This window comes from Streptoalloteichus tenebrarius (assembly GCF_024171885.1).
GTDB classification, from domain to species: Bacteria; Actinomycetota; Actinomycetes; order Mycobacteriales; family Pseudonocardiaceae; genus Streptoalloteichus; species Streptoalloteichus tenebrarius.
This window is the reverse complement of sequence record NZ_JAMTCP010000037.1, coordinates 1-57671: the sequence shown is the minus strand read 5'-3', so window position 1 is coordinate 57671 and position 57671 is coordinate 1. Positions and strand designations below refer to the sequence as shown.

Sequence of the window (57671 nt, the reverse complement as noted above, 5' to 3'; positions counted from 1 at the left end):
TGGAGCCGGAGGCGGTGGGGGACGGGGCCGGTGAGACCGATCACGCGGCGGCACTCACACGATCGAGTGAACTTAGGTTAGCCTCACCTTCACATTGGGGTCCGGAGCGTCGTCCGGGACCGCCCCGGCCGGACCGCTCCGCCCAGCCGGCGGGGTGCCCGGCCGCGCTTCCCGACCCCGTCCCGGCGCGAGCGAGAGGGAACGAACGCATGGACGGCAACGGCATCGCGGGCAGGGTCGCCCTCGTCACGGGCGCTGGTCGCGGCATCGGCGCGGCCGTGGTCCGCGCCCTGGTCGAGGCGGGGGCCGTGGTCGCCGCGGTGGACCGGGACGCCGAGGGGGTCACCGACCTGGCCGGGCAACTGTCCGGGGAGGGGCACCGGGTGGCGCCGTTCGTCGCCGACGTCCGGGACGGCGCGGCGGTGGAGTCGGTGGTGGACCGGGTCGAGCGCGAGCTGGGGCCGGTCGCGATCCTCGCCAACGTCGCCGGGGTGCTGCGGACCGGTCCCGTGGTGTCGATGTCCGACGAGGACTGGGCCGAGACGTTCGCGGTGAACACGACCGGCGTGTTCCACGTGTCGCGGGCCGTGGCGCGGCGCATGGCGCCCAGGAGGTCGGGCGTGATCGTGACGGTCAGCTCGAACGCGGCCGGCGTGCCGAGGATGCGGATGGGGGCGTACGCGGCGTCCAAGGCGGCGTCGACGATGTTCACCAAGTGCCTCGGGCTGGAGCTGGCGGAGTTCGGCATCCGGTGCAACGTGGTGGCTCCCGGGTCGACGGACACGCCGATGCAGCGCGCGATGTGGGCCGACGGCTCCTCCGGCGCGGAGTCGGTGCTCGCGGGGGACCCGGCCGCCTTCCGGGTGGGGATTCCGTTGGGGCGCATGGCCGAACCGTCGGACGTGGCGGACGCCGTGGTGTTCCTGGCGTCGGACCGGGCCCGGCACATCACCATGCACGACCTGTACGTGGACGGCGGCGCGACCCTGCGCGCCTGACCGCCGATCTCCCCTCGGGGCAGACCGGACCGACACGCACGCCCCTCGGGGCGCCGGGAAACGGAGTAGCAGCGTGACCACCCTCCACGACGTGACGACGTCCGCCGCCGACCTCCTCGGCCGGTACCGGCCGGGCGTCTCCTCCTTCTTCGCCTCGCCGACCAGGACCCTGCTGGCGGAGGGCGTGCGCGTCGTCGTCCCCGCCGCCGACGCGGGCGACCAGCTCGTCGGCCTCGCCGACAGGGTCGCCGCGACCCTGCGCGAGGCCGCGGCGGCGGGCGAGGACGCCCCGGTCGTCGTCGGCGCCGTGCCCTTCGACCACGACGCCCCCGCGCACCTGGTCGTCCCCGAGTCGGTGCGGCGGGCCGGCCCGCTCGCCGACGAGTCGGACGACGCCCTGGCCGCCCTCTGTTGGGAGCACGGCGACGGGCGGTCCACTGGACAGTCCTCTGTGGACGGATCAGTCTTCGACGTCCGCCCCGTGCCCGGGCCAGAGGCCCACATGGCCGCGGTCGCGCGGGCCGTGGATCGGATGCGGGCGGGGGAGTTCGAGAAGGTGGTGCTGGCGCGGTCGCTGGAGCTGACCGCGCCGGGCGGGTGGGGCCCGGTCGACGTGCGGCCGTTGCTGCGTCGCCTGGCGCGCCGGGACCCCGCTGGCTACACGTTCGGCATCGCCCTGCCCGACGACCGGACGCTGGTCGGCGCGAGCCCGGAACTGCTCGTCTCCCGTTCGGGCACGCGGGTCGTGTCCAACCCGCTGGCGGGGTCGCGGCCCCGTGGCGCCGACCCGATCGAGGACCAGCGTCGCGCGGACGAGTTGTTGGCGTCGGCCAAGGACCGGCGCGAGCACGCGGTGGTGGCGGAGTTCGTCGCCGAGACGCTGCGGCCGTTCTGCCGCCGGCTGGAGGTCCCCTCCGGCCCGTCGTTGGTGCGCACCGCGACGATGTGGCACCTGTCCACGCGGGTCACCGGCGAGCTGCGCGACCCGGAGGTCTCCGCGCTCGAACTCGCCTGCGCGTTGCACCCGACGCCCGCGGTGTGCGGGACGCCCACGGGTGTCGCGCGGGCGGCGATCAGCGAGCTGGAGCCGTTCGACCGGGGTTTCTACACCGGGGCGCTGGGGTGGGGCGACGCCTCGGGCGACGGCGAGTGGGTGGTCACGATCCGCTGCGCCGAGGCGTCCGGCTCGCGGCTGCGGCTGTTCGCCGGCGGCGGGATCGTGGTGGATTCCGTTCCTGGCGAGGAGTTGGCCGAGACCTCGGCCAAGTTCCGGACGATGTTGCGCGCCTTGGGCGTGGACCAGCCGCTGTAGGGCCCGGCGTCGGTGTCTCTTTCCGTGTCGTTGACCTGTGGGCCTCGTGAGCCCTTGATTCGAGGTTGTGGGGTGTAGGGGATTGCTGGCGGGGTGTGTGGGGTGGCCCGAGGAGGTCGCCGCGCGGTACCGGGAGCTGGGACTGTGGCAGGGCCAGACCTTCGGGGCGATGCTGCGGGAGCGGGCCGCGCTCCATGCTGACCGGATCGCGGTGGTCTGCGGGGACCGCCGCTGGACCTACGCGGAGTTGGACGCCCGCGCCGACCGCGTGGCGGCGGGCCTGCTGCGCCTCGGGGTGGCCCCGGGGGAGCGGGTCGTGGTGCAGCTCCCGAACATCGCCGAGTTCCTGGAGGTGGTGTTCGGCGTGTGGCGGGCGGGCGCCCTGCCGGTGTTCGCGCTGCCGGCGCACCGCTCGGCGGAGATCACGTACTTCTGCGAGTTCACCGAGGCCGCCGCCTACGTCATCGCGGACCGGCACGGCGGCTTCGACTACCGCGCGCTGGCGTCGGAGGTGCGGCGGAAGGTCCCCGGCCTGCGGCACGTGCTGGTCGTCGGCGACCCCGGCGAGCACACCGCGCTGGACGAGGTGCGGGTGCCGGAGTCCGAGCGGGACGCCGCCGTGGCCGACCTCCCGGAGGTCGACGCGTCCGAGGTCGCGTTCTTCCAGCTCTCGGGCGGGAGCACCGGTGTGCCCAAGCTGATTCCCCGCACGCACGACGACTACCTGTTCAGCGTCAGGGAGTCGGCGCGCATCTGCGGCCTGACGCCGGAGAGCGTCTACCTGTGCGTGCTGCCCGCCGCCCACAACTACCCGCTGTCGTCCCCCGGCTCGCTGGGCACGCTGTGGGCCGGCGGCCGGGTGGTGATGTGCCCGCAGCCCAGCCCCGACGTGGCGTTCGCCCTGGTGGAGCGGGAGCGGGTCACGATCACCGGGGTGGTGCCGCCCCTGGCGTTGGTGTGGATGCAGGCCGCGCCCAACACCGCCCACGACCTGTCGAGCCTGGAGGTGTTGCAGGTCGGCGGCGCGAAGTTCTCGGCGGAGGCCGCCCGCCGGGTGACCCCCGTGTTGGGGTGCCGGTTGCAGCAGGTGTTCGGCATGGCCGAGGGCCTGGTCAACTACACCCGGCTGGACGACCCCGAGGAGATCGTGGTCACCACGCAGGGGCGGCCGATCTCCGAGCACGACGAGGTCCTCGTGGTCGACGACGACGACCGGCCGGTGCCCGTCGGCGTGGAGGGGCACCTGCTGACCAGGGGGCCCTACACGATCCGGGGGTACTACCGGGCGCCGGAACACAACCGGCGGTCGTTCACCCCTGACGGCTTCTACCGCACCGGCGACGTGGTGAGCCTGACCCCCGAGGGCTACCTCGTGGTGGAGGGCAGGGCCAAGGACCAGATCAACCGGGGCGGGGAGAAGGTCGCCGCCGAGGAGGTCGAGAACCACCTGCTGGCGCACCCCGGCGTGCGGGACGTGGCGGTGGTGGGCATGCCGGACGAGTACCTCGGCGAGCGCACCTGCGCCTTCGTGATCCCCGGCGACCCCGCGCCGAGGGCCGTGGAGCTGACGCGGTTCCTGCGGGGGCGGGGACTGGCCGCTTTCAAGATCCCGGACAGGGTGGAGTTCGTGGAGTCGTTCCCGGAGACCGGCGTCGGGAAGGTGTCGAAGAAGGAACTCCGCGCGCTGATCGCCAACACCGTCCGGTCCACCCACGTTCGGAAGGACTCCTGAGCCATGGCCATTCCCGCGATCCCGTCGTACCCCATGCCGACCGAGGCCGACCTGCCGGCCAACCGGGTCTCCTGGGAGGTGGACCCCGAGCGGGCGGTGCTGCTGGTCCACGACATGCAGCGGTACTTCGTCCGCCCGTTCGAGGACGGCGCGTCCCCGATCACCGAGCTGGTCGCCAACATCCGCGCGCTGCGCGCGGCGTGCGCGGAGACCGGCGTGCCGGTGGTGTTCTCCGCCCAGCCGGGCGGGCAGACGCCGCGGCAGCGCGGCCTGTTGCAGGACTACTGGGGTGACGGCATTCCCGGTGGTCTCGGCGAGGAGCGGATCGTCGACGATCTCGCGCCCGGCGACGACGACGTGGTGTTGACGAAGTGGCGGTACTCCGCGTTCGTGCGCACCGACCTGCGGGAGCGGATGCGGGAGTGGGGCCGGGACCAGTTGGTGGTGACCGGGATCTACGCCCACATCGGCGTCCTGATGACCGCGGCGGACGCGTTCATGAACGACTGCCAGACGTTCGTGGTGGCGGACGCGGTGGCGGACTTCTCGGTGGAGCACCACCGGATGGCCGTGGAGTACGCCGCGCAGCGGTGCGCCGTGGTCACCACCACCGAGCGGGCCGCGACGTGGCTCGCCGCGCCCCGCGCCGCGAAGGCCGGCTGAGCCGGCTCCCGCCGTTCAATCCACAGTAGACAGACCAGCGGGCCGGCCTGGCGTGGCCGGCGGCGCGCCGGAGAAGGAGAGCACCGTGCCCGAGCAGACCCTCACCCTCGACAGCGTCCGGGCCGACCTCGCGGAGGTCCTGTACCTGGAGCCGGAGGACATCGCCGTCGAGGACGACCTCGTCGACACCGGCCTCGACTCGGTGCGGATCATGAGCCTCGTCGAGCGCTGGCGGGCCGCCGGCGTCGAGGTCACCTTCGTCGAGCTGGCCGAGCGGCCCTCCCTGGCCGCCTGGTGGGAGCTGCTGTCCACACGACTGCCGCGCTGAAGCGGCCCCGGCGGAACGGAAGAAGCCATGCCCCTGCCCAGCGACGCGCGGTGGCCACTGTCGGCCGCCCAGGCGGGAATCTGGTCCGGCCAGCGGCTCGACCAGGACAGCCCGGTGTACAACGCCGCGGAGTACGTCGAGATCCACGGCCCGGTGGACCACCGGGTGTTCGAGGCCGCGGTCCGCGTGGCCGTGGCCGAGGCCGAGGCGTTGCACGTCCGGTTCGACGCCGACGCCGAGGGGCCGTGGCAGACCCCGGGACCCGTGCCGGACTGGGACTTCCCGGTGGTGGACCTGAGCGGGGAGCCCGACCCGGCGTCGGCGGCCGAGGCGTGGATGCGGGCCGACCTCGCCCGTGCCGTCGACCTCACGCGCGGTCCGCTCTTCGCGCAGGCGTTGCTGCGCATGGCACCGGACCGGTTCCGCTGGTACCAGCGGGTGCACCACATCGCGCTGGACGGTTTCGGCCACTCCCTCCTCGCCCGCCGGGTGGCCGAGGTCTACACCGCGCTCGCGACCGGCGCGCCGGTGCCGCCGTCCGGTTTCGGGTCCCTGTCGTCGGTGGTGGCCGAGGACGTGGAGTACCGGGCGTCGGAGCAGTTCCAGCGTGACCGCGACTTCTGGTCGGAGCGCTTCGCCGACCGGCCGGAGGTCGTCGGGTTCACCGAGCGCGTCGCCCCGATGTCGTCGTGGGCGCTCAGGAGCGGCACGACCATTGGTAAGTCCACAATGGACGCTGTGGGCGCCGTCGCTCGTCTGGGCAGGACCACGTGGCCCGAGGTGCTGCTCGCGGTCGTCGCGGGACACCTGGCGCGCGCGACGGGAGCCGGCGAGGTCGTCCTCGGCCTGCCGGTGATGGGGCGGATGGGATCGGCGGCCCTGCGCGTGCCGTGCATGGCGATGAACATCGTCCCGCTGCGCGTCCCGGTCGCGCCCGACGCCAGCCTGCTCGACCTCGTCCGCGCGGTGTCCTCGGAACTCCGCCGAATCCGCCCACACCAGCGCTACCGCTACGAGGACCTCAAACGCGACCTGCGGCTGATCGGCGGGGACCGGCGTTTGTTTGGCCCGGTCGTCAACATCATGCCGTTCGACTACGACCTCAGGTTCGCCGGGCACCGGGGCACGGCGCACAACGTGTCCGCCGGCCCGGTGGAGGACCTGTCCATCGCCGTCCACCACCGGTGCGACGGCAGCGGTCCCCAGGTGGAGTTCGACGCCAACCCCGCGCTCTACACCGAGGACGACCTGGCCGCCCACCAGCGGACGTTCCTGGCGCTGCTGGACGCGCTGACCGCCCGGCCCGACACCCCTCTGTCCGATGTGGACATTCCATTGGCGGGGCCTGCCGACGGCGCGGCCGTTTCCGTGCTCGACGGCGGCCCGCTCCCCGCGACGCCGACCGACGTCACCGACCTGATTGGACGGTGGGCCGAGCGACGACCCGACGCGGTGGCCGTGGAGCACGGCGACACGCGCGTCACCTACGGCGAGCTGGTCGGGCGGGCGCGCGGACTGGCCGCGCGGCTCGTGGCGTCGGGCGCCGGCCCGGACCTGCCCGTCGCGGTCATGCTCCCCAGGGGCGTCGACGCGGTCGTGGCGTTCCTCGGCGTCCTGTTCGCCGGAGCCGGATACCTGCCGCTCGACCCCCACGGCCCGAGGAACCGGGCATCCACGGTCCTGGCCGACGCCGGGCCGCGCCTGCTGGTCACCACCGCCGACCACGCCGCCAGCGTCCCCGAGGACGCCGCGTGCCAGGTCGTCCTGCTCGACGGGAGGTCGGCGGACAGGCCGGGAGACGCCGACGCGCTTCCCACCCCGGCTTCGGAGTGGCCGGCCTACGTCATCTACACGTCGGGTTCCACCGGCCAGCCCAACGGCGTGGTCGTGAGCCGGGGCGCGCTGGCGCACTTCGTGGCCGGCGCGTCCCACCGGTACGGGGTGCGCGGCGACGACCGCGTGCTCCAGTTCGCGCCGCTGCACTTCGACGCCAGCGTCGAGGAGATCTACCTGACCCTGTGCGCCGGCGCGACGCTCGTCGTGCGCACCGAGGAGATGTTGGAGTCGGTCCCGGACTTCCTCACCGCCTGCGCCGAGCGGGCCGTCACCGTCCTGGACCTGCCCACCGCCTTCTGGCACGAGGTCGCGTACAGCGTGTCGACCGGCGCGGCCACCGTTCCCCCCTCGGTCCGCGCCGTGATCATCGGCGGTGAGGCCGCGCTGCCGGAGCGCGTGGCGCGGTGGCGGGCGAGCGTCGCGCCGGAGGTCCAGCTCCTCAACACCTACGGACCGACCGAGGCGACGGTCGTGGCGACCGTGGCCACGCTCAGCGGGCACGGACCCGTCGGGGAGGAAGTCCCGATCGGCCGGCCGTTGCCCGGGGTGGTCGCGGCCGTCGTCGGCCGGCACGGCAGGCCCGTCGCCCTCGGGGAGACGGGGGAGCTGTGCCTGCTCGGGGGCGGGCTGGCGACCGGGTACCTGGGCCGGCCGGAACTGGACGACACCCGGTTCGCCGCCCTGGCCGCGCTGCCCGGACGACCGCGCGCCTACCGGACCGGCGACCTGGTGCGCTGCCGACCCGGCGGCGACCTGGTGTTCGTCGGCAGGGTGGACGACGAGTTCAAGATCAGCGGGCACCGGGTCGACCCGACCGAGGTCGAGACCGTGCTGCTCGGGCACCCCGCGGTGCGCGAGGCCGCGGTCGTCGGCCACGTCCTGCCCGGCGGCGTGAAGCGCCTGTCCGCCCACGTCGTGCTGGCGGAGGGCGCGGACGGGGACGCTCCGACACCCGCCGAGCTGCGCGCGCACCTGCGGGCGTCCCTGCCGGCCGCGGTGGTCCCGTCGGCCGTCGCGGTCGTGGACCGGCTGCCGAGGACCAGCTCGGGCAAGATCGACCGGAAGGCGTTGCGCGCCAGGGGTTTCCCTGCCGAGAACGACACCGCCGCCGACGCCACCAACGCCACCAACGCCTCCGTGGCCGTGGCCAGCGGGACCGAGCGGGTCGTGCTGCGGGTGTGGCGGGAGGTCCTCGGCGTCCCCGGCCTGTCCCTCCAGGACGACTTCTTCGAACTGGGCGGGCAGTCGTTGCAGGCCATCCAGGTGGCCAACCGGCTCGGCGTCGAGCTGGGGCAGCCGGTGCCGGTCGCGACGCTGTTCCGGCACCCGACGGTGGCCGCCCTCGCCGAGGCGCTGGACCAGGAACGCGGCCTGGTCGGCGACGGGGGAGGGCTTCCCCCGCTCGCGGTGGGCGACGCCGTGCTGGGAGAGGACGTCGTGCCCTCCACCGTCACACCGGTCCGCGTGACGCGCCCGCGCCAGGTGCTGCTCACCGGCGCGACCGGGTTCGTGGGCGCGCACCTACTCCACGAACTGCTCACCCAGACCGACGCCCGCGTGGTGTGCCTCGTCAGGGCCGAGGACGCCGCGAGCGCGGAGCGACGCGTCCGGGCGGCGCTGACCAGGCAGCACCTGCCGCTGACCGACGTCGCCGACCGCGTCGTCGCGCTGCCCGCCGACCTGACCCGGCCGTGGCTCGGGCTGGACGCCGAGCGGTTCGCCGAGCTGGCCGAGGAGTGCGACGCGATCTACCACAACGCCGCCGTGGTGAGCGTCGTCCGCGAGTACCGGAGCCTGCGGGCGGCGAACGTCCTCGGCACCAGGGAGATCCTGCGGCTCGCCGCCGCGGGGCGACCCGTCCCGGTGCACCACGTCTCGACGCTGGCCGTCGGCCCGCCCGAAGGGGTCAGCCCGGAGGTGCCCGAGGCGTTCGTGCCGGCGCACCCCGGGCTCGCCGACGGGTACCAGCAGAGCAAGTGGGTCGCGGAACGCCTGATGGAACAGGCCGCGCACCGCGGTCTGCCGGTGACCGTCTACCGGCTCGGGCGCGTCGTCGGCGCTCCCGGCACCGGCCTGGTCAACGAGCAGGACCTGGTGTGGCGGCTGTTGCTCCCCGGCATCCGGGCCGGCGCGCTGCCCGTGCTCGACGTGGCCGAGACCTGGACCCCGGTCGACTTCGTGGCGCGGGCGCTGGTCCGCCTGTCGTTGACCGGCACGCCGGAGCCGGGACGGGTGTTCAACGTCGCGCCGGTGCCGCCCGTGCGGCTGACCGACCTCGCCGGATGGGTGCGGGACTACGGCTACGCGGTGGACGAGCTGGACGTGCCCACGTGGTGCGCGAGGGTCGCCGAGGGAGCGGACGCGGAGAACCTGGCCACGATGGTCTTCTTCGACCTCCGGGCGGACGGCGGAGGGTCGGCGCCCGCGTTCCGGCTCGGCCCCGTCCGGTCGGACGACCTGCGGCACGCGTTGGCGGGCACGGGGATCGAGTGTCCGGTCGCGGACCGGGCGTTGTTGCACCGCTACCTCGACCACTGCGTCGGGGCCGGCCTGCTGCCCGCGCCCGATCCCAGCAGGGTGTGAGGGACGCCCACCCCGAAGGCTGGCAGGAGGGCAGGAAGGCGACACAGGAAGGCGGAGCGCTCCCGGTCGGGAGCGCTCCGCCTTCCTGTCACGCGGTTCGAGTCAGTTGCGGGACCAGGTGACCTTGAGACCGTCCCTGGCCGCGAAGCGCTCCAGGTGGTCGCCGGCGATGTGCTCGACCCGGCCCAGCGCCTCGTCGTCCTGGCCCTCCGCCCGCATCACGAGCGCGCCGTCGACGGCCTCCATGACGCACGTGCCGAAACCGAAGTCCACGCGGCCGCGCTCCTCGGTCCACTCGGCGGTGACCTTGTGTCCGAGGTGCTTGCAGAGCTGGACCAGGTAGCGGGACGCCCGCTCGGTCGCGACCCGGGCCTCGGAGTTCGGCATGGTGTCCTCCCCAGTAGTTCCGTCCAGCCTGGCAACTTAGGTAAGTCTAACCAAAGGAAGAGCGAGCGCCCGGGGAGTGTGACCGGGGACCGGTCGCCCGCCCCCCGTTCACGGCGCTGTTCCTGGCCGTGTTCCTGGCGGCGCTCGTGGCGGGAGTCCGGACGGGGGAGGGCCGGTCGGCCCCACCCGATCCTGCGGTCCGGATGAACCGATCGGGGGAGAATGGTGTCCTGGATCACGCCGAGCGTGCGCGCCGGCGCGTTTCGTGGTTGACTGGCCACGGTCGAAACGTTCCGCGTGAGCGGGGCGAGGTTGTGCGGTTCGTTGCTTTCCTCCAGGTTCTGCCGGAGAAGTTGCGGTCTGACACCGGACCCGGGATACGCAACCGCGGATTCCGACCCCGGCACCTGTAGAGGAGACGCCAATGGCTACTCAGGGCACTGTCAAGTGGTTCAACTCCGAGAAGGGCTTCGGCTTCATCACGCCGGACGGCGGCGCGAAGGACGTCTTCGTGCACTACTCGGAGATTGACGCCCGTGGTTTCCGCACCCTCGAGGAGGGTCAGCGGGTGGAGTTCGAGATCGGCCAGGGCGCCAAGGGCCCGCAGGCCCAGGGCGTCCGGATCATCTGACGCTCCGCCCGTACCACACAGGCACCGGAAGGGCCCCGCGATCATCGCGGGGCCCTTCCGCTTTTCCGTGCTCCGCGCGTCCGTCCCGGCGTCGCCCGTTCCGCGCGGCGGGCGGTCATGAGGGGATCATTCCGCTGATCGGGTGATCTTCGGTCACGCGGGGCCGGTCCCGGCCCGACTCGCGGCGGTGGCGGACCCGCGGGACAGCCCGGGCGCGAGGACGTTCGGGCGCCGTGCGGCGAGCGTCAGCAGCCCGAGGCCCATGAGCACGTAGCTGGCCGCCAATGGTTGGTGCCACCAGGACAGCGCGTCCCGTTCCTGCGCGCCGAGGACCCACCAGTGCGGCGCGGTCGTGACGATCACGAGAACGAGCGCGACAAGCCGCCACGGGCCGACCCGGCGTGCCCGCGCGGCGTGGCAGACGAGCACGAGGGCCAACGGGACCACCCAGACCCAGTGGTGCGACCAGGAGATCGGCGAGACCAGCACCGTGGTCGCGCACAGGGCGAGCCAGGCCGTCACGTCGTCGCCGGCCGCCCTGGCGCGCCGGACCACGTGGAGCGCCACGACGCCCACCGCGACCGACAGGCCGACCCAGGCCAGCGCCGCCGGCGCGCCGGTCAGACCCAGCCGCTCCAGCGCTCCCCTGATCGACTGGTTCCCCACGTAGGCGACAGTGCCGATCCGGGTGGGGTCGAGCACGGCGCGTGTCCAGTAGTCGAGCGAGCTGGCGGGCGCCATCACCCACCCGACCAGGGTGCAGGCGAGGAACGACAGCCCGGTCGTGGCCGCGGCCCGCCACTGGCGGTGGGCCAGGAAGAACACCACGAACACCGCCGGTGTCAGCTTGATCGCGGCCGCCACGCCCACCAGCGCGCCCCGGGGCCAGCGCGGGGACCGGACGAGGCAGTCCGCGGCGACCATGCCCATCAGCAGGAGGTTCACCTGGCCGAAGAGCAGGGTCTCGGTCACCGGTTCGACGAGCAGGGACGCCCCGGCGAAGACGGCGGCCAGCGCCCCCGCCCTCGGGGCGTCGTCGGTGATCCGCCGGGCGACCACCAGGAGCGTGCCCCAGAGGGCGAGCAGCCCGCCCGCCGTCAGCAGCACGACGCCGAGCAGCACCGACGAGGAGAACAACGCGACGAAGGGGACCAGGGCGAAGGGCGGGTAGGTGAACGGCAGGCTGAAGTCGGTGCCCGGCAGCGCGGGGATCGCGACCCGGTACAGCGCCTCGCCGTCCCGCCACGCCCGCACCCCGCCGGCGTAGACCCTGGCGTCGACGAACGGCAGCGCCAGCGGCAGCCGGGCGAGGCTCCACGCCAACACCAACGACGTCGTGACCGCCAGCGCCGGCCCCGCCAGGGTCGGGGGCCGGCCCGTCGGGAACCGCGGCAGGGTCTGGCCGAGCACTCGTCACCTCGGATCGTCGGGTCGCCTCGCCGGTTGCGCGGCCATGTGTACTCCTGGCCGCGGCCGACCCCTCTGGCGGGGGCGGTGGAAACCCGCTTCCGGCACGGGGAAACCGTGACGCGAGGGTGACGTTGTCACCCGGGGGTGGGGTAGACCGGATGATCGTGCACCCCATTCGGGGGTGCTTTCTTGCGTCGCCCTTGAGTGGTCACTCGCTGCAAGCAAGCATTACGTGCCGTAGTTGCGGCGGCGGGACGGCCGCCGTGTCGAGAAGAATGGACGACGAGCGTGGCGACGGGAACGGTCAAGGAGTACAACCCCGACAAGGGCTGGGGATACATCGCACTCGCGGACGGTTCGGGCGACGTGTATGTCCACTGTTCCCAGATCCAGGTGGAGGGCAGGCGGGTCCTGACGATCGGCCAGTTGGTCGAGTTCGAGGTGTCGCACGGCCCGGTCGGCCGACAGGCGCGGATGGTCCGTCCGCTCTGAGGGTTCCCGAGGGTCCTGGAGGGTCTCCGGGGGTCTCTGGGGTCTCCGGGAGAGCCTCGACGTCCCCCGGCGCCGGCAGTCGGGTGGCGGGTGCCCGCCCCTCCTCGCACGAGGGGCGGGCGCCGTGTCGGGGCAACGCGGGGCGGTCACCGCCGCCCGCGCGCCCGTCAGTGTTCCTTGGCGTTCGCCGGCGTCGGACAGTGTTCGTCGATGTTCGTCGGTGTTCGTCGGCGCCGGTCAGTGCCGATCAGGGCCGATCAGGGCCGATCAGTGCTGGTCAGTGCTGGTCAGGGGAGCGGAGGGACGCGGAGCGTCCCGTCGGCCACCGGGACGACGTGCCCGCGCACCCACACCCGCTCGGCCCTCCCCGCCCTCGCCTCGACGCGTCCGTACAAAGTGGACGGTCGCCCGACCTCGGCCCCCTGGTGGACCGCGTAGCGGGTCTCACCGTCGCCAGGGACCAGGCCCCGGTCGACCAGCCAGGAGCCCAGGGCCAGCGCGGCCGACCCGGTCGCCGCGTCCTCGCCGCCCTGCTCCGCCACGCGGAACATCCGCACCACGAACTCGTCCGGGCCTCGCTGGCCGACGACCACCAGCCCCCTGCCGGTGGCCGCCGCCCTCAGCGCCGTCAGGTCGGGCCTCGCCGCGGCCACCGCGTCCGCGCGGACCAGCAGGAAGGAGAAGTCGATGCCGGCGCCGGCCACCCCCGCCGCGGCCGACCGGTCCACATCGGACTCGTCGAGCCCGACCGCGGCGGCCAGCGCGGGGGCGTCCAGCGCCCGGCCGACGACCGGGCCGCCCCCGGCCACCTCCGCGCCGCGCTCGTCCACGGTCACCTCGACCAGGCCGATCCCGCACTCCTGCCGGACCACCCCCGTGGGGATCACCCCGTCCCGGCCCAGCACCCACGCCGCGCCCACGCTGGGGTGCCCGGCGAACGGCATCTCGGTCCTGGGAGTGAAGATGCGCAACCCGTAGTGGGCGTCCGGGTGCGTCGGGGGCACGGGGAAGACCGTTTCCGAGAGGTTGAACTCCCTGGCGATCGCCTGGAGCGCCGATCCGGGAAGGCCGTGCGCGCCGTGCACGACGGCCAGGGGGTTCCCCGCGAACGCGCGATCGGTGAACACGTCGACCACCTCGTAGCGGAGGCGGGAGCGGTCGGTACCCATAGGGAGTGAATCTACGGGCTCGCCCGGCTGCCCCCGGACCGTCGCCCGACACTCGGGGCATGGGTGGACGGAGGACTCGTGGGCCGGTCGCGCTGCTCGTGGCCGGGTTGGCGACGGTGTCGGGCGTGCCGGTCCTCGGCACCGCCGCCGTGGGCGCCGCCGCTGGGGACACTGTCGTCGCGGGCGCTGTCGTTTCGGATGCTGCCGTTGTGCGCGCCGCCGGGAGAAGCGCCGCGGACGCCCTCCCCGCCGACGCGGCGGAGCTGGGCTGCCTGATGCGGGGGAACGTCGCGTTCTCCCCCGGCGTCACCGGAGATCCCCAGTACCTGGAGATGCGGATCAGCGGCTCGCTCTACGAGTGCCAGGGGACGACCCCGCACGCCGGCGGCGAGTTCCGCGGCGCCACGAGCGGGACGATGAGCTGTTCCGGCGGCGACGCGAAGGGGTCGATCGAGATCACCTGGGACGGCCGCAACAGCAGTGTGGTCGACCTGGCGGCCGGCGACGTCGGCGAGCTCCCGCCGACGTTCCAGGGCCGGGTGTCGCGCGGCGCGCTGGCGGGGCGCGCCGTGACGCTGCGGGTCGAGGCGGTGGACGGCGTCGACCCCGAGGACTGCGCGAAACCCAGGGGCGTCACGGCGATGGCGGTCTACGGCTCAGCCGAGTTCACCACGTGATCAACGGGATATTGGTCCCGGCGAAGACGGGTGTGGCATGGCGTGACCTGCCGGAATGGCACGGGCCGTGGAAGACGGTCCACAACCGGTTCTAACGGTGGTCACGCACCGGCACCCTCACCACCCGTGGTAGCGCGCGTTCCGGTAGCGGTCGGCCCATCGTTTCGCCGTGCTGACTCCAGACCTGGAACCGCTCCGCGGCTCGCCGCAGCGGCCAGCCCTCGTCCACGACACACCGGGCCAGCCGCAGCCTGACCATCGGGGTCAGCGGTGCGTAAGCGTGGGTCACGAGGCGCTTGCGTTGGTCGGTGTCGACGTCGCAATCCACACCGAACCCGGAGGCCCTCCCTCATTCCACGATCATCCGATGACGCGTCAGCCCCTTCGCACCCTCAGTGGTCAGTCCACCTTGGGCCTGTCCCCCAAAGCCCCCGTGGCTGATCTGGTGTGATCCCGGGCGTCGTAGCGGGCACGGGCTGCTGTTCAAGGCCAAGACGGGGTGGCGCGACTGTCGGAACGGTACGGGCCGTGGAAGAGGGTCGACGATCGGTTCTGGCGGTGGTTGCGCCCCGGCACCTTGGCCTGGTGACAGGGGAACAGGTGATCGCCGAGGCGATCAACGAACTCGACCGCGAGGGTGGCGGTCGGCTTCAGCGGCGCGTGCCCACCAGCACGTCTCCGGCGCCCGCCGTACCGCCCGCACCCCACGTGAGGGGAGGGCGGATCGTGTGGCGGGCACGGTCTAGCCAGTGATCACGTCCTCGGTCGCTCCCGCGGTGGACCCACCACCACGATCCCTCTCGTCTGTCACGGCCGCGGTCGACCACTGTCGATGGTGTTGACCGGCGGCAACGTCAACGACCGCACCATGTCGGTCCGGCGGCCGGGGCTGGGCTGGCTCCCACTCACGCGGAGTGGGTGGTCGCGGACAAGGGCTACTCCCACCGCGCTCGTCGCACTCGGCGTCGTCGGCGGGGTATCCGGGTCACCATCCCCCGAACGCCGTGACCAGCAAGCCAACCGCGCTTTGACCGGCTCACGTGGTTCCGCGCCATCGTCATCCGCGACGACATGACCGCCATTACCTACCGAGGTGCCTAGGTGGGATCTCTGTCGTCCGCGCGCCCGGTCGGTCGGACCACCGTCACTGGTGTGTCGAAGGCGGCGCGGCGCACGGCCCTCCGCATCGCGGTGAGCACCCGGGAACCGGCCAGCAGCACCAGACCCGCGTTGAGGAGTGCGCGGGGGACGTCCCAGCCGAGTGAGGTGGCCAGGTAGAAGGTGGCGTAGCGGCGCAGGTTGGCCAGCGGCCCCTCTCCCGCCGCGTAACCGATCGGCGTCATGGGGTCCACCGTCACGGGCCAGAACCAGAGGTTCATGACCGCGCCGTAGCCCAGGCCGGCCACGATCGCGTAGCCGGCCAGCAGCAGCACCTCGCCCCGGCCGCCCGCCGGCCGGCGGGGGAGCAGCCCGGCGCCCAGCCCGATCCACGACGCGGTGAGCATCTGGAACGGCAGCCAGGGGCCGATGCCGGCGGTCAGCAGCGCCGAGGCGAGCATCGCCGTGCTGCCGAGCGCGAACCCGCCGGCCGGGCCGAGCACCCTGCCCCCGAGGACGAACACCACGAACATCGGCTCGATGCCGGCCGCGCCCGCGCCGAAGGGGCGCAGCGCCGCGCCCACGGCGGAGAGCACCCCGAGCAGGGCCACGGTCTTGGCGTCGGCGGCGCCGTCCAGCAGCGCGGCGAGCACCACGGCGAGGACGAGCACGGTGAGCGCCGCGAACAGCCACGGCGCGTCCTGCTCGTGCGCCACGCGCGACTCGGCGCGGACCACGAACGGCCACCCGAAGCCGACCAGGCCGACGACCGAGGCGAGCACGAGGGCGACCGCGGCGCGCGGGCCGAGCCGGGGCAGGCTCGGCGTTCGTCCACTGTGGACGACGACGTCCCCGGTCACGCGCTCGCCTCCCGCGCCGCCCGCCGCACGTGGTCGACGGTCAGGTACGGGGTGGGCGCGAACACCTTGGCCACCTGCGGGGCGAAGGCGGGCGACGCGGCCAGCGCCTCGGCGGCGGGGGCGTCGGTGATCACCTCGCCCTCGGCGAGGACCACGACCCGGTCGGCCACCTGCGCGGCCAGCTCCACGTCGTGCGTCACGAGCAGGACGGCGCGGTCGTCGTCCGCGAGCCGGCGCAGCACGTCGGCGGCCCGCCGCTTGGCCGGGTAGTCCAGGCCCCGCGTCGGCTCGTCCAGCAGGAGCAGGCGCGGCGCGCGGGCGAGGAGCACGGCCAGCGCCAGGGCGAGCCGTTGCCCGCAGGACAGCTCCCTGGGGTGCGCGTCGGCGGGGATGCCCGGCACCAGCTCGGCGAGGAGCGCGGCGGTGTGGCCGGGGGTGGCCCCGGCCTCGCGGTCGGCCGCCGCGCACTCGCGGTCCACGCGGTCGGCCAGCAACAGGTCGGCCGGCTCGGACGGGACGAGGCCGACCACCCGCGCGACGTCGCGCCGGCGGAGCCGGGCCGGGTCGGCCTCACCCACCATCACCCGGCCCGACCGGGGCCGGTGCAGACCGGCCAGGCAGGACAACAACGTGGACTTGCCGGCGCCGTTGCGCCCCATGAGCGCCACGACCTCGCCGGAGCGCAGGTCGAGATCCACCCCGCGGAGCGCGGGAACGGGCCCGTGCCGGGCGACGAGACCCCGCGCGCTGGCGACGACCTCGCCCGCCTCGGCCCGTGGCGTCGGCGGTGGGGCGGGCAGCCGGAGCGCGGCGGCGCGGCGGCGCGCGTCCCGGACGCTCAGCGCCACCGGGTCCCAGCCCAGCAGCCGCGACAGCTCGACCACGGGTGGGGCCACCGGCGCGTCGGCCAGGACCTCGGCGGTGCCGCCGACGACGGGAGGACGCCCGGCTCCCGGCACGAGCAGCGCGCTGTCGGCGAACTGCGCGACCCGTTCGAGGCGGTGCTCGGCGAGCAGGACGGTGGTGCCGAGGTCGTGGACCAGGCGTTGCACTGCGGCCAGGACCTCCTCCGCCGCCGGCGGGTCCAGCGCGCTGGTCGGCTCGTCGAGCACGAGGAGCGCGGGCTGGGCGGCGAAGGCGGCGGCCAACGCGACGCGTTGCTGCTGGCCGGCGGAGAGCGCGGTCACCGGGCGCGCGCGGACCTCGGCCAGGCCGAGCAGGTCCAGGGTCTCCTCGACGCGGCGACGCATCGCGTCCGGGGCGACGCCGAGGCACTCCATCCCGTAGGCGATCTCCTCCTCCACCGTGTCCGCCACGAACGCGTCGGCCGGTTGCTGCGGCACCATCCCGACGACGTCCGCGAGGTCGCGGGGACGGTGGGACGCGGTGTCCCGCCCCGCCGTGCGCACCCGGCCGCGCAGCGTTCCGCCCGTCGCGTGGGGCACCGCTCCGTTGACGGTGCGGAGCAACGTGGACTTCCCGCTGCCCGTGTTGCCGACCACCAGGCACAGCTCGCCCTCCGGCAGTGCGATGTCCACAGAGGACAACGTGGGGTCGGCGGCCCCCGGGTAGTGGAACGACACGGTCTCCCAGCGCACGACCGGGTTCATGCGGCCTCCGGGGCTCGGGTGGGGGGAGGGGGCGGGGTCAGGTGGGCCGGCAGCAGCGCGCACAGCACGCCCAGCGCGGCCAGGGGCGGGAGTCCCGGCGTCTCCAGGGCCCACGGGTTGGGCGACAGGCCCGAGGCGGGGCCGCCCAGCGCCGCCGTGGCGAGGAACAGGCCGGCGCACGCCGCTCCGGACGCCAGCACGATCCACTCGGCCGCCAGGAAGCGGTCGGGCCGGTAGCGGGTGCGCACGACGGCCCGTCCGCCCAGGACGAGGCCGACGACACAGCCGGCCACGCCCGCCAGCACCAGGACCGGGCCGAGGGTCCCGGTCGTCACCTCGGCCCACTGTCCGATGTGGAGCACGGTGGAGCCGTCGAGGAGCCCGTAGAGACCGAGTACGACACCGAGCAGCCCGCCCAACAGCGCGACGGTGGTCAACCGGCGTCGTCCGGCGGGGACCAGGGACCGCCGGCCGTACCCCCGCGCGTCGAGGGCGGCGGCCGTGGTCATCGCCCGGTCCAACGCCTCCTCCAGGACGGGGCCCACGATGGACAGCGCGCCCCGGAAGCCCCGGTGGGGCAGGGCCCGCAGTCGCCGCGCCCTCCGCACCCGGCCGACGGCGGTCACGAGCTGGGGCGCGGCGGACAGGGCCACGACCACGGCGACGCCCAGCTCGTGCAGCGCCCTCGGCAGCGAGCGCAGCAGGCGGGACGGGCTGGCCAGCGCGTTCGCCGCGCCGAAACACGTCATGATCACCGCCAGCCGGCCGCCGTCGGCCACGGCGGCCAGCAGGGCCTCGGCGGTCACGTCGCCGCCGAGGCGCACGCCCGTCAGCCACGCGGGCGTCGGAATCCGGGGCAGGGTGACCAGGACGACGGTCCCGGCCGAACCGGTCAGCAGCGCCTGGAACACCACGCGGATCGCCACGATCACGAGGGCGATCCGCAGGAAGACCCGGTACGCCGACGCCCATGGCGCCTCGGTTCGGCGGGCCGCGACCACGTACCCCGCCGCGGCCCCGAGCAGGACCAGCAGCAGCAGGTTCGTGGTGCGGCTCGCCGCCACCGCGACTCCCAGCGCCCAACCCCACCACGCGAGCGGGTGCAACGGGCGTGGGACGGCGAACAGTCCGCTCACCCCGACGCCCCGGCGCGATTCTGTGTCCTCAGTAGACTCATGGGAACCTTCGTCCACAGTGGACTTGCCAGGCCGCCGGCGCGGGGGAGGAGCGCGGCGGGGAGAGCGTCCGCCATCGTCACCTACGACCGCCGTCGGCGGATCTGCCAGGAGATCCCGCCGGCCAACAACAGGACGGCGAGCACCCCGACGGCCAGTGCCCACGGCCCGCCTCCGCCGGTGTCCCCCGGTGAGGCGGGGCCGGAGTGGGCTCCGGCCGCGACGTTCGGCGCGCTCCCGGTCGCGCTCCTCGACCCAGGAGGCGCGGACGCCGTCGACGTCCCGCTCGTCGGCGCCGCCGACGAGCCGCTCGGAGGAGCGGACGTGGATGTCGCCGTCGACTGGTCCGTCGGCTGGTCCGTCGGCGGGGCGCCCTCGGCCGGGGCGGGCGGGTTCGGCTGCTCGCCAGGCGGGTTGGGCTGGGGGACGGGATCACCACCCGGCGCCCGTCCGCCGTCCTGTCCACCGCCGGCCCCTTGTCCGCCGCCGGTGCCTTGTCCGCCGTCGGGCGGTTGTCCCGGTTGGGGTGGTTGCTGCGGCGGCGGCGCCTGAGGAGCGACCGCGCTCCGGGGTTGGGGCGGCTCGTTGTCCCCGGCGTCCTGCCAGACCCACGCCTCGATGCTGCCCTTGGGCGGGGTCCGGTAGGTCGCCCCGGCGTTGCTGTAGACCCACGTGTCGGTGTTGGGGAGCATGTACCAGTAGGACCAGTAGGTGTCCCGGTCGACCATGCCACAGCCCGCGCGGGGCGCGTTGTCGATCGCGCAGATGAACCCGCCCGAGTAGGACCCCGTCCCCAACGTGACGGAGAACCCGGCCTGCTGGAGCGCCGCGAGGCCGTCTTCCGGGTCGTGCGCGCAGCCGGTTCGCGTGCCGTACCCCGGGTTGTCCGGCACCACCCTGGGCTCGACCACGACCAGGACGCCGTCGCACCCCTCGGCCGCGGCCGCCGGGCCCGCGGGCGCCAGCGGCACGGCCGCGAGGGCGGCGGCGCACGCGAGGAGCCCCGCGCGCGGCCGCCTGGTCATCGCGCCGCCCTCCGCCGCGTCCTGCCCGCCACGACGAGGACGACGCCGACGAGCACCAGTCCACCGCCGACCAGGGCGAGGTCGTCCACGGCGGCGCCGGTCTTGGCCAGCGTCGTCGTCCTGGTGGACACGGCCTGCGGGCGAGGAGCCACGGGTCCGCCGCCCCCGGCGTTCACGGCGGCCACGGGCGCGGCGGTCGTGGTGCGCGCCGGCGTGCTGGGGGCCGTCGTGGAGGGCGGCGTGGACCCGTTCCCGTTTCCGCTCGTCGGCGGCGTGCCCGGGATGCTCGGCACGCTCGACGACGAGGTGGGGGGCGCGCTGGACGAGGAGCCGGGCACGCACAGCAGGACGGGCAGGCCCGGTCGCGCGCCGGCGCCGTCGATCTCGGCCAGCGACCTGTTGGCCAGCGCGGGGATCACCTGGGCGGTGGCCCGCAGGGTGGAACCCGTGACGACGGGCTTCTCCCAGCCGACCGCGCCCCGGTCCTCCTCCTTGCCGGAGCAGCCGACCTGCCGGGCCAGCAGCCAGGAGATCGCGCGGTCGGCCGCGTGCGCGCGTCCGCCGGCGCGGAGGGCCTGTGCGGCCAGCGCCGTCGAGTTCGCGTTCGGCGTCGCGGTCGACTCGGTCTCGCTGAAGCCGCCCTCGCTGTTCTGGATGCGTTCCAACCAGTCCAGCGCTGGCGCCGCGTCAGCGGCTCTCCCCACCGCGATCAGCGCCTGCACGACGATGCCCGTTCCGTCGGCGTCGCTCTTGCACTCGTCCGGCTTGGCCCAGTAGACGACCGGGAAGCCGCCGTTGGCGCACCGGGTGCGCACCAGGAAGTCCACCGCCGGCTCGGGGATCATGTCCTTGCCCTGCCGGTGCAGCGCCAGAAGGGCCAGGGACTGGGTGAAGGTGTTCGCACTGTCCTTGCCGTGTTGGATCGCCTCGAACTTGCCGTCGTCTCCGAGCTGCTCGTACAGGAGCTGGAAGAGGTCGCGCCCGCCGAAGTTCGTCGGATCGCGGTGCTGCACCTGGGCCACGAGCGCCAGCTTGGCCAGCCCACCCGTGTTGAGATCCAGCCCGTTGTCTCCCCGGAAGTACGCGTCGACCTTGCTGGCCAGCCAGTCGGTCGCCTTGGCGGCGGTCTCGCGCCCGGTCCCGGCCGAGGCGAGGCCCAACACGATGTCGGCCGTGAGCCCGTAGTCCACCCCGCCGCGCCCATCGACGCGTTCGCCGTCCCTGAGCTGCCGGCCCGCCCATCCCGCGGCGGCGGCCGCCGGGTCGGCGGTGCTCCCGGCCCCGCCGGTGTTGTGCCCGGGGTTCGCGTGGGCCACGGACTGGGTGAGGGGGAGCGACAGACCCAGGACCGCCGTGATGGCGGCCAATAACGACGCCGCGCGCCCCCCGCGCGATGGGGCCATGTGGTGCCTCCTCGGTGAGCGGTCCACGACCGGCTGCCCGACGAGCCGCGCCCACGGCCGGTCCCCGACCGCCGGCGCACCACGCGTCCGTCCGCCCGTGCCAGGACGAGGGGCCGACGCGCCGCCCACCAGGCTCCGTCCCGCAGACCTCGACGGTGGTTGTGGAGCCGTGCGCGCCACCGCGGGTGATCGGGCTCGCCACGCGCCCGACCGGGGCGTGGCCCACCGTTGCGGGTCAGCGCCGGACTTCGACCGGTCTTCCCCCACGGCGTGCGCGTGCTTGGTTGTTGAGTTGTGCAGCCCGCCCATGCTCCCCGATCGGGTGACTGCGGGTCAACGCCTCCCGCGACCTCGCCACACCCCCCACCCGCGATTGAGGCCCGCGCAACGATTGATCTCTAAGGTTGTGGTTCATGCAATCCGTGGACCTGAACCTGCTGGTGGCCCTGGACGCCCTGCTGGAGGAGGAGAGCGTCACCGGAGCGGCGGAACGCCTGCACCTCAGCGCGCCGGCCATGAGCCGCACGCTGGCCCGCATCCGGGCCACCCTCGGTGACCCGGTCCTGGTGCGGGCCGGCCGCCGTCTGGTGCCGACGCCCCGGGCGCTGGCCATCCGGCAGCAGGTGCGCGCCGCCCTCCAGGAGGCGATGGCGGTGCTGCGCCCCGCCGACCAGATCGACCTGGCGTCCCTGCGCCGCACCTTCGTGATCCGCGCGAACGACGCCATGGCCAGCATGCTGGCCCTGCCCCTGAGCCGGAGGACGCGGACGCGCGCGCCGGGCGTCACCCTGCGCTTCGCCGCCGAGGGCGAGGAGGACGTGGCCGCGCTGCGGGACGGCCGGATCGACCTCGACGTCGGCCTGCTGGCGCCGCTCGGACCCGAGGTGCGCACCGAGACGCTGTACGTGGACGAGTTCGTCACCGTCGTCCGCGCCGGCCACCCCCTCACCGAGGGCGCGCTGACCCCGCAGCGGTTCGTGGAGTACCCGCACGTCAGCGTCTCCCGGCGCGGACGCGCCACCGGGCCGCTGGACGACGCGTTGCGCGAGCTGGGCCTGACCAGGACGGTGTCGTTGGTGGTGCCCAACTTCGCCACGGCGCTGGCCGTGGTGGCGGAGTCGGACCTGGTGGCCACGATGCTCGGCCGGATCGCGGCGTCCAGCATCGCGCCGGAGCGCTTCTCGGTGCTGCCGCTACCGGTGCGCGACAGGCCGATCGTCGTGGGTCAGGCCTGGCATCCCCGGATGGACGCCGACCCCGCGCACCGGTGGTTGCGGGAACAGGTCGCCGAGGTGTGCAGGAACGCCCGCCTCGACGATTGAGCGCCACGCAATCAATTCTTGTCGACAACGCACTGGTCGCGGTCGGTCGCCCCGTTTAGCGTCGAATTCGGTTCCTGTTTCCGATTTCCTGGAGGACCCGTGGTCGACGCCGCGCCGTCCGCTGTCCGCTCTCCGACCCCCGGCCGGTCCCGGTGGAGGTCGTTGACCTACCTGTCCGGCTGTCTGGTCTTCTCCGCCGGCGCGTACCTGTTCGTCCATTCCCGGCTGGGCACCGATCCGCTCGACGTGTTCTCGCTGGGCCTGCTCCGGCACGTGCCGCTGACGGTCGGGCTCGTGCAGGCCGGCGTCGCCGTGCTGTGCCTCGCGGTCGTCGCGCTCTGGACGCGTCGGCGCCCCGCGCTGTCCCCGCTGCTCACCTTCTTCGCCTGCGGCAGCCTCATCGACCTGCTGATGTGGGGCGATCCCGCCAGGGGGCTGGGCGCGTGGCCGGCGCTGGCGCTCGGGGTGGCGCTGTGCGCGGAGGGTTCGGCCCTGATCCTCATGAGCGGGTTCGGCGTGCGCGCCATGGACCTGCTCGCGTTGGTGGTCTCCGCCCGGTGGCGGTGGCCGTTCTGGTTGGCCAAGGGCGCGATGGAGACCGCGCTGCTGCTGACCGGGTGGGCGCTCGGCGGACCGGTCGGCGTCGGCACCCTGTGTTTCCTCGTCGGTGTCGACCTGCTCATCCAGCCGTTGGTCCGGCTCCAGGTCCGCGCGGGAATGGTGGATCACTCCGGCGTGGATTGCGCCCGGCGCAACCGTTAGTTGCGAAATGGGAACTGGACCTTTTTCGCGTCCCTTTCTAGCGTCGTGTTCATGACGAATGTGAGGCAGATTCCCATGGGACTCTCCGAACCGCGCGTCCGCGCCGTGCTCGACGAGATCGCCGCCGAGCAGGCCAGGGTGGACGCGGTGGAACAACCGAAACTGCTGGAGGAGGTCCGCGCCAGGACGACGCCGTGGACGCCCGAGGAGCTGGTCGCGGCGTGCGGCAGCGGGTACTACGCCGCCCCCGCCGCCATCGGTCGCCTGCTCTACGCCACCGTGCGGGCGATGCGCCCGACGACCGTGATCGAGTTCGGCACCGCCTACGGCTTCAGCACCATCCACATCGCCGCCGCCCTGCGGGACAACGGGTTCGGCCGGGTGATCACCACCGAGCTGCACGGCGGGAAGGCCGAGGCGGCGTGGCGCAACATCCAGCGCGCCGGCGTCTCCGACCACGTCGGCATGCTCGTGGGCGAGGCGAGCCGCACGCTCACCACGGTCCCGGGGCCGGTGGACCTGCTGTACCTGGACGGCTGGGTGGACTTCTACCTCGACGTGCTCAGGACGGTGGAGCCGAAGCTGCGGCCGGGCGCGCTCGTGCACGCCGACGACACCCTGAAGTTCGCCGACGGCGCCCGCGCCTACCTCGACCACGTGCGCGACCCGGCCAACGGCTACGTCTCGACGGCGATCGCGGACGGCCAGGGCCTGGAGCTGTCCAGCTACGTGGGTGCGCCGTGACGCGGGGCGGTGAGGCGACCGTGACGGCGCGCCCCGACGCGACGCCGCCCGGCGCGGGAACGCGGCGCGTCGTCACGGTCGCCGTCTGCCTGTGCGTCGCCCTGGTGTTCGGGCTCGGGGCGGCGGTGAACCTCGCGGTCGGCCGGTTGTCCACCAGCGCGCCCTACCCGTCGCCGACCGAGGTCCTGTGGATCATCGACAGCTACCTGGTCGCCTTCGGCTGCCTGCTGGTCCCGGCCGGCGCCCTCGGCGACCGCGTCGGCCGCAAGGGCGCGATGCTGACCGGGTTGGCGGTCCTCGCGGTGGGCTCGGTCGGGTCGGCGCTGGCGCCGACCGTGCCCACGCTGCTGGTCGCCCGCGCCGTCGCCGGCGCGGGCGCCGCCCTGGTGCTGCCCAGCAGCCTTCCGTTGCTGACGCGGGTGTTCCCCGCCGACCAGCGGGGCCGCGCCGTCGCGACGTGGACCGCGATGAGCGGCATCGGCGGGGTGGCCGGCAACGTCCTCGGCGGGGTGGTCCTCCAGTACGCCGACTGGCGGGTGCTCTTCGCCGTGGCCGCGCCGCTCGCCCTCGTCGGGATGGCGCTGGTGGCGGTCACCGCGCCCCGGGTGCCCCGGCACGAACAGCCGCTCGACCCGGTCGGCGTCGTGCTGCTCGTCGCGGCCGTCCTCGCCCTGCTGACGGGGATCATCGAGGGGCAACGCGCCGGATGGCTGTCGGGCTTCGTGCTCCTCGCCTTCGGCGCGGCGGCGGCGCTGCTGGTGGTGTTCGTGCTCGTGGAGCTGCGGCTGGCGCACCCCCTGGTCGACCCGCGCGTCTTCCTGGGCTCCGGAGCCCGGACGGGGACGATCGGCATCATCGTGTCGTTCGTGGCGATGTACTCCGTCTTCGCCCTCAACGGCCAGTACCTGATGAGCGTCAAGGGTTATCCCGCCGTGCTCGCCGGGCTCGGGACGCTGCCGATGGCGGTGATGCTGTTCGTCGCCTCACCGAGGGCCGGCCGGCTCGCGGAGCGCTTCGGCACCAGGGCCGTGGTGGTCTCCGGCCTGTTGGGCGTGGCCGTCGGCCTCCTCCTGTACTCGTTGTGCGGGCCGGACACGCCCTACCCGCTGTACGCGGTGTGCATGGTGTTGGTGGGCACCGGGAGCGGACTGTCCAACCCGCTGCTGTCCATGGCGATCCTGACCTCGTTGCCCGCCAGCAAGGCCGGGCTGGGCTCGGGGATCAACAGCTTCTCCCGCGAGATCGGCGGCGCGGTCGGGTTCGCGTTGTTCGGGACCCTCCTCAACGGAGCGTTCGGCCCGTCGCTGCCGGCGCCGGTGCGCGACCTCGCCGGCGCGGCGGGCGAGGAGGTGCGCGGGTCGGTCGCCTCGGCGCTGGCCTTCGTCCACGAGCGGGGCGGCCCGGAGACCGCCGTGCTGGACCACGCGGTGCGGGTGGCGTTCTCGGACGCGGCCGGGTTCGCCCTGCGCGTCGTGGCGGTCCTGGTCGCGGTGGCCGCGGTCCTCGTGGCGTCGTGGCTTCCCCGGCGCGGGGCGCCGGACGGGGACTGATCCCGGAGACCCGGCCGGCGGGCCGGCCCACGCAACCGCCACGACACGCCCTCGGCCACCCGACACTCCCTCGAACAGCGGAATGTGGTGTGCGGCAGGGGGAGTGGGCTGGCAGGGGCCGGCCCGCCGGGCTACGACGAATGGGGTCGACCACTCGGCGGAGGGATCTGGCTGATGCGGACCGGGACTCCCCCACGCCGCCGGCTCGGCACCCGCTGGCTCGGTTTCGGCGTGGGACTGCGCCTGCCGCACCTGGACTACGTCCGGCAGCGATGGCCGGCGCTCGGGTTCTTCGAGGTCGTCACCGAGGACTTCATGGACTCCCACGGCGCCCGCCGCAGGGCGCTGGCCGAGATCGCCGAGCGGTACCCGGTCGTCCTGCACGGCCTGGCGCTGTCCATCGGGGGCTGCGACCGGCTGGACTACCGCTACCTGGGGCGACTGCGCGAGCTGGCCGACGAGGTCCGCGCGGAGTGGGTGTCCGACCACGTCGGCTGGACCGGGGTGGACGGGGTCAACACCCACGCCGTGCTGCCGATGCCCCGCACCGAGGAGTCGCTGCGGCACCTCGTGCGCCGCATCCGGACCGTGCAGGACGTCCTGGAGCGGCCCCTCGTGCTGAAGAACACCAGCAGCTCCGTCGAGTTCGCCGCCTCCACCCTGTCCGAGTGGGAGTTCCTGGCCCGGATGGCGGACGAGGCCGACTGCGGTCTGTTGCTCGACGTGACCAACGTTCACGTCTCGGCCGTCAACCACGACTTCGACCCCGTCGAGTACCTGCGGGCGCTGCCCCACCACCGCGTGGTGGAGATGCACCTGTCCGGGCACACCCACCACGGCACGCACGCGGTCGCCAGCCGCGACGCGCCCGTCGCCGACGCGGTGTGGGAGCTGTACCGGCTGGCGGTCGTGCTGACCGGGGGCGCGCCGACCGTGGTCGAGTGGGACGACCAGCTCCCGGCGTTCCCCGTCCTGCTGGCGGAACTCGACAAGGCGAGACGACACGCGGCCACCGCGCTGTGGGCGGGGGTCTGACGTGCCCGCCGGCGAGCCGGACCTGCTCGCGGCGCAGCGGCGGTTGCAGCGGGCGTTGCTCGACGCCCGCGACCCGGGACCCGAGATCGGCTGGCTGGTCACCGGGTCGTCCGCGCTGTCCCCCGCCCAGCGGTTCGCGGTCTTCCGCCGGACCCACCGCCGCCGCCTCTTCACCCGGATGCGCGAGCTGCACCCGGCGTTGATCCAGCTCCTCGGCAGGGAGGTGTTCGACGCGTTCGTCGTGGACCACGTGCGGGCCAACCCGGCGAGGTCCTACCGGCTCAGCCGGTTCGACGCCGAGTTCGTCGACCACCTCGCCCGCACCCGCCCCGACGCGCACCTCCCGAGGGAGCGGCGGGACCCCACGGTCGAGATGGTGATCGACCTCGCGCGCTTCGAGCGCCTGCACAACGAGGTGCTCGACGGGCCGGGCACCGAGAACGACGTCCCCGCGCGCGGACTGGTCGACCTGCCCGAGGAGGACTGGGCCACGACCAGGGCCACGCCCGCTCCCGGGCTGCGGCTGTTCCACGCGGGGTTCACCGTGCACGAGTACCTGACGGCCGTGCGGCAGGGCGGCGGGCACGTCCCGCCGAGGGCCAGACCGGTGTTCCTCGCCCTGACCCGCAGGGACCTCCTGGTGCGGGTGCACGAGCTGACCGCGGAAGCCCACCGGGTGCTCACCGCGCTGCTCCACCGCGTCGTGCTCGCCGAGGCGCTCCGCGACGTGGACCGGGACCTGGCCAGGGCCTGGCTGCGGGACTGGGTGGACCAGGGGTTCCTGGTGACGCCGGCGCCCGGCCCGGTCGCCGGGGCTCGGCGCGTCGCCGTGCCCGAGCCCTCCTGAACGCCGTCGGCGGTCGTGCGGAGGAGGAGTGGGAACCGGCGACTCCAGTGCGTCTCCCGGCATGGATCACGCGCCGCCGGGGGGACCCGGTTTTGTCCAAAATGGACAGACATGGGGTGCTGATGGCGGCGGGGGGGCGTCGCGTGACACCGTCCTGGCCGCACGGGCGGTCAGGACGGTCGCATACCGTGCCCGACTGCTCCGTTCGGCCGCGTCCGTTCAGGGATCAGCCCACTACCCTGACTGCGCACGCTCGGTAGTGTGGCGATTACCGGTCCGGAGTGTGAGGTGCGTGGTGGCCGAACAGTCGAGTTGGGTGCCCGAAGGCGTGAACGTCGACCTGCCGAGCGCGGCACGGGTCTACGACTACCTCCTCGGGGGAGGGCACAACTTCGCGGCGGACCGGGAGCTCGCGGAGCGGTTCGCCGCGGCGTTGCCGGGGTCGCGGGACATCGCCCGGCTCAACCGGGCGTTCCTGCGCCGCGCGGTGCTGTTCATGGTCGAGCGGGGGGTGGACCAGTTCCTCGACATCGGCTCCGGCATCCCGACCGTCGGCAACGTGCACGAGATCGCGCAGGCCGCCAACCCGGACGCCCGCGTCGTGTACGTGGACAACGAGCCGGTCGCGGTCGCGCACAGCCAGCTCATCCTCGCCGGGAACGGGCGGGCCGCCGCGCTCCAGGAGGACCTGCGCCGCCCCGAGGCGATCCTGGACCACCCGACCACCAGGGAGCTGCTGGACTTCGACCGCCCGATCGGCTTGTTGATGGTGGGCGTGTTCCACTTCGTGCCCGACGAGTGGGGGCCGCGCGACCTCCTCGACCGCTTCCGCTCCCGGCTCGCCCCCGGCAGCCACCTCGCGTTGTCCCACTTCACCGCCGACACCAGGCCCGACGAGATGGCGGCGATGGTCGAGGTGATGAGCAGGAGCAAGGACCCCATCCACCCCAGGAGCCGGGCCGAGGTCGAGGCGTTGTTCACCGGGTTCGACCTGGTCGAGCCGGGAGTGGTGAGCACGGCCGACTGGCGGCCGGTCTCGCCAGGCGACGGCGCCGAGGGGCCGGAGCGAGAACAGATCTACGCCGGCGTTGGCCGCCTCCCCTGACCATGGGGAGAGGTGTGGCCGGGCCTGCCTTTCGCCTGCCTGGCGTGTGGGAGGAGGTGACCCGTGCCGACGAGACCGTCCTTCCCCGTCCCGCGCCGCGACGATCCCGTTCCACGCTGCCTCGTCCCGCCCCGCCGTGTTCCCCGCCGTCCTGCTCGCCGTCCCGTTCCCGGCCAGCCCGGCCGTCCCCCGGGTCGCCGAGGGACCGGGCGCCCCGGTGGCGGCGGTGGATGAGGAGCCGATGACGACGTCACCACCCCAGGGCCCGAAGGGGCCTCGGTCACGGGCGCGCCCCGCGCGCGACCGCGCACAGCTCGTCCGGGACTGGGCCGTCGCGATGGCCACGAGCGTCTTCGTCCCCGTCCCGCACGAGGAGATCGAACGCCGGCTGGCCGCCCTGGTCGACGAGACGATCAGGGTGCTGCGCGCCGACGAGTTCTCCGCCGCGCCCGCCGTCGACGTCGGCAGGGCCATGGTGCGCGACGGGTTCACCGGGCAGACGAGCCTGGCGCGCTCCCTGGAGTTGCTCGCCGAGTCGCTGCCGGGCCTGCCGGAACTGGCCCGGGTGCCCCGAGCGCGGTCGCGGGTCTACGCCCTGCTCGGCTCCCTGGTGTCCGGGTACGTGCAGGCCACCAGGGACCTCGTCTTCGACCAGCAGGAGGGGGTCAAGCGCGCCCTGCTGCTGGCCAAGGAGAAGGCCGAGCGCGAGCTGTGGCTGAGCGAGGCCCGGTTCCGCGAGGTGTTCGGCATCTCGGCCGTCGGCATCGCGATCACCGACCCCGAGGGCCGGTTCGTCCAGGTCAACGGGGCGTTCCTGGAGATCGTCGGCCACGGGCGGCCCGAGCTGGCCGAGCTGCGGCTGTCCGACGTGTTCCACCCCGACGACGTCGGCGCGCTGGAGTCGGTCTACGGCCGCCTGAGCGACGGGAAGGCCGACCGACTGCGCGAGCAGCGGCGGTTGCGGCACAAGGACGGCGACACGGTCTGGTGCACCCTCGCCGTCTCGCTGCTGAGGGACGCCGAGGGCGCGCCGGCCTACCACGTGACGGCCGTCGCGGACGTCACCGACCTGCACCTGTTGCAGCGCGAGCTGCGCAAGCAGGCCCTGCACGACGCGTTGACCGGCCTGCCGAACCGCCAGGCGCTGGTGACCGGGCTGGAGCGGATGGTCGCCGAGAGCGACGAGATCACCGTGCTCCAGGTGGACGTCGACGGCCTCGGCGTGGTGAACGAGGGGCTCGGCCACCGGATCGGCGACGAGGTGCTGAAGCGGGTCGCGCGCCAGCTCCGCGCCTTGTTCCCCGACCCCGGCGACGAGCTCGTGGCGCGACTCGGGGGCGACGAGTTCGTCGTGGCGGTCCGGCACACCGAGGGCCGACCGGACGTGGGCGCGCTCGCCGCCCGGATCAACGAGGAGCTGGCCGAGCCGGTCTACTACGGCCCGCACGGCGTCGCGGCGTCGGTCAGCATCGGGGTCGTGCAGCAACCGACCCACGGGTTCACCGCCTGCGACCTGTTGCGCGCGGCCGGCAGCACCCTGCGCCGGGTCAAGGAACAGGGCCGGCGCCAGTGGGGGTTGTTCGACCCCGACCGGGACGCGCGGGACCGCGCCTGGTCCGCCGTGGCGGCGGGCATGCCGGGCGCGTGGGAGAACGGGGAGATCCGCGTCGAGCACCGGCCCGTGGTGTCGCTGCGCGACCCGGAGATCCTCGCGGTCGAGGCGGTGCTGCGGTGGGAACACCCGGACATGGGCGTCGTGCCGCACGCGCGGTGCCTGGCCATGGCCGAGGTCGTGGGGCTCGGACCGCCGATCGCGCAGTGGTTGCTGCGCTCGGCGGGGGAGCAGGCGCTGACCTGGGGCGGGTTGGCGCCCGCCGTCGGCGTCGCCCTGGACGCGCACCAGGCGGCCGACCCCGACCTGGTGGGCGAGGTGCGTGCCGTGCTGGCCGAGTTCGGGCTGGGGCCGGACCGGCTGCGGCTGGGCTTCCCCACCTCGGCGCTGCGGGACGAGAGCGATGACGCGTGGGACAACATCCGTGTGCTGTCGGGGCTCGGCGTGCGCACCTACGCGCACGGCTTCGGTCTGGGCGCGGTCGACCTGGCGTGCGTGGAGGACCTGCCGAGTCGCGTGGTGGAGATCGCGCCGGCGCTCGCGGACCAGGTGGCGCGGCGACCGGACTCGATCCTCGCCCGCTCCGCCGCCGACCTGGTGACCCTCCTGGACCGGATGGGCGTGACGGTCGTCGTGGGCGGTGTCGCGAGCGCGGAGCAGGCCGACTGGTGGCGCGCGGCCGGCGCGCACGCGGCCTGGGGCGACCACGTCACGGCCAGGGGCATGCCCCTGCGCCTGGTGCCCGGCCCCGCCGACCTCTGACCGCCCAACCGGGACCACCCACCAACACCACCCGCCCGGGGCACTCGAACGCGGCCGGAATTGTCAGTCTCGCGCGAGACACTGGAAGTGGTCCAGTCCGGTCCGGCTCGTGGTTCCAGGTCGGGGCCGGTCAGGCGATCCACCGCAAGCCGTGGTCAGAAGCGCACGCCGAAGGTTGCGGGGCGGCCGTCTCGCGGCTGAGAGGCCGACGAGCGACCGACAGCAGCGGGGCCGGGTCTCGGGTTGTTCGCCCGAGACCCGGCCCCGCTGCCTATCCGGCCGGGAGCGCTGGTGACGAACGCGGCCTACGAGACGGAGCGCTCGTCGGAGGCAAGCGTGCGGTTACAGCGCTGGCCGTAGGAGGTCCTTCACTGCTGACGGTCCAGGGAAGTCATCGGGGACGGCGTCCATGAGGACTTCGTTCACCCGCTGTCCGAGCCAGTAGCCGGAGTTGCGGCGTTCCCCGATACGCCGGAACCCGGCACGCTCATATGCCTTGATCGCCGTCGTGTTCGGCGCCAGCACGGACAGGTAGACACACGCCAGGTTGGTCACGTGAAACGCGTAGTCCAACGTCAGCCGGATTGCTTCGGTGCCGATGCCGTTTCCTCGCCTGGCCGGGTCGCCGAGCATGATGAAGAACTCTCCGGTTCTGACGTGGTGGTCAATCAGGATCGAGCTGGTTCCGACCGGGACTGGCGTGCTGGTGACGTCGTAGACGGTGAACCTGAGTTGGTCGTCCGTCCCACGCGCTTGGTGCTGGTACCCCTCGGTGCGGGCTTCCAACGATTCCGGCGTCTGGCGTCCGTATCCCACGATCACACCGGGGTCTTGCTCCCACCGCCAGTAGTCGGCCACCAGATCACCACGGTACGGGCCGAGCCCTGCTCGCTGGCCCCGCAGCCACACGAGGGGTTCCGAAACGTCTGCGTCGGTAATGGCCTGGCTCCCTTCAGTTGGGAATGGCGCGGATGGTGGCGTACCGCTGTGTAGACAGCGGTTCGGCAACTGGTCGTCGTCCTGGCTCAGTCTCTACCCATGCGTGGAACCGGACAGGGTCGGCGGCCACACCATGACACCAACGGACGCCCGCGCGTTGGACGGACAGCACGAGCACGGCCGCGGCTGACTCTTCAAGGCAAGCCACACGGGCTGGGAAGAGCAACCCGGCCTTGCGGACAGCATGAACAGCCTGGCGCGCTTCGCTAGGGGTTGCAGAGCGTCTTGTGGTGCTGCTGGCCAGTGTCAGCAGCCGAAGAAGCCGCGCCATCCTTGTGCCGGACGGGCCAACGTGCTGGACGGCCACCACGAGCGCGACGGCGACAGCCGCCAGGGGCCAGGGTTCGGGCGGGGACCCGGGGCAGCGGGGTCCGGCCGGCCTGCACCTCCTGAGTCCCCCAGCTCGACCGCCACTTCGGCCCCGAAACGGGCGCCGGCCATGGCCGGGGTCTCGGTACCGGACGGAGTAGCCCGGCCGCCGTGAGTCGGTCGACGAGCCGAACCGTGGTGTCGAGGTCCACAACGTTGACCGCGTCGACGTCACCGGTTACCGAAAGTTCTGACCACCACCGGGCAGACCTACCAGCAAGGGTATGGACCGCACCCGTGCCGTAGTGAACGAGCACCGTGAGCGGCCCGAGGTCGGCCGCAACCACGTCGTCGGGTGCCGTGAGGAACCGGGCTCGGGCGTTCCCTGGCTTGAGACGCGGCCGTGGGTGCCGTGGGGGTTTCCCCCTACTACAGCGCTGGAGTCGCGCGCGAGGCGGACTGATCTACCCAGAGGACTGGGGTCTGCTGTCTACAAAGGACAATCGGGGCACCGTGCGGCGGTCAGGTGCGTGCCGTCTGGTGCTGCGGGTCAGGAGATCTTCTGCGATCAACCGGGCTTTGTCTTTGGGCGCTCAGTTTCTCTCGCTCGTCGATATCGCCCAGTCGAGGCCGCTCATCAGGGTCGGAATTGTCAGTGCCGCGCGAGATGCTAAGAGTGGGGGTTCCCCCTACTACAGCGCTGGAGTCGCGCGCGAGGTGGGCGTCAGTGTCTACACAGGACCAAAGAGAACCTCCACAGAGGACGGACATGAGAGTGGGAAGCGGGCGGTGTGCCGTCGCGTGCTGTCGATCAGGAGATTGTCTTCGGTTCACAGTCGCCATGCCCCTGGGCGCTCAGCTCTTTCCTCTCGCAGACTTCACCCCGTCGAGGTAGCTGATCAGGGCCGGAATTGTCAGTGCCGCGCGAGATGCTAAGAGTGGGGGTTCCCCTTACTACTGGGCTGGAGTCGCGCGCGCGAGGTCGGAGAGTAGTCCACAAGGGACATTCAGGGGTTGTTGCTGAGATCGTACGAGGCTGGACACATGCGGCCGGCAAGGCAACCGGCGAGGCAGTCGGGTTCATTCGGTGCAGAAGCCCGAGCCGGGGAGGGTTTCCGTCCCTGCCCCGGGCGGGACCGGGGCAGGGACGGACGGGCGGGCGGTGCGCCCCCGACAGTGGTACCGCCCGCGTCTGACCCCCTCGGGCCAGTGGCTCAGCGCGTGTCAGTGGTTCTGGGGGAAGCCGAGGTTGACGCCGCCGTGCGAGGGGTCGAGCCAGCGGCTCGTCACGACCTTGCCCCTGGTGAGGAAGTGCACGCCGTCGGGGCCGTAGGCGTGGGCGTCGCCGAACAGCGACGCCTTCCAGCCCCCGAACGAGTAGTAGGCCACCGGCACGGGGATCGGCACGTTGACCCCGACCATGCCGACCTCCACCTCGTTCTGGAACCGGCGCGCCGCGCCGCCGTCGTTGGTGAAGATGGCGGTCCCGTTGCCGTACGGGTTGGTGTTGACCAGCCGCAACGCCTCGTCGTAGGAGCCGACGCGCACCACCGACAGCACCGGGCCGAAGATCTCGTCGGTGTAGACCGGCATCTCCGGCGTCACGTGGTCGAAGACCGTTGGTCCGAGCCAGAAGCCGCGCTCGTCGCCGTCGACCGGGTGGTCGCGCCCGTCGACGGCCAGTGTCGCTCCCGCCGCGACCCCCGCGTCGAGGTAGCCGACCACCCTGTCCCGGTGCGCGCGCGTGACCAGCGGTCCCATCTCGCAGCCGGGGCGTCGGCCGTCGCCCACCCGCACGGCGGCCACCCGCTGGCGGATCCGCTCCACCAGCTCGTCGCCGACCGGGTCGACCGCGACCACGACCGAGATCGCCATGCACCGCTCGCCGGCCGAGCCGAACCCGGCCGAGACGGCCGCGTCGGCCGCCAGGTCCAGGTCGGCGTCGGGCAGGACCACCATGTGGTTCTTGGCTCCGCCGAGCGCCTGCACGCGCTTGCCGTGCCGCGTCCCGGTCTCGTACACGTGCCGGGCCACCGGGGTCGACCCCACGAACGACACCGCGCGCACGTCGGGGTGTTCGAGCAGCCGGTCCACCGCGACCCGGTCCCCGTGCACGACGTTGAGGACGCCCTCGGGCAGCCCGGCCTCGGCCCACCACGCGGCCAGCAGGTTGGCGGCCGAGGGGTCCTTCTCGCTCGGCTTGAGCACCACCGCGTTCCCGCAGGCGACGGCCAGCGGGGCGAACCACAGCGGCACCATCGCGGGGAAGTTGAACGGGGAGACCACCGCGACCACGCCGAGCGGCTGGCGGATCGAGAACACGTCGACCCCGGTCGAGACGTTCTCACTGAACCCGCCCCTGAGCAGCGCGGGGACCCCGCAGGCGTACTCGACCACCTCCAGGGCGCGCCGCACCTCGCCCTCGGCGTCGGCGAGCACCTTCCCGTGCTCGGCGGTGACGACCTCGGCCAGCTCGCGCCGCCGCGCGTTGAGCAGCTCGCGGAAGGCGAAGAGCACGCTGGTCCGCCTCGCCAGCGAGGCGTCCCGCCACCCGGGGAACGCCCGCGCGGCCGCGTCGACCGCGAGGTCCACCTCGGCGGGTCCCGCGAGGTCCACGCGGCCGGTCACCTCGCCGGTCGCCGGGTCGCACACCTCGCCGACGCGCTCGGCGACGCCGTCCCACGGCTTGCCGCCGATCCAGTGCGAGATCCTGTTCACGGCGTCGCGTCCCCCGTCGTCTCGCGCCGCACGCTCTCCAGCGCGGCGACCAGCGCCTCCAGGCCCTCGTCGGCCTCGTCCTCGGTGAGGGTCATCGGCGGGGCCATGCGGACCACGTTGCCGTGCAGCCCGCCCTTCCCGACGAGCAGGCCCCGCGCCTTGGCCTCCTCCAGCACGCGGGCGGCGGCACGCGGGTTCGGCGTGTCGCCGCCGGGCTCGACCAGCTCGACGCCGATCATGAGGCCGACGCCGCGCACGTCGCCGACGATCTCGTTGTGTTCGGTGGCCGCGCGCAGCCCGGTGAGCAGGCGGGTGCCCAGCTTGGCCGCGTTGGCCTGGAGGTCGTGGTTCTCCAGGTAGTCCAGCACCGCGTTCGCCCCGGCGGTGGCCAGCGGGTTGCCGCCGAAGGTGGAGATCGATTGGGCGGTGATGGCGTCCATCAGCTCGCCCCTGGCGACCACGCCGCCGATCGCCAGCCCGTTGCCCAGCCCCTTGGCGAAGGTCATCGCGTCCGGCACGACGCCGTGCGCCTGGATGCCCCAGAAGTGGTCGCCGGTGCGGCCCCACCCGGTCTGCACCTCGTCGGAGACGAGCAGGACGCCGTGCTCGTCGAGGACCTCCTTGAACGCCGCGAACAGGCCCCTCGGCGGCAGGGTGAACCCGCCGACGCCCTGCACCGGCTCCACGATCATGCAGGCGACGTCGCCCGCGGTGGTGGTGGCCAGCACGTCCCGGAGGTCCGCGACGCAGGCGCGCACGTAGTCCTCGTCGGAGAGGTGGCGGAACGGGCTGCGGTAGCGGTAGCCGCCGTGCACGTGGCTGACCCGCAGCGGGCTCAACGACGTCGCCGACCAGCCCCGGTTGCCGGTGATCGCGATCGTGCCGAAGGCCCGGCCGTGGTAGGAGTTGCGCAGCGCCAGCACCTGGTTGCTGCGGCGGTACTGGGTCGCCAGCATCAACGCGGTCTCGTTGGCCTCGGTGCCGGAGTTGGTGAAGAACACCTTGGCGTCGGGGATGCCGGAGAGCCGCGCGATCCGCTCCGCCAGCTCCACCTGGCTCCGGATGAGGTAGAGCGTGGAGGTGTGCAGGACGCCCCGCGCGACCTGCTCGGTGATCGCGGCGTTGATCTCGGCGATGTCGTAGCCGATCGCGTTGGTGAGGATCCCCGCGAAGAAGTCCAGGTAGCGGCGGCCCTCGGCGTCCTCGACCCTGCGCCCCGAGCCCCGGACGATCTCGATCGGCTCGTCGTAGTACAGGGCGAGCCATGCCGGCATGACCGCCCGGTGCCGGGCCAGCAGCTCGGCGTGTGACATGGGACCTCCCGTGGTCGTGCGGGACGTGGCACCCGACGGGCGGTCGGGGCGGGAGGGCGGCCCGCCGCCACGACCTGCCCGGCGTTCCCCGCGCCCCGCGGGGCCAGCGCCGAGTGTCGGCCGTCCCCCTGACCTCCGGCTATGGACAGAGTGTTCGGGATACCGGTTCGGGCGATACGTTGTGTTCGGCTGGTGGGTGAGCCGGAGGGGGTGGGTCCATGTACCCCACGGTGGCCGAGGTCCTCGCCCTGCCGGTGGTGCGCCGGGGCGCCCCGCGCGTGGTCGCCGGGTCGGCGGGGCTGGGGAACCGGGTGCGGTGGGCGCACGCGGCCGAGGTCGCCGACATCGCCCACCTGCTGCGCGGCGGCGAGCTGGTCCTCACCACCGGCATCGCGTTGCCCGACGACGAGGCGGGACTGGACCGGTACGTGGCGGACCTGGCGCGGGTGGGCGCGGCGGGTCTGGTCGTCGAACTGGTGCGGCGTTGGCGGTCCACGCCGCCGCCGGCCCTGCTGGCCAGCGCGGAGCGGCACGGGCTGCCGCTGGTCGCCCTCGACAGGGAGACGCGGTTCGTCTCGGTGACCGAGGCGGTCACCGAGCTGGTGCTGGACCGGCAGGTGGCCGAGCTGCGGGCGGCCGAGCAGGTCCACGAGATCTTCACCGCGCTGACCGTCTCGGGCGCGGGACCGGCCGAGATCCTGCGGGAGGTCGCCCGGCTGGCCGGCCTGCCCGTGGTGCTGGAGACGTTCAACCACCACGTGCTGGCCTACGACGCGGCCGGCGCGGACCCCGCCGGGCTGCTGGCCGACTGGGCCGAGCGCTCCCGGGTCGTCCGCCCCGCCGGGCGCACGGGGTACGACCGGGCGGCCGGCTGGCTGGTCACGGTGGTCGGGGCGCGCGGCGACGACTGGGGCAGGCTCGTGCTGGTGAGCCCGGACGACCCGCCGCACCGGCACGTCGTCGTGGCCGAGCGGGCCGCCTCCGCGTTGGCGTTGCACCGGCTGGTCACCCGGGACCGGGACACGCTGGAACGCCAGGCGCACCGGGCGTTGCTGGCGGAGCTGGTCGCCGACGGCCCCCGGCCCGCCGACCTGCCGACCAGGGCCGCCGCGTTGGGTGTGCCGTGGGAGGGGCGGCGACTGGTGGGCGTGGCGGTGCGGCCGCGCAGCACCGTGCCGACCACGCCCGCCGCCGCGTTGGCGACGCAGGAGGTGGTGCGGGACCTCGCCGAGGCCACGGCGCTGGCCGCCCGGCGCGCCAAGGCGCCGGCGCTCGTCGGCGTGGTCGACGACAACTCGGTGCACGTGTTGCTCGCGTTGCCGCAGCGCGGGGACCTGGAACCGGTGCTGGAGCGCCTGGCGCAGGAGGTGCACCGGGCGGCGGCGGGGACGCCGCGCGCGCTCCCGGTGGTGGTCGGGGTGGGGACGGCGGTCGGTTCCTGGCCGGACGCGCGGCGCAGCCTGGGCGAGGCCGCGCACGTCGCCGACGCCGCCTCGCGCTCGCCGAGGACGCGGCCCTACCACCGGCTTGACGACGTGCGCCTGCGCGGCCTGCTGCACCTGCTGCGCGACGACGAGCGGGTCACCGCCTTCGTCGAGCGGGAGTTGGGGCCGCTGCTCGCGCGCGGCGGGAGCCAGGGCGCGCGGTGGATCGACGTGCTGCGCGCCTACTGCGAGCACGGGGGGAACAAGTCGGCCGCCGCTGCCGCCGTGCACCTGTCTCGCACCGCGTACTACCAGCAGTTGGACCGGATCGAGCAGGTCCTCGGCGTCTCGCTGGACGATCCCGAGTCGATGTTGTCCCTCTCGGTGGCGTTGCTCGCCGCCGAGGTCGCGGGCGCCGCGGCGGGCGGGGCCGTGGGCGGGGCGGCCGAGCCCCCGTGCGCTCCCCATCACCAAAACGGGTGAGTGCTGGACAGTGTGTCCTCCCTCACGCCGAACCACGCACACCCTGTCACTGCCGATCTCGCGCCGCGCGCCACCAGGATTCGCCAATGAGCGAGGGAGAGATCGTCCGCGCCGGTCTCGTGCAGCAGCGCTGGACCGGCGACCGGGACTCGATGATCGACAACGCGGTCGCGGCGATCGGGACGGCGGCGTCCCAGGGCGCGCGGGTCGTGTGTCTCCAGGAGCTGTTCTCCGGACCGTACTTCTGCCAGGTGCAGGACCCCGACTACTACTCCCACACCGAGGGTGTCCCCGACGGTCCGACGACCCGGCTGATGTGCGAGGTCGCCGAGCGGCACGGCGTCGTGCTGGTCGTGCCCCTCTACGAGGAGGAACAGCCCGGCGTCTACTACAACACCGCGGCCGTCATCGACGCCGACGGCACCTATCTCGGCAAGTACCGCAAGAACCACATCCCGCAGGTCCGGGGCTTCTGGGAGAAGTTCTACTTCCGCCCCGGCAACCTGGGCTACCCGGTGTTCGACACCGCCGTCGGCCGTATCGGCGTCTACATCTGCTACGAGCGGCACTTCCCCGAGGGGTGGCGCGCGCTCGGGCTCGCCGGCGCGCGGATCGTCTTCAACCCCTCGGCCACCAGCCGCAGCCTCTCCGAGTACCTGTGGCGCCTGGAGCAGCCGGCCGCGGCCGCGGCGAACCAGTTCTTCGTCGGCGCGATCAACCGGGTCGGCGTGGAGCCGTTGGGGGACAACGAGTTCTACGGGCAGTCCTACTTCGTCGACCCGAGGGGGCAGCTCGTCGGACCCGCCGCCTCCGACACCGAGGAGGAGGTCGTCGTGCGCGACCTGGACATGGGTCTGCTGGCCGGGGTGCGGGACCTCTGGGCGTTCTACCGCGACCGGAGGCCGGACAGCTACGAGTCCCTGACCCGACCCTGAACGGAGGCCCACCATGCGGATCGTCATCCGGGGCGGCACCGTGCTCTCCTCGACCGGCGCGGTGCCCGCGGACGTGGTGGTCGACGGGGAGCGCGTGGCCGCGCTCGTCGCGCCGGACGCGCTGACCGGGGACTGGTGGGGAGCGGCGGACCGCGTCATCGACGCCAGCGGGAAGTACGTCCTCCCCGGCGGCATCGACGCGCACACCCACATGGAGATGCCCTTCGGGGGCACGCGGGCCAGCGACACCTTCGAGACCGGGACGCGGGCGGCGGCGTGGGGCGGGACCACGACGATCATCGACTTCGCCGTACAGCGCAGGGGCTCCTCGCTTCTGTCCACACTGGACGAATGGCACGCGAGGGCCGACGGGAACTGCGCCGTGGACTACGGGTTCCACATGATCGTGTCCGACGTCAACGACGCCACCGTGAAGGAGATGGACGCCTGCCTGGCGGCCGGGGTGAACAGCTTCAAGATGTTCATGGCCTATCCCGGCGCGTTCTACGCCACCGACGGCGAGATCCTCCGCGTGATGGGCAGGGCCGCGGAGAACGGCGCCATGGTGATGATGCACGCGGAGAACGGCATCGCCATCGACGAGCTGGTGGCGCGCGCCCTCGCCGCGGGACGCACGGACCCGGTGCAGCACGGCCTGACCAGGCCTCCGGAGCTGGAGGCCGAGGCCGTGCACCGCGCCGTGACCCTGGCCAGGGTGACGGGTGCGCCCCTGTACATCGTGCACCTGTCGTCCAGCCACGCGTTGGACGAGGTCACGGCGGCCAGGGACACCGGCCAGAACGTGTTCGCCGAGACCTGCCCGCAGTACCTCCACCTGTCGTTGCGCGACCTCGCCCGGCCCGGCTTCGAGGGCGCCAAGTTCGTGTGCTCGCCGCCGTTGCGGCCGGCGGAGCACCAGGCCCCGCTGTGGCGGGGCCTGCGCACCAACGACCTGGCGCTGGTCTCCACCGACCACTGCCCGTTCTGCTTCTCGGAGCAGAAGGAGCTGGGGCGCGGGGACTTCACCCGGATCCCCAACGGCCTGCCGGGCGTGGAGCACCGGATGGACCTGATCCACCAGGGCGTGGTGGCGGGGGAGCTGTCGCTGGCGCGGTGGGTGGAGGTCACCTCCACGACACCGGCCAGGATGTTCGGCCTCTACCCGCGCAAGGGCGTCATCGCGCCGGGCTCCGACGCCGACATCGTCGTCTACGACCCGACGGCGCGACAGACGTTGTCGGCGAGCACGCACCACATGAACGTCGACTACTCGGCGTACGAGGGCATGGAGGTCACCGGTCGCGTGGAGACGGTGCTGTCGCGGGGCCGCGTCGTCGTCGACCGGGGTGAGTACCACGGGAGTCCCGGTCACGGCCGGTTCCTCGACCGGGCGTTGTGCCAGTACCTGAACTGAGGGGGTGGGGTATGGATTTCGGTGTCGTGTTGCAGACCGATCCGCCGGCCCGCGAGGTGGTCGAGCGGATGCGGGTCGCGGAGGACGGGGGCTTCCGCTACGGCTGGACGTTCGACTCCTGCGTGCTCTGGCAGGAGCCCTTCGTCATCTACTCCCAGATCCTGGCGAGCACCTCGTCCCTGCGGGTCGGGCCGATGGTGACCAACCCGAGCACGAGGGACTGGTCGGTGACCGCCTCCCTGTTCGCCACCCTCAACGACATGTTCGGCAACCGGACGGTCTGCGGGATCGGGCGCGGGGACTCCGCGCGCAGGGTCATCGGGCAACGGCCCGCGTCCCTGCGCACCCTCGCCGAGGCCATGCACGTGATCAAGGAACTCGCCGAGGGGCGGGAGGTCACGCACCACGGCGCGCCGGTGCGTCTGCCGTGGGTGCGGGACGGCCGGTTGGAGATCTGGATGGCCGCCTACGGGCCGAGGGCGCTGCGGCTGGTCGGCGAGCGGGCCGACGGGTTCATCCTCCAGACCGCGGACCCGGACATCGCGCGGTGGACGATCGGCTCCGTGCGGGAGGCCGCGCGCGAGGCGGGGCGAAACCCGTCGGAGATCACGATGTGCGTGGCGGCGCCCGCCTACGTCGGCGACGACCTGGCGCGCCAGCGCGACCAGTTGCGCTGGTTCGGCGGGATGGTCGGCAACCACGTCGCCGACCTCGTGGCGCGGTACGGCGCGGACGGGCCGGTGCCCAGGGCGCTGACCGACTACATCGAGGGGCGACGGGGCTACGACTACGCCCACCACGGGCGGGCGGGCAACCCGTCGACCGACTTCGTCCCCGACTCCATCGTGGACCGGTTCTGCCTGCTCGGTCCGGCTTCCGCCCACGTCGACCGGCTCGCCGAGCTGGCCGAGATCGGCGTCGACCAGTTCGCGCTGTACCTGATGCACGACGACCCGGACAAGACGCTCACCAGCTACGCCAACGACATCATCGGGCGCTTCCGGTCGTGATCCCGCGCCCGTGCGGAACGCGTGTCGTCACGCGCGTTCCGCACGGGGTGGGTCCTCGTGGCGGGTGGCGGGCCGGTGGAACGGCCAGGCGACGTCGACGACCCGTCCCGTCGCCGCGGCGTCGGCCCAGTCCGGGTAGTAGATCTCCCGCGCCGAGGCGCTGGGCCGCAGGTCGTGCCGGGCCAGCCACGCCGCCACCGTGTCGAAGGCGGAGACCACGGCGGGGTAGCCCGCCTGGCTCCTGGTCAGCTCGACGTAGGCCTCGCGGTGGCCCGGCTCGAACCGCACGCCGACCCGCCCCGCCGGGGTCACGGCGTCCCCGGTGGGCGCGCACACCTCCACCAGCGCGGGGGAGTCCTCGCTGACCGTGCCGTGGTAGATGGCGAACACCGGGCCGGACAGTCGCGCCCCGGCCGCCGTGAGGTGCGTGAACAGCTCCTCCGTCGCCTCGCGCAGGAACGCCGGCAGCTCGTCCGCGCTCACGTGCCGCTGGACGTGCGCCACCTTCTGCTCCGGCACGTCCCGTTGCCGCACGACGTGGGTGTCGTCCTCCTGGCCGGACAGGACCCGGCGCACGTACGGCACGAGCGCGCTCCGCGCGGAGTGCTCGGCCTCGACCCGGCGCCAGTAGGCGGAGACGGCCTCGTCCGCCTCGGCGCCGTCCAGCGCGAGCACCGCCCCGATCTCCGACAGGGGCATGCCGATCCCGCGCAGCAACGCGATCCGCCGCGCCCGTTCCACCTGCTCAGGGCCGTAGTACCGCGCGCCGCCGCGTGGGTCGACGTGCGCGGGGACCAGCAGGCCCCTCGCGCCGTAGAGGCGCAGCGCCTTGTGGCTGAGCCCCGTTCTCGCCGCGAGGTCCCCGATGCCGATCAGCTCGTCCACGTGTCCACTGTGGCCCCTTCCCCTGGGGAAGCGCCAAGCGTCGGCGCGCCCGAGCGCCGTCGGCGCCCTCCCCGAGAGGGCGCCGACGGCGGGAAGACTCGGTGCGGGCGGCGTTGAGGATCAGCCGACGCGGTAGACCTGCCCGGTCTGCGCGCCCTCGATGGACTTCACGTAGGCCATGGCGGCCTGCGCCGCCGGCACCGGCGGGAAGCCGGGGAAGAAGTCCGCGTACTTCTCGGCGGACTCGCTGAGCACGGTCGGGCTCACGGCGTTGATGCGGCGGCCGTCGGGCAGCTCGATCGCGGCGGCGCGCACGAACGAGTCCAGCGCGCCGTTCACCAGGGAGGCCACCGATCCCGTGCGGATCGGGTCGTGCGAGAGCACGCCCGTCACGAGCGTGAAGGACCCGCCCGGCGACACGGCCTCGACGCCCCTGCGCACCAGCTCGACCTGGCCGAGCAGCTTGTCGACGACCCCGTTGAGGAAGTCCTCGCGGGTCAGCTCGGTCAACGGGCGGAACGGCACGGAGCCCGCGGTGCACGCGACCGCGTCCACCCGCCCGACGGCCCGGTACAGCGCGTCGATCGAGTCCGGGTCGGTGATGTCGACCCGGTGGTCCGCTCCGGAGCGGGACGCGGTGACGACCTCGTGCCGGTCCAGCAGGGCGGAGCGCACCGCGCCGCCCAGGGTGCCGGAGGCGCCGACCAGCAGAATCCTCATCTCTCGTCCTCCCGTGCGGTGGCGACCGGTTCGCTGAGCGACAGTAACCCATGTTTGTGCATGGAACTGGTCCGGATGGCGGACGGGACAAATTCGGTTTGTCCGGGCTGGTGCACTGGGGCGCATGGGACACGTCGAGCTCCAGAAGGTGGGATTCGGTCTTCCGGACGGCCGTCCGCTGCTCGACGACGTCTCACTCCGGGTCGGCGAGGGGACCAAGACCGCGCTGATCGGCCCCAACGGCGCGGGGAAGACCACGTTGCTGCGGATCGTGGCCGGGGATCTGGAGCCGCACGAGGGGAGCGTGACCCGCTCCGGCGGCCTGGGCGTGATGCGCCAGTTCGTCGGGCACGTCCGGGACGACTCGACCGTCCGTGACCTGCTCGTCTCGGTCGCCCCGCCCCGAATCCGCTCCGCCGTCGCCGCGCTCGACGACGCCGAGCTGGCCATGATCGAGCGGGACGACGAGGCCGCGCAGCTCCGCTACGCCCAGGCCCTGGCCGACTACGCCGACGCCGGCGCGTACGAGGCCGAGGTGCTGTGGGACCAGTGCACGACGGCCGCCCTGCGGCTGCCGTTCGACCGCGCCCGCTTCCGCGAGGTCCGCACGCTGTCGGGCGGCGAGCAGAAGCGCCTGGTGCTGGAGGCGTTGCTGCGCGGACCGGACGAGGTGCTGCTGCTCGACGAGCCCGACAACTACCTCGACGTGCCGGGCAAGCAGTGGCTGGAGGAGCGGATCAGGGAGACCCCCAAGACGGTCCTGTTCGTCTCACACGACCGCGAGCTGTTGGCCAGGGCGGCCACCAGGATCGCGGCGCTGGAGCTGGGCGCGGCGGGGAACCGTTTGTGGGTCCACGGCGACGGGTTCGCCACCTACGAGCAGGCGCGGCGCGACCGGTTCGACCGGCTGGAGGAGCTGCGCCGGCGGTGGGACGAGGAGCACGCCAAGCTGCGCGCGTTGGTCATCACCATGAAGCAGAAGGCGTCCTACAACGACTCCATGGCCAGTCGGTACCAGGCCGCGCTCACCCGGCTGCGCCGGTTCGAGGAGGCGGGGCCGCCCGAGGCGGTCCCCAGGGAGCAGCAGGTCCGGATGCGGTTGCGGGGCAGCCGCACCGGCAAGCGCGCCGTCGTCTGCGAGGACCTGGAGCTGACCGGGCTGGTCGCCCCGTTCGACCTGGAGGTCTGGTACGGCGAACGGGTCGCGGTGCTCGGGGCCAACGGGTCGGGCAAGTCGCACTTCCTGCGCCTGCTCGCCGCGGGCGGCAGTGATCCGGACGTCGACCACCGGCCCGTGCACGCCGTGGAGATCGCGCCGGTGGCGCACACCGGCGTCGCCCGGCTGGGCGCCAGGGTCCGACCGGGGTGGTTCGCCCAGACCCACGAGCACCCCGAGTTCGCCGGGCGCACCCTGCTCGACATCCTGTTCCACGGCGACGAACACCGGGCCGGCATGCCCCGCGAGGAGGCGAGCAGGGCGCTGGCCCGCTACGAGCTGGCCGGCGCGGCCCACCAGGTGTTCGACACCCTCTCCGGGGGCCAGCAGGCCCGGTTCCAGATCCTGCTGCTGGAGCTGGCCGGCGCGAACCTGCTGCTGCTCGACGAGCCCACCGACAACCTGGACCTGGTCTCGGCCCAGGCGTTGGAGGACGGGCTGGCCGCGTTCGAGGGCACCGTGCTGGCGGTGACCCACGACCGGTGGTTCGCCCGGTCCTTCGACCGCTTCCTGGTCTTCGGGGCCGACGGGCGTGTCCGCGAGAGCGACCGTCCAGTGTGGAACGAGGCGCGCGCGGAGCGCCGGTGAGCCGGGTCGGCCCACCGGCGCCGCGCCTCACGCCGGGTCGAAGGGCCGCCGGTCGACGCCGCACGTCGTTCCGGGAGGTGGGAGGGCGCCGCTGACGAGGTAGTCACGCTTGGCCCGCTCCGCGCAGGTGCTCGGCACGAGCATCGTGCTGTGCCCCGCGCCCTCCACGACGAGGAGCCGGGCCCTCGCCAGGTCGCGCAGCCCGTCCCGCGCGCCCTTCAGCGGGGTGGCCGGGTCGAACCTGCTGTTGATCACCAGGATCGGGTTGGCGGTCCAGCGGTTCCACGGCCCGGTGTGGGGTCGGACCGCGTCCCTGGGCCAGAAGGCGCAGCCCATCATGTCGAACACCCCGATCCGGCCGAAGAACGGGACGCGCGCGTCCTCCGTCACGGCGAGCCGGCTGTACGTCGCCTGGTCCCTGGGCACCAGGCTGTCCGCGCACTGGATCGCGTGGAACGCCTCGGTGCGGTTGGTGAGGTACGGCTCGCCGCCGTCGCGACCCTTGTCGTCCTCGCCGTCCTCGCCGTCCTCGCCGTTCGTGACGGCCGGAGACGGCGTCGCCGCCGGCTGGTCGGGGGCTTCGTGCAGCCGCTGGAGCGTCGTGGCGATGCCCGGCCAGTCCGAGGGGGCCGAGAGGTCGGCCGCGAGGTTGATCAGGGCCGAGTAGGTGTAGGTCGACGTCGAGCCGTCCGGGTTCGGCACGGTGATGGGCGCTCGTCGCGCCCGGTCCACCAGCGCCCGCCACTTCGCGTGGACGTCGCCGGAGGAGAACGCGCAGCGGGGGCCGGCGGCGACGCACTCGCGGAGGAACTCCTCGAAGGTCTCGGCGATGGCCGTCGCCACGTCCTGCCGGGCGTCGACCGGCTTGGCGCGGCCGTCGGCCCCGCGCCCGGTGGCGTTCCCCCGGAAGTCCATCGACCCGTCGAACACCATCGCCCGCACCCGGCTCGGGAACAGGTTCGCGTAGACCGCGCCGAGGTGCGTGCCGTACGAGATGCCGTGGTAGGTCAGGCGCGTGTCGCCGACCGCGCGACGCAGCAGGTCGAGATCACGCGCGGTGTTCACCGTCGACATGTGGGGCAGGAGATGCCCCGCGCGTCGCTGGCACCGCTCGACGAGTTCGCGCGACCGCGCGTAGAACGCGGGCTCCCCGCTGGGATCGCCGGGCATCTCCGGGAACGACGCGAAGAACGCGCGTTGTTCGGCGGCGGTGGCGAAACAGCGCACGGCGGTGCTGCGGCCGATCGCCCTCGGGTCCCACGACACCAGGTCGAACCGGGCCCGCAGCTCCTCGGAGAACAGCCACGGCCAGCGGGCGCGCTCCCTGAGTCTGTCCACTCCGGACGCTCCAGGGCCGCCGAAGTTCACGAACAGGCTGCCGATCCTGCGGGACGGGTCGCTCGCGGGCAGCCTGATCACGGACAGTTCGACGTGGTCGCGGCGCGGGTCCCGGTAGTCCAGCGGGACCGCGGCGGTGGCGCACTGGAAACCGTCGCCGCAGTCCGTCCAGGAGAGCGTCGGGTGGGGGACGGCGTCGGCGAGCACGTCCGTGGCGTCCTGTGTGGCGTTCATCGCGGCCACGGCCTCAGGGCCGCCGGCGACGACGCCGGTGTGGAGCCCGAGCGCGCACCCGACGGCGACGACGAGCGCCGTGACGCGACGGGAGGCCCGTCGCCGGCCCGGGGACGGGAACGAGGGAAGGGGCACGCGAACACCTCCGGGGTCGACGGGGTCTGGCGCGTCCGCCGTGTCCGGATCATCCCGTGTCGGGACGTGACGAAGAAGCCGCCGTCGCGCCCAACCCTTTATCGGAGCGCTTCGCTCCGATAAGTTCGGGGCGCGCGCCTCACGCCGGAGCGCCGCGGAACCCCGTCGGCGCCCCGGCCGGCGTGGCGGCGTGGCCGCGCCACAGCGCGAACACGGACGGTGTGCCGCGGAGGGGGCGGCGGCCCCTGGCGGTCGACAGGAGCGAGTCGGCGACCCCACACCGCGGCGGACGACGAAGGAGCGACCGAGTGTCCACCGAATCCCTGCCCACCGCCTCCACCGCACCCGAGCCGGGGCGTTGGACGATCGATCCGACGCACTCCACCGTGGCGTTCGCCGTGCGCCACCTGTTCAGCCGCCAGCGGGGGCGGTTCACCGACTTCGACGGGCTGGTCGTGATCGACGAGGACCCCGCCCGCTCGACCGTCGAGGCGACGATCCGGACCGCCTCGGTGGACACGGCGCACGAGCAGCGGGACGAGCACCTGCGGGGCGAGGAGTACCTGGCCGTCGAGCAGCACCCGACCATGCGGTTCCGGAGCACCGAGGTGCGGCTGACCGGGACCACCAGCGGCGAGGTCGTCGGCGAGCTGGAGATCAGGGGCGTGACCCGGCCGGTGACCCTCGCCGTCGACTACCTGGGCACCGGCGACGACCCGTGGGGCGCCACCAGGACGTCCTTCTTCGCCCACACGGAGATCGACCGCGAGGAGTTCGGGGTCAGCGGCAACATTCCGCTCGCGGCGGGGGGCGTGCTCGTCGGGCGCACCGTCCGGATCGAGCTGGACCTGGAGCTGGTCAGGGAGTCCTGAGGGGGGTCGTGGCCCCGGGGCGTCCCGGCGGGTCCCGGCGTCCGCCGGCCCCGCCAGGGACGTCCCCGGGGGTTGCCCGGACCGATGACTGGGGGAAACCCCCGGTCGAGTTGGTTGCTTCCCTGGTGGGAGGCGCGTCCGGCGTCCGGCAGTCTGGACGCCGTCCACAGCGCCACCCCACCGGGAGACCACGATGAGCGCCGCCCTGACAGCGCCGAGCGCGCCGAGCCCGCCGGGCTCGGCGCGCCCACCGGGTCCGCCGGGTCCACCGGGTCCGCCGTCCGGCGGCACCCCGGTGGGCCCGCGGCCGCGGGCCTCCCGGCGTCTCCGGGCGGCGGCGGAGTTCCTCTACCTGCTGGTGGGGGTCCCGCTGGGCGCGCTGGGGTTCGGCTACGCCGTCCTCACCCTGCTGCTCAGCGTCATCACCGGGATCACCTCGCTGGGCATGCCGTTGTTGTCGGCGAGCGTGCGGGGAGCCCGCCGGCTCGGTGGGCTCCACCGCGGCCTCGCCCGAGGGCTGCTCGGGCTCACCGTCAGCCCGCCCCGGCCGCTGCCGCGCGGCCACGGGTTCCTGTCGTGGACCGCCGCGGGCATCCGGGACGCCGCCGGGTGGCGGGCCATGGCCTACCTGGTGCTGAAACTGCCGGTCGCGGTGGTCACGTTCGCCGCGGCCGGAGCCTTCTGGGGCTACGGCCTCTTCTTCACCAGCCACCTCGGCTGGTGGTGGCTGGTGCCGGACGGGCAGCGGATGGCCGTGCCCAACTTCGACTGGGAGATCGACACCTGGGGCCGGGCGCTGGTCCTGGCCGCCGTCGGGCTCGTCCTGCTCCTGGCCGCGCCGTGGGTCACCAGGGGCGTGCTGGTGCTGGACCGGGTGCCGCTGCGCGGCCTGCTCGGCCCGACGACGCTGAGCGAGCGGGTGCGCGACCTGGAGGAGGCCCGGTCGCACGCGGTGGAGGACGCGGCCGCGAAGCTGCGGCGCATCGAACGCGACCTGCACGACGGCACGCAGGCCAGGCTGGTGGCGTTGGCGATGAAGCTGGGCATGGCCAAGGAGTCCCTCGACGCCGAGGACGGGAGGGCCGACCTCGACCAGGCGAGGCTGCTCGTCGACCACGCGCACCGCGGGCTCAAGGAGACGCTCGCGGAGCTGCGCGACCTGGTGCGGGGCATCCACCCCGCGGTGCTCGACAGCGGTCTGGAACCCGCGCTGGCCACGCTGGCCGGGGACTGCGCCGTCCCGGTGCGGCTCCGGGTCTCGGTCCCGGACCGGCCCTCGGCCGCCATCGAGACCATCGCCTACTTCTGCGTGGCCGAGCTGCTCACCAACGTGGTCAAGCACAGCCGTGCCCGGCTGGCGACGGTGGACGTGGAGCAGCGGGGCGGCGTGCTGCGGGTGCGGGTCGCGGACGACGGCGTCGGCGGCGCGGTCGTGGGCAGCGTGGTCGTCGGCGGCGCGGTCGTGGGCGGCGCGGACCCGCACACGGTCGGTGTCACGGGCGGCGACGGCACGGGCAGCGGGCTGGCCGGCCTGACCGACCGGGTCCGTACCGTGGACGGACGGATCGAGGTCGACAGCCCGCCCGGCGGACCCACGGTGGTCACCGTGGAGCTGCCGTCGCACACCTGAGGAGAACCAGCACGCCATGCGCATCGTGATCGCGGAGGACTCCGTGGTGCTGCGGGACGGCCTCGTCGAGCTGCTGACCAGGCGCGGGCACGAGGTGGTCGCCGCCGTCAGCGACGGCGAGGCGCTGCGCGGGGCCGTGGCGGAGCACCGGCCGGACGTCGTCGTGGTCGACGTCCGGATGCCGCCCACCCACACCGACGAGGGGCTGCGCGCGGCCATCGCGCTCCGCGCGGAGCACCCCGAGCTGGGCGTGCTCGTGTTCTCCCAGTACGTGGAGACCCGGTACGCGGCCGAGCTGCTCGCGACACGGTCCGAGGGCGTGGGCTACCTGCTCAAGGACCGGGTGGCCGACGTGCGGGACTTCGTGGACGCGCTGACCAGGATCGCCGCCGGCGAGACGGTCCTCGACCCCGAGGTGGTGAGCAGGCTGCTGCGCGGCACCACCCGGTCCTCGGTGGTCGAGGCGCTCACCGCGCGGGAGCGGGACGTGCTGGGCCTGATGGCGGAGGGCCGCTCCAACGCCGCGATCGCCAGGGAGCTGTCGCTCAGCGGCGGATCGGTGGAGAAGCACGTCACCAACATCTTCGCCAAGCTGGGGTTGCCGCCGTCCGAGGACGACCACCGGCGGGTGCTCGCCGTCCTCCACTACCTCAGGTCCTGACCGGCCGTTCCGCCGAGCGGCCCGCGCCCGCCCGGCGCACACCCGTCTGGGATGCGAGACGGCATGTGGGCCAGGCCACTTCCTTTCGTCCCCCGCATGGTCCGGAATGGACCCTCCACGTGTGCGACGGGAGGTGCGCCTTGGCTGGTCACGGGGCGTCATGGGAGGTCGAACGCCGGTCCATCGACCCGGTTCCGGAGTCGGAGCGACACGGTCACCCGAGCAGTCTGTTCAGCCTGTGGTTCGCGGCGAACATGCAGATCACCGCCGCGGTCACCGGCGCGTTGACCGTCGTGGTGGGCCTGCACCCGCTGTGGGCGCTCGTGGCGGTGGTCGCGGGCAACGCCCTGGGCGGCGCGCCGATGGCGCTGCACGCGGCGCAGGGGCCCCGGCTCGGGGTGCCGCAGATGATCCAGAGCCGCGCGCAGTTCGGGGTCTTCGGCGCGGCCCTGCCGTTGGTGCTGGTCGTGGTGATGTACCTGGGGTTCTTCGCCAGCGGCAGCGTGCTCGGCGGGCAGGCCGTCTCGGGCGTCACCGGCCTGCCGGTCGACGTCGGCATCGTGCTCTACGCGGGCCTGTCCGCGCTGTTCGCGATCGTCGGGTACCGCCTCATCCACCGGTTCGGCTGGGTCGCCTCGGCGCTGTCGGTCGTGGTGTTCGTCTACCTGTCGGTGCGGTTGGTGACCACGCAGGACGTGGGCGCGGTGCTCGCGGCCCCGCACCTGGACCTCCCGGCGTTCCTGCTCGCGTTGTCCCTGACGGCGTCCTGGCAGCTCACGTTCGGCCCGTACGTGGCCGACACGTCGCGCTACCTCCCGTCGGCCACCTCGGTGCGGGCCGCGTTCTGGTGGACCTACGGCGGGACCGTGCTGGGCGCGGTCTGGGCGATGTCGTTCGGGGCCCTCGCCTACGCCGTGGCCGGCGGGGCGTTCAAGGGCAGGGAGGTCGCCTACATCGTCGGCCTCGGCCCCGAGTTCCTGGTCGTGCCGCTGCTGTTGGCGATCGCCCTCGGCAAGTTCACCGTCAACGTGCTCAACATCTACGGCGGCTACATGTCGATGGCGACCACGCTGACGGCGTTCACGCGTCGGGTGGCGTTGTCCCGCGCCGCGCGGATCTCCTACGTGCTGATCGTGGCGGCCCTCGGCGCCACCGTCGGCGTGCTGGGCCGGGGTGACTTCCTGCGGAACTTCGTGTTGTTCCTGGAGTTCCTGCTCTACTTCCTCACGCCGTGGAGCGCGATCAACCTCGTCGACTTCTACGCAGTGCGCAAGGAGCGGTACGACTTCACCGCGATCTACGACCCGGACGGCGTCTACGGCCGGTGGTGCGTGCCGGCGCTGGTGGCCTACGCCCTGGGCGTGCTCGTGCAGATCCCGTTCGCCAACGTCCCCGGCGTGTTCACCGGGTTCGTCGCGCCGGCGCTCGGTGGGGCGGACGTCGCCTGGCTGCTCGGGCTCGCCGTTTCGGGGCTGGCCTACTGGGTCGCGATGCGGGGCAGGGTCGTGCCCGGCGTCGACACGGAGGTCAGGGTGGCCGCCCCGACGGGCGGGACGGGGCCTTCGCCGGAAGTCGCGGGCGAATCGGCGCCGTAATGGCGCCGCGCCAGGGGCGGCGCGAATCACCGGGGTAGTCCTGTTGGTCGGCGGGGAAATTACTCCTCCTGTCACACCCCTTTTCGTACGAGTGCAGCAGGGGTGGCCGATTTCGAGGTGTGACCGTTGCCCGGGGAACTCCGGGCAACGGTGCTGCCCGGCTGGGCGGCAGTGTCGCGGCCGTCGCCGTCCCGCGACATAACCCGTGGTAGAGGCGGTGGTGACGGTGGGGGCGCAATTCCGTCGCCGCCGCCGTTTTTGGTCCGGCCCCTCCTTTCCCTCCATCCGGGTGATCTCGTGGGGACTTCCGTGTTCCGGGTCGTGGCCGTGAAGATGTTGATACGGTCGTGCCGAGGTCGAGGGGTCGACAAAGGGGGAAGTGCTCGTGGCCGGTGTGGAATCGTGCGATGGCGTCGTCTCCGGCGCGTGGGCGCCCCGGGAACGGATCGTCGGCGTGCGGCGGGACAACGTCCTCCAGGCCAGGGCCGTGCTCGTGCGGGAGGCGCGGGAGCTGCGGGCGTTGCTGACCTCCGTGGCGTCGGACCTGACCGCGCCGCCGCTGGCGGAGGACCCGGTCTCCTCGGACGCCGCGCGCGTCCTCGCCCACCGGCTGCGGGACGGCGAGGACTCCTACTTCGCGCGGTGGTGGCAGTACACCGAGAACCTCCTCGCCACCGCGGCCGACCTCGCCGCGGCCGCCCGCCGGTACGGCTACTCGGAGGACGAGATCACCTCGTCGTCCGGGCGGGGAGCCGACCACGGCCAGGACGGCGACGCCGCGCCGTCGTCCCCCGGGGCGTCAGTCCCGGAGTAGGGGGCGGGGATGAGCGGGCCAGAGGTGCGGTTCCACCGGTTCGAGGGCTTCCCCCTCCGGGAGAAGCGGGGGTGGTTCCTGGCGGGGCCGGGCGCGCCGGCGCTGCGTGAGGCCCAGCGGGCGTTACGCGAGGTCGGCCGGCGGATGGCGGAGTCGGACGAGATCCTGCGGTCGGCCTTCCGGGAGATCGGCGCGGACTGGCCCGGCGCGGGCCCGGGGACCGTGGCCTGCCCGGCGCTCCCGGACGGGGGCTGGACGCGGGAGGTCGAGGACGCCTGCGTCACCGCGTGCGCCCGGTTGGACGACCTCGTCGCGCGGTTCGAGGAGGCGCGCGACGCGCTGGACCAGCTCGCCCAGCCAACCGGGCCGGAGCCGCCGGCCGACCGGGACGCCGCGCCGGACCTGGGGCGCTTCGCCTCGGTGACGAGCGGCCGCGTCGACCTGGGGGAGCGGGCGCGCCAGGAGCGGGAACGGGACGCCGCCGCGACCCTGGCGCTCCAGGCGTACGAGAGCGCCGCCCGGTGCGCCCTCGAAGCCCTGCCCCGGTTGCCGGAGCCGCCGTCGACACGGGTGATCGCCCTGGCCGACACGCCGCCCGGCGCCCGCGACGGGGCCACGCCGCGCGGGTGCGCCGCCGACCGGTGCGACCCGGACGTCTGCCTGTGCGCGCACCGCGAGGACCTCCCGGACCCCGATCTGCCACCGCCCGTCCCGTCCGTGCCGTCCGGGCTCGGGAACCTGCCCGTCCTCGCGTCGGGCGGTGGGCTCTCCGTGCCGCGCGGCGCGCGGTTGGACGAACGCGAGCAGGTCGTGCGGTACCTGGTGCTTCCGGGAGAACGCCTCCGGGACGCGCCGGACGCCGGCGGACCCCGACGGACGGCGCGCCAGTGAGCGCCGCCGGGCTGCCGCCGTCGATGCTGATGTCGGTGACCGAGCTGGACGTGTGCTGGGAGTACCTCCGGCTCGGCCCGACCCCGGCCCCGCTCGGCCTGCCCAGCCCGGGCCGCACCTGGGAGGAGCGGCAGCGGGTCAGCACCTGCGGCCTGGCCAGGTTGCGGGAGCGGGGGTTCGCCGACCACCGGGGGCCGACCGAGGAGCTGGACCTCGCGCTCGACCTGTTGGCGCACTGGCACTGGTCGGTCGACGCCCACCTGTGGCTGGACCGGCACGTGCGCGCCGTCGCCGCCGTGCGGGGTGAGATCGGGACGCTCGCGGTGCGCGTCGCCGACGACGTGTGCCTGAGCCTGCTGCGGGACTACCAGATCGTGGACCAGCTCGTGGCGCTCGCCGGCCACGTCCCCGCCGGGCCCGGCGACGCGCTGAGCGTGCGCGCGGACGTCTTCGACGCCGCCGTCGACACCTGCGCGGGCGACCCCGGCGCGCTGGCCGAGCGGCTGGCCGAACGGGGGGAGCCCGCGCCGACCGCCCGCGCCCTGGTGCGGATGCTGGAGGGGGCCGGCTGGTTCGGCCAGTTCGGGGCGAGTGTCGACGACGCCTACGGCCCGTGCCGTCGCGCCAGGCGGGTCGTCGGCTTCCACGACACCGCCGGTGGGCGGTACGCGCAGCTCCGCCGGTCCCGCGACGACGGGACGTGGCTGACGGTGATGCCGGCCGGACACCGTCGTCTGGTCACCGCGATCCGGGAACTGCTGGACGAGATCGAGCCCCTCGACTGACCGGTCTCAACTGACCACTGTGGACTGTCCACATCGGTGTGTTGTCGGCGGCCCCGACGCGCGCCGTGCGGCCGGCGGGGCGCGGGTCGCACGGCCCGGGAGCGCGGCACTCCGTACCAGCGCGTCCTCGATCGAGTGAACGTCGATCGAGTCATCGTCCAGGACGACGCGGTTGGCGGGATGGAGTGGATCACCAGCGTTGACTCCAGCCTGGTCCGGGTCCGCCACCACGCCGCCGGCGCCCGGAGAAGGGGGCTGCCGCTGTCGGGGTCGAGGCCCTCGCCGTCAGCGGGGAAGGGCTCAGCCAGTCCCGGGGCGGACCGTGCGCCACGATCCACCTCGCGGTCGACGGACGTGGACTGCCGATGCGGATCCTGGTCGGATCCTGGTCCCACCCGGTCAGGGCGGGGACAACCCGCAACCGCTGCCACGGCTTGACGACATCCGCGTTGCCCGCCCCGGACCGGGGGCATCCCCGTGTCCGGCCGGAGGCGGTGATCGCGGAGAGGCGTACTCGCACCCGTCAACCCGCACGGCGCCGCGCACGCGTCGCGTTCGTCTGTCCGGAGCGTGGCGACCAGATCGCCCTGACTCATCATCGCCGCGATCGTCCTGTGGCTGCGATAACGCAGTAGGGGACACCGCCTGGTCCCGCTGGGCGCTGTCTACTGGTCTACAGCGTTACAGGTCTGTAGTGCTGTCTACTGGTCTACAGCGCTACCAGTAGACCAGTAGACAGCACTACTTGTAACAGGGTGTCAGTCCCTGTGATCGGTGCTAGTCCTGCTCGTTCTTGGACGCCCCGACCTCGTGGAGCGCGCCGTCGGACAGCTCCAGCCACCGCGTGATCCCGATCCGGGACAGGAAGGCCCGGTCGTGGCTCACCACGAGGAAGGCGCCCTCGTAGGCGTTGAGCGCGCTTTCGAGTTGGTCGACGCTGACCAGGTCGAGGTTGTTCGTCGGCTCGTCGAGCAGGAGCAGTCGCGGCGCGGGCTCGGCGTTCAGGACGCAGGCCAGGGTGGCGCGCAGCCGCTCCCCTCCGGACAGCGCGGACACCGGCAGGTGGATGCGGTCCCCGGTGAACAGGAACTGGGCGAGGCGGTGCCGGAGCTGGGTCTCGGGCAGCTCCGGCGCGAACCGGCGCAGGCTCTCCGCGACCGTCCACGCGGGATCGAGGAGGTCGAGCCGCTGGGTCAGGTGCGCCACCCTGCCCTCGGCCCGGCGGATCACGCCCGTGTCCGGCGTGAGGCTCCCCTGGACGAGCCGGAGCAGGGTGGACTTGCCCGCGCCGTTCGACCCGACCAGCGCCAGCCGCTCCGGGCCCCTGATCGACAGGTCGAACCCGTCGTCGCCGAACACCCGGCCCCGGCCGTCGAACCCCACGTTCACCCCCTCGCAGGTCAGCACCGTGCTGCCGGCCGGGACCCGGGTGGCGGGCAGGGCGACCACGATCCTCGCCTCGTCCCTGATCCGCTGGCTCGCCTCGGCCAGCCGGTCCCTGGCCTCGGTCACCCGCTGGGCGTGCACGTCCGCGGAGCGCCCCGCCGACTCCTGCGCCTTCCGCCGCCGCGCACCGGCGACGATCTTGGGCAGCCCGAGCGAGGACTGGTTGCGCCGCGCGGTCCCCGCCCGCCGCTCGGCGCGCTCCCTGGCCTCCCTCTCCTCCCGCCGCTGGCGGCGGAGGTCGGCCCGCGCCGTGCGGACGGCCTGCTCGGCGGCGTCCTGCTCCTGGCGGACCGCCTCCTCGTACGCGGTGAAGTTCCCGCCGTGGAGCTGGACCGACCAGGGGCCCAGCTCGGCGACGCGGTCCACCATGTCGAGGAGCGCGCGGTCGTGGCTGACGACCAGCAGGCACCCGCGCCACTCCTCGACCACCGCGTACAGCCGTTCGCGGGCGGCCAGGTCGAGGTTGTTCGTGGGCTCGTCGAGGAGGAGCACGTCGGGGCGCTCCAGCAGCCGCGCCGCCAGGCCCAGCGAGACCACCTCGCCGCCACTGAGTGTCCTCAGTGGACGGTCGAGGTCGACGTCGCCCACGCCGAGCCGGGACAGCTCGGCGCGGGCGCGTTCCTCGATGTCCCAGTCGTTGCCGACCACGGCGAAGTGCTCCTCCGCGGCGTCTCCCGACTCGATGGCGCGCAGCGCCGCGCGGACGGGGGCGATGCCCAGGACGTCCTCCACGGTGCCGTCCACCGCCAACGGCAGGGTCTGCGGCAGGTAGGCCAGCGAGCCCTGCACGGCGACGGTGCCGGATGCGGGGGTCAGTTCGCCCGCGACCAGGCGCAGCAACGTGCTCTTGCCCGCGCCGTTCGGTCCGATGAGGCCGGTGCGCCCGGCGCCGACGGAGAAGGACAGGTCGGTGAACAACGGGGTGTCGTCCGGCCAGTGGAAGGTGAGATGCGTGCAGACGATGGCGGGATCGAACATGGGCGTCCTCACGAGACAGGCGTGGTCGTGCCGGGGCCCGGCCCATGTCCGGAGTGGACGGCGGACGGGGCGGAGGGGGCGCGGCGACGACCGGTGAACGGGTGACGGAGACCAACGCCGGCGTCGCGTCGCTCGCGAGGCGCGGCGTGGGCGCGTGAAAGCGCTACGAGTTCCAGGACGTCGGAACCCTCGGGATCACTCCGAGAGGTCGTCCTCGCTGCTGAGCACCGCGCTGCTCCCAGTTTCGGCTACAGCCTGACGTTCGAGGACGCTAGCACCGGCCGCCAACCCGTTTTCGCCCTGGGTTTCCCCGCCCGTCGAGAGGGGCCGGGCATTCGTGCGGAAGAGGGGGAACGGGAGCGGAGAAGGAACGCTCGCGGGGTCGACCGGGCGGTTGTCGCGGCGACGCGGGGATCCGCCGGTCGACGAAAACGGCGGGGCCGCGGCCGGTGTCCCGGCCGCGGCCCCGCTCGTCATCGGGTCGGTGTGGTTGTCGCCGCTCAGTCCCCGGCGGCGGCCTCGGCGACCGAGGTCCGGTCGCCGGAGCCGTTCCCGCCGTCCTGGCCGCGCTTGACGGCGGTCAGCAGGAGCTGGGCCACGTCGAGCACCTCGACGCTCTCCGGGGCGGCCTTCTCGTTCTGGCGGGCGGTCAGGCCGTCGGTCATCATGACCCGGCAGAACGGACACCCCGTAGCGATCTTGGTCGGGGCGGTGCCCAACGCCTCGTCCACCCGCTCCAGATTGATCCGCTTCCCGACCCGCTCCTCCATCCACATCCGCGCCCCACCCGCGCCACAACACAACGCCCGGTCGGCGTGCCGCGGCATCTCCCGCAACGTCGCCCCGGTGGCCCCGACCAGCTCCCGCGGCGGGGAATACACCTTGTTGTGCCGCCCCAGATAGCACGGGTCGTGGTAGGTGACGTCCTCCCCCAACGGCGCCACCGGCACCAGCCGCCGCTCCCGCACCAGCCGGTTGAGCAACTGGGTGTGGTGCACCACCTCGAACTGGCCACCCAACTCGGGGTATTCGTTGCCCAGGGTGTTGAAGCAGTGCGGACAGGTCACCACGATCTTGCGTGCCGAGGCGGGCCGGTGTTCGAAGACGGTGTTGAGGACCTCCACGTTCTGCTGCGCCAACATCTGGAACA

The 57671-nt window shown here is 73.4% G+C and carries 47 protein-coding genes and 1 pseudogene; 30 read left to right on the top strand and 18 right to left on the bottom strand.

The annotated features are described in order from the left end of the window. Positions 1-209: 209 nt before the first annotated feature. The 6 genes from LX15_RS24690 (at position 210) to LX15_RS24665 (ending at position 9452) form a co-directional block, all read left to right on the top strand. Positions 210-998, top strand: coding sequence for a 2,3-dihydro-2,3-dihydroxybenzoate dehydrogenase (locus LX15_RS24690; RefSeq protein WP_253672038.1), 789 nt, complete (start codon positions 210-212; stop codon positions 996-998). A gap of 73 nt (positions 999-1071) precedes the next feature. Then, positions 1072-2310 carry an isochorismate synthase DhbC gene (gene dhbC, locus LX15_RS24685; RefSeq protein ID WP_253672037.1) on the top strand — a complete coding sequence of 413 codons (1239 nt, stop codon included), beginning with the start codon at positions 1072-1074 and terminating at the stop codon, positions 2308-2310. Positions 2311-2407: 97 nt separating this feature from the next. Next, positions 2408-4042 carry a (2,3-dihydroxybenzoyl)adenylate synthase gene (locus LX15_RS24680; protein WP_308213516.1) on the top strand — a complete coding sequence of 545 codons (1635 nt, stop codon included), beginning with the start codon at positions 2408-2410 and terminating at the stop codon, positions 4040-4042. 3 nt (positions 4043-4045) lie between these two features. Next, entirely contained in the window at positions 4046-4705 is a 660-nt protein-coding gene (locus LX15_RS24675) for an isochorismatase family protein (protein WP_253672036.1), read from the top strand. 85 nt (positions 4706-4790) lie between these two features. Further along, positions 4791-5033, top strand: coding sequence for a phosphopantetheine-binding protein (locus LX15_RS24670; RefSeq protein WP_253672035.1), 243 nt, complete (start codon positions 4791-4793; stop codon positions 5031-5033). A gap of 27 nt (positions 5034-5060) precedes the next feature. Continuing rightward, positions 5061-9452 (top strand): non-ribosomal peptide synthetase, encoded by a 4392-nt coding sequence (locus LX15_RS24665; protein WP_253672034.1) that lies wholly within the window; start codon positions 5061-5063, stop codon positions 9450-9452. A gap of 102 nt (positions 9453-9554) precedes the next feature. Here LX15_RS24665 and LX15_RS24660 read toward each other — a convergent pair whose 3' ends face one another. Next, the gene (locus tag LX15_RS24660; protein WP_253672033.1) at positions 9555-9839 is read right to left on the bottom strand and encodes a DUF2218 domain-containing protein; all 285 of its coding nucleotides are present in this window, start codon (positions 9837-9839) and stop codon (positions 9555-9557) included. A 424-nt stretch (positions 9840-10263) separates the two neighbouring features. Between LX15_RS24660 and LX15_RS24655 the strand changes: the two genes are divergently transcribed. Beyond that, positions 10264-10470: a cold-shock protein gene (locus LX15_RS24655; RefSeq protein ID WP_253672032.1), complete on the top strand. Its 207-nt coding sequence runs from the start codon at positions 10264-10266 to the stop codon at positions 10468-10470. A 153-nt stretch (positions 10471-10623) separates the two neighbouring features. Here LX15_RS24655 and LX15_RS24650 read toward each other — a convergent pair whose 3' ends face one another. Beyond that, the gene (locus LX15_RS24650) at positions 10624-11880 is read right to left on the bottom strand and encodes a glycosyltransferase 87 family protein (protein WP_253672031.1); all 1257 of its coding nucleotides are present in this window, start codon (positions 11878-11880) and stop codon (positions 10624-10626) included. Positions 11881-12168: 288 nt separating this feature from the next. On the opposite strand from LX15_RS24650, the gene LX15_RS24645 reads away from it, so the two are divergent. Then, positions 12169-12372: a cold-shock protein gene (locus tag LX15_RS24645; RefSeq protein ID WP_253672030.1), complete on the top strand. Its 204-nt coding sequence runs from the start codon at positions 12169-12171 to the stop codon at positions 12370-12372. Positions 12373-12659: 287 nt separating this feature from the next. Here the strand turns inward: LX15_RS24645 and LX15_RS24640 are convergent, their stop codons facing one another. Then, on the bottom strand, positions 12660-13541 hold the full coding sequence (locus LX15_RS24640) for a PhzF family phenazine biosynthesis protein (protein ID WP_253672029.1): 882 nt from the start codon (positions 13539-13541) through the stop codon (positions 12660-12662). Positions 13542-13600: 59 nt separating this feature from the next. On the opposite strand from LX15_RS24640, the gene LX15_RS24635 reads away from it, so the two are divergent. Then, positions 13601-14218, top strand: a complete 618-nt coding sequence (locus LX15_RS24635; RefSeq protein WP_253672028.1) for a hypothetical protein — start codon at positions 13601-13603, stop codon at positions 14216-14218. Continuing rightward, positions 14155-14313 (top strand): transposase, encoded by a 159-nt coding sequence (locus LX15_RS33660; RefSeq protein WP_372502792.1) that lies wholly within the window; start codon positions 14155-14157, stop codon positions 14311-14313. The genes LX15_RS24635 and LX15_RS33660 overlap by 64 nt, the downstream gene beginning before the upstream one ends. 46 nt (positions 14314-14359) lie before the next feature. On the opposite strand, the pseudogene LX15_RS24625 reads toward LX15_RS33660, so the two are convergent. The 6 genes and pseudogenes from LX15_RS24625 to LX15_RS24600 form a co-directional block, all read right to left on the bottom strand. After that, positions 14360-14507, bottom strand: a pseudogene (locus LX15_RS24625) (helix-turn-helix domain-containing protein); the annotation flags it as partial. Positions 14508-15315: 808 nt separating this feature from the next. Beyond that, a complete protein-coding gene (locus tag LX15_RS24620) occupies positions 15316-16176 on the bottom strand; it encodes an ECF transporter S component (RefSeq protein WP_253672027.1) in 861 nt (286 codons plus the stop codon). Continuing rightward, complete coding sequence (locus tag LX15_RS24615) at positions 16173-17786, bottom strand: ABC transporter ATP-binding protein (protein ID WP_253672026.1); 1614 nt, start codon at positions 17784-17786, stop codon at positions 16173-16175. The genes LX15_RS24620 and LX15_RS24615 overlap by 4 nt, the downstream gene beginning before the upstream one ends. Then, the gene (locus LX15_RS24610) at positions 17783-18922 is read right to left on the bottom strand and encodes a CbiQ family ECF transporter T component (RefSeq protein ID WP_253672025.1); all 1140 of its coding nucleotides are present in this window, start codon (positions 18920-18922) and stop codon (positions 17783-17785) included. The genes LX15_RS24615 and LX15_RS24610 overlap by 4 nt, the downstream gene beginning before the upstream one ends. 122 nt (positions 18923-19044) lie before the next feature. After that, positions 19045-19986, bottom strand: coding sequence for a hypothetical protein (locus LX15_RS24605; protein WP_253672024.1), 942 nt, complete (start codon positions 19984-19986; stop codon positions 19045-19047). Beyond that, positions 19983-21389 (bottom strand): prenyltransferase/squalene oxidase repeat-containing protein, encoded by a 1407-nt coding sequence (locus tag LX15_RS24600; RefSeq protein WP_253672023.1) that lies wholly within the window; start codon positions 21387-21389, stop codon positions 19983-19985. Before LX15_RS24600 ends, LX15_RS24605 begins: the two co-directional genes overlap by 4 nt. Before the next feature lie 413 nt (positions 21390-21802). Between LX15_RS24600 and LX15_RS24595 the strand changes: the two genes are divergently transcribed. The 8 genes from LX15_RS24595 to LX15_RS24560 all read left to right on the top strand — a co-directional run bounded on the left by LX15_RS24595 (position 21803) and on the right by LX15_RS24560 (position 31128). Further along, positions 21803-22711, top strand: coding sequence for a LysR family transcriptional regulator (locus LX15_RS24595; protein ID WP_253672022.1), 909 nt, complete (start codon positions 21803-21805; stop codon positions 22709-22711). 162 nt (positions 22712-22873) lie between these two features. Next, a complete protein-coding gene (locus LX15_RS24590) occupies positions 22874-23473 on the top strand; it encodes a YczE/YyaS/YitT family protein (protein WP_253672021.1) in 600 nt (199 codons plus the stop codon). 51 nt (positions 23474-23524) lie between these two features. Further along, positions 23525-24217 (top strand): O-methyltransferase, encoded by a 693-nt coding sequence (locus LX15_RS24585; RefSeq protein ID WP_253672020.1) that lies wholly within the window; start codon positions 23525-23527, stop codon positions 24215-24217. Next, positions 24214-25767, top strand: coding sequence for an MFS transporter (locus LX15_RS24580; protein WP_253672019.1), 1554 nt, complete (start codon positions 24214-24216; stop codon positions 25765-25767). Before LX15_RS24585 ends, LX15_RS24580 begins: the two co-directional genes overlap by 4 nt. A 174-nt stretch (positions 25768-25941) precedes the next feature. Further along, complete coding sequence (locus LX15_RS24575; RefSeq protein WP_253672018.1) at positions 25942-26802, top strand: MbnB/TglH/ChrH family RiPP precursor modification enzyme; 861 nt, start codon at positions 25942-25944, stop codon at positions 26800-26802. Between the two features lies 1 nt (position 26803). Continuing rightward, entirely contained in the window at positions 26804-27649 is an 846-nt protein-coding gene (locus tag LX15_RS24570; protein ID WP_253672017.1) for an HvfC/BufC family peptide modification chaperone, read from the top strand. Positions 27650-27944: 295 nt separating this feature from the next. After that, positions 27945-28754, top strand: coding sequence for an SAM-dependent methyltransferase (locus LX15_RS24565; RefSeq protein ID WP_253672016.1), 810 nt, complete (start codon positions 27945-27947; stop codon positions 28752-28754). A 136-nt stretch (positions 28755-28890) separates the two neighbouring features. Continuing rightward, on the top strand, positions 28891-31128 hold the full coding sequence (locus LX15_RS24560) for a putative bifunctional diguanylate cyclase/phosphodiesterase (RefSeq protein ID WP_253672015.1): 2238 nt from the start codon (positions 28891-28893) through the stop codon (positions 31126-31128). Positions 31129-31470: 342 nt separating this feature from the next. On the opposite strand, the gene LX15_RS24555 is transcribed toward LX15_RS24560, so the two are convergent. From LX15_RS24555 to LX15_RS24540, 4 genes are all read right to left on the bottom strand, one after another. Continuing rightward, positions 31471-32037 (bottom strand): GNAT family N-acetyltransferase, encoded by a 567-nt coding sequence (locus LX15_RS24555; protein ID WP_308213515.1) that lies wholly within the window; start codon positions 32035-32037, stop codon positions 31471-31473. 43 nt (positions 32038-32080) lie between these two features. Further along, on the bottom strand, positions 32081-32434 hold the full coding sequence (locus LX15_RS33245; protein WP_253672051.1) for a lasso peptide biosynthesis B2 protein: 354 nt from the start codon (positions 32432-32434) through the stop codon (positions 32081-32083). Positions 32435-33660: 1226 nt separating this feature from the next. Beyond that, on the bottom strand, positions 33661-35154 hold the full coding sequence (locus tag LX15_RS24545; protein ID WP_253672013.1) for a CoA-acylating methylmalonate-semialdehyde dehydrogenase: 1494 nt from the start codon (positions 35152-35154) through the stop codon (positions 33661-33663). Next, complete coding sequence (locus LX15_RS24540) at positions 35151-36467, bottom strand: aspartate aminotransferase family protein (protein WP_253672012.1); 1317 nt, start codon at positions 36465-36467, stop codon at positions 35151-35153. Before LX15_RS24540 ends, LX15_RS24545 begins: the two co-directional genes overlap by 4 nt. A gap of 218 nt (positions 36468-36685) precedes the next feature. Here LX15_RS24540 and LX15_RS24535 point away from each other — a divergent pair, with 218 nt between their 5' ends. The 4 genes from LX15_RS24535 (at position 36686) to LX15_RS24520 (ending at position 41733) form a co-directional block, all read left to right on the top strand. Beyond that, positions 36686-38374 carry a PucR family transcriptional regulator gene (locus LX15_RS24535; protein ID WP_253672011.1) on the top strand — a complete coding sequence of 563 codons (1689 nt, stop codon included), beginning with the start codon at positions 36686-36688 and terminating at the stop codon, positions 38372-38374. Positions 38375-38460: 86 nt separating this feature from the next. Continuing rightward, positions 38461-39309: a nitrilase-related carbon-nitrogen hydrolase gene (locus LX15_RS24530; protein ID WP_301305185.1), complete on the top strand. Its 849-nt coding sequence runs from the start codon at positions 38461-38463 to the stop codon at positions 39307-39309. A 13-nt stretch (positions 39310-39322) separates the two neighbouring features. Beyond that, positions 39323-40723 (top strand): dihydropyrimidinase, encoded by a 1401-nt coding sequence (gene hydA / locus LX15_RS24525; protein WP_253672010.1) that lies wholly within the window; start codon positions 39323-39325, stop codon positions 40721-40723. Between the two features lie 11 nt (positions 40724-40734). Continuing rightward, positions 40735-41733, top strand: coding sequence for a TIGR03842 family LLM class F420-dependent oxidoreductase (locus LX15_RS24520; RefSeq protein WP_253672009.1), 999 nt, complete (start codon positions 40735-40737; stop codon positions 41731-41733). 27 nt (positions 41734-41760) lie between these two features. Here LX15_RS24520 and LX15_RS24515 read toward each other — a convergent pair whose 3' ends face one another. Together LX15_RS24515 and LX15_RS24510 are read right to left on the bottom strand one after the other, a co-directional pair. Next, the gene (locus LX15_RS24515) at positions 41761-42618 is read right to left on the bottom strand and encodes a MerR family transcriptional regulator (protein ID WP_253672008.1); all 858 of its coding nucleotides are present in this window, start codon (positions 42616-42618) and stop codon (positions 41761-41763) included. 120 nt (positions 42619-42738) lie between these two features. Continuing rightward, a complete protein-coding gene (locus LX15_RS24510; RefSeq protein ID WP_253672007.1) occupies positions 42739-43338 on the bottom strand; it encodes a short chain dehydrogenase in 600 nt (199 codons plus the stop codon). 124 nt (positions 43339-43462) lie between these two features. Here LX15_RS24510 and LX15_RS24505 point away from each other — a divergent pair, with 124 nt between their 5' ends. Then, on the top strand, positions 43463-45142 hold the full coding sequence (locus tag LX15_RS24505) for an ABC-F family ATP-binding cassette domain-containing protein (protein WP_253672006.1): 1680 nt from the start codon (positions 43463-43465) through the stop codon (positions 45140-45142). A gap of 27 nt (positions 45143-45169) precedes the next feature. Here the strand turns inward: LX15_RS24505 and LX15_RS24500 are convergent, their stop codons facing one another. Beyond that, positions 45170-46849: an alpha/beta hydrolase gene (locus LX15_RS24500; RefSeq protein WP_308213514.1), complete on the bottom strand. Its 1680-nt coding sequence runs from the start codon at positions 46847-46849 to the stop codon at positions 45170-45172. Between the two features lie 308 nt (positions 46850-47157). Between LX15_RS24500 and LX15_RS24495 the strand changes: the two genes are divergently transcribed. The 7 genes from LX15_RS24495 to LX15_RS24465 all read left to right on the top strand — a co-directional run bounded on the left by LX15_RS24495 (position 47158) and on the right by LX15_RS24465 (position 54097). Then, positions 47158-47721 (top strand): YceI family protein, encoded by a 564-nt coding sequence (locus LX15_RS24495; protein ID WP_253672005.1) that lies wholly within the window; start codon positions 47158-47160, stop codon positions 47719-47721. Positions 47722-47914: 193 nt separating this feature from the next. Next, entirely contained in the window at positions 47915-49351 is a 1437-nt protein-coding gene (locus LX15_RS24490; protein ID WP_253672004.1) for a sensor histidine kinase, read from the top strand. Positions 49352-49367: 16 nt separating this feature from the next. Next, on the top strand, positions 49368-50012 hold the full coding sequence (locus LX15_RS24485) for a response regulator (RefSeq protein ID WP_253672003.1): 645 nt from the start codon (positions 49368-49370) through the stop codon (positions 50010-50012). Positions 50013-50152: 140 nt separating this feature from the next. Next, complete coding sequence (locus tag LX15_RS24480; protein WP_253672002.1) at positions 50153-51607, top strand: purine-cytosine permease family protein; 1455 nt, start codon at positions 50153-50155, stop codon at positions 51605-51607. Positions 51608-51992: 385 nt separating this feature from the next. Beyond that, positions 51993-52421, top strand: a complete 429-nt coding sequence (locus tag LX15_RS24475; RefSeq protein ID WP_253672001.1) for a hypothetical protein — start codon at positions 51993-51995, stop codon at positions 52419-52421. 9 nt (positions 52422-52430) lie between these two features. Then, positions 52431-53312 (top strand): hypothetical protein, encoded by an 882-nt coding sequence (locus tag LX15_RS24470; RefSeq protein WP_253672000.1) that lies wholly within the window; start codon positions 52431-52433, stop codon positions 53310-53312. After that, the gene (locus LX15_RS24465) at positions 53309-54097 is read left to right on the top strand and encodes an ESX secretion-associated protein EspG (RefSeq protein WP_253671999.1); all 789 of its coding nucleotides are present in this window, start codon (positions 53309-53311) and stop codon (positions 54095-54097) included. Before LX15_RS24470 ends, LX15_RS24465 begins: the two co-directional genes overlap by 4 nt. A gap of 777 nt (positions 54098-54874) precedes the next feature. Here the strand turns inward: LX15_RS24465 and LX15_RS24460 are convergent. Beyond that, positions 54875-56521, bottom strand: a complete 1647-nt coding sequence (locus LX15_RS24460) for an ABC-F family ATP-binding cassette domain-containing protein (RefSeq protein ID WP_253671998.1) — start codon at positions 56519-56521, stop codon at positions 54875-54877. Positions 56522-57021: 500 nt separating this feature from the next. Further along, positions 57022-57671: (Fe-S)-binding protein (locus LX15_RS24455; RefSeq protein WP_253671997.1), on the bottom strand; the 650-nt coding region annotated here is incomplete at its 5' end.

Bases quoted from the DNA above. Each gene is read 5' to 3' on its own strand.
- LX15_RS24665 (WP_253672034.1), top strand. From the start codon at position 5,061: ATGCCCCTGCCCAGCGACGCGCGGTGGCCACTGTCGGCCGCCCAGGCG.
- LX15_RS24635 (WP_253672028.1), top strand. From the start codon at position 13,601: ATGGGTGGACGGAGGACTCGTGGGCCGGTCGCGCTGCTCGTGGCCGGG.
- LX15_RS24600 (WP_253672023.1), bottom strand. From the start codon at position 21,389: ATGGCCCCATCGCGCGGGGGGCGCGCGGCGTCGTTATTGGCCGCCATC.
- hydA (WP_253672010.1), top strand. From the start codon at position 39,323: ATGCGGATCGTCATCCGGGGCGGCACCGTGCTCTCCTCGACCGGCGCG.
- LX15_RS24520 (WP_253672009.1), top strand. From the start codon at position 40,735: ATGGATTTCGGTGTCGTGTTGCAGACCGATCCGCCGGCCCGCGAGGTG.
- LX15_RS24690 (WP_253672038.1), top strand. From the start codon at position 210: ATGGACGGCAACGGCATCGCGGGCAGGGTCGCCCTCGTCACGGGCGCT.
- LX15_RS24575 (WP_253672018.1), top strand. From the start codon at position 25,942: ATGCGGACCGGGACTCCCCCACGCCGCCGGCTCGGCACCCGCTGGCTC.
- LX15_RS24615 (WP_253672026.1), bottom strand. From the start codon at position 17,786: ATGAACCCGGTCGTGCGCTGGGAGACCGTGTCGTTCCACTACCCGGGG.
- LX15_RS24460 (WP_253671998.1), bottom strand. From the start codon at position 56,521: ATGTTCGATCCCGCCATCGTCTGCACGCATCTCACCTTCCACTGGCCG.
- LX15_RS24505 (WP_253672006.1), top strand. From the start codon at position 43,463: ATGGGACACGTCGAGCTCCAGAAGGTGGGATTCGGTCTTCCGGACGGC.
- LX15_RS24490 (WP_253672004.1), top strand. From the start codon at position 47,915: ATGAGCGCCGCCCTGACAGCGCCGAGCGCGCCGAGCCCGCCGGGCTCG.
- LX15_RS24535 (WP_253672011.1), top strand. From the start codon at position 36,686: ATGTACCCCACGGTGGCCGAGGTCCTCGCCCTGCCGGTGGTGCGCCGG.
- LX15_RS24655 (WP_253672032.1), top strand. From the start codon at position 10,264: ATGGCTACTCAGGGCACTGTCAAGTGGTTCAACTCCGAGAAGGGCTTC.
- LX15_RS24530 (WP_301305185.1), top strand. From the start codon at position 38,461: ATGAGCGAGGGAGAGATCGTCCGCGCCGGTCTCGTGCAGCAGCGCTGG.
- LX15_RS24660 (WP_253672033.1), bottom strand. From the start codon at position 9,839: ATGCCGAACTCCGAGGCCCGGGTCGCGACCGAGCGGGCGTCCCGCTAC.
- LX15_RS24640 (WP_253672029.1), bottom strand. From the start codon at position 13,541: ATGGGTACCGACCGCTCCCGCCTCCGCTACGAGGTGGTCGACGTGTTC.
- LX15_RS24595 (WP_253672022.1), top strand. From the start codon at position 21,803: ATGCAATCCGTGGACCTGAACCTGCTGGTGGCCCTGGACGCCCTGCTG.
- LX15_RS24470 (WP_253672000.1), top strand. From the start codon at position 52,431: ATGAGCGGGCCAGAGGTGCGGTTCCACCGGTTCGAGGGCTTCCCCCTC.
- LX15_RS24485 (WP_253672003.1), top strand. From the start codon at position 49,368: ATGCGCATCGTGATCGCGGAGGACTCCGTGGTGCTGCGGGACGGCCTC.
- LX15_RS24540 (WP_253672012.1), bottom strand. From the start codon at position 36,467: ATGTCACACGCCGAGCTGCTGGCCCGGCACCGGGCGGTCATGCCGGCA.
- LX15_RS24675 (WP_253672036.1), top strand. From the start codon at position 4,046: ATGGCCATTCCCGCGATCCCGTCGTACCCCATGCCGACCGAGGCCGAC.
- LX15_RS24605 (WP_253672024.1), bottom strand. From the start codon at position 19,986: ATGACCAGGCGGCCGCGCGCGGGGCTCCTCGCGTGCGCCGCCGCCCTC.
- LX15_RS24585 (WP_253672020.1), top strand. From the start codon at position 23,525: ATGACGAATGTGAGGCAGATTCCCATGGGACTCTCCGAACCGCGCGTC.
- LX15_RS24510 (WP_253672007.1), bottom strand. From the start codon at position 43,338: ATGAGGATTCTGCTGGTCGGCGCCTCCGGCACCCTGGGCGGCGCGGTG.